Origin of the sequence: Bradyrhizobium sp. AUGA SZCCT0177, from assembly GCF_018130125.1 — a bacterium.
Classification (GTDB): domain Bacteria; phylum Pseudomonadota; class Alphaproteobacteria; order Rhizobiales; family Xanthobacteraceae; genus Bradyrhizobium.
In genome coordinates this window covers 1-57,671 of the sequence record NZ_JAFCMA010000001.1, presented here as the reverse complement: position 1 = coordinate 57,671, position 57,671 = coordinate 1, and the positions used below count along the sequence as shown (strand labels likewise).

The window sequence follows — 57,671 nt, the reverse complement described above, 5'->3', positions numbered from 1 at the left end:
ATGCGGCGAGGCCGGGATCAGAGCCCGGTCCGCAGCCGCGTGGCCGATGCTAAACAGGCCATTGCGGCCGCCCATTACCGTAAAGACGGCCTGCTTAACCCGAATTTAGGGTTAAGCTGTGAGCATTCTGGACAGTCGCCGACGCGGGTCCAGTAAATGTTCCAGAAATTGTTCCAACCATCTGAATTCGCGCGACTTCTTGCGTGTACATCATCCGCGGCGATTCTCGCACTGGGGCTTAGCGGCTGCCAGACGGCCGTGACGTCGTCGGATGTCACGGGCTCGCTCGGTGAGAAAGCCGAAACCAGCCGCGCCGCCGACCCGCGCCGCGACGTAGAGGTTTTCGAGGCGCGCTATCGCGCCAACCCGAAGGATGCCGACGCGGCCCTGCAATACGGCAAAGCGTTGCGCGCCACCGGACAGAAGTCGCAGGCGGTCGCGGTGCTGGAGCAGGCGACCATCGCCCATTCCAGCAACAAGGCGCTGCTTGCCGGCTACGGCCGCGCGCTCGCCGACAATGGCAATTTCCAGCAGGCCTTCGACGTGCTCGGCCGCGCTCACACCCCCGACAATCCGGATTGGCGGATACTCTCCGCGCAAGGTGCGGTGCTCGACCAGCTCGGCCGGTTCGAGGAAGCGCGGCAGTATTATTCGAGCGCGCTGAAGATCACGCCAGACCAACCGTCGGTGCTTTCCAATCTCGGCCTGTCTTACGTGCTTTCAAAGGACCTGCCGAAGGCGGAGGAGACGTTGCGTCGCGCCCATAGCCGTGCGGCCAACGACGCGCGCGTGCGGGCCAATCTGGCGCTGGTGGTCGGCCTGCGGGGCAACACGGCCGAGGCTGAGAAGATCGCGAAGGCCGACCTTCCGCCCGAGGAAGCGGCCGCCAACGTCGCGCAGTTAAAGCTCATGCTGTCGCGCAAGGAGAATGCGCGCGCCGAGATGGGCGGCAAGATGCCGGGCGCTGCGTCCGGGCGCTCGAATTGACCGCGGGCGAACGGGAGGAGGCGTGAGCCCGCCCCGTTGCCCGCCGCGCCTTAGCGGCTGCCGCCGGCGCGCAGCTTGTTGATGATCGGCATGATCGGCGCCAGCAGCGAACCGCGTGATCGCTTGGTCACGGCGTGACCTGTCAGGCGTTGCGCCATCTGCAGGAACATCGTGGTGGTGCGATGACCGGCGGAGATTTGCTGGATCATCTGGCCGTTATTGGCTGCCGTGCCGAACATCTTTGAATCGAACGGGATGGTCGCGATGGGCTGGCCCTCGATCGCCTTGGCGAATTCGCGCGGCGTGATTTCCGGGCGCTTGTGCATCCCGACCTGGTTGAGACAATAGAGCGGCGGCCGGTCGTTGGGCCGGGCTGCCTTGAGCACGTTCAGCATGTTCTTGGCGTTCCGCATGTTGGCGAGATCAGGCTCGGCAACGATCAGAATATCGTCCGCGCCGACCAGCGCGCGCTTGGTCCACGCCGACCATTGATGCGGGACATCGAGCACGATGCAGGGGGTGGTCATGCGCAGCGTATCGAAGATCGCATCGAAGGCGTCCGCACCGAAATCGTAGACCTGTTCGAGCGTCGCAGGGGCTGCCAGCAGACTGAGACGCTCGGAGCATTTCGCGAGCAGGCGCTCCATCAGCGCGCTGTCGGGCCGATCCTGCTGGAACAGCGCGTTGGCGATGCCCTGTATCGGGTCCTGGTTGTAGTCGAGGCCGGCGGTGCCGAACGCCAGATCGAGGTCGATCACGACGGAATCCAGCGCCAGGTCGCGTGCGATGGCCCAGGCCACATTGTGCGCCACCGTGGATGAACCGACGCCGCCCTTGGCGCCGACGACAGCAACCATCCGGCCGACCGCGACGGCTTCGGACGCGGAAAACAGGCTGCAGATCGCGCGCACCACATCGAGGGTTTCGACCGGCCCGACCACGTAGTCGCTGACGCCGCGACGCACCAGTTCGCGATAGGGCGTGACATCACTGGCGCTGCCGATCACGACGACCCTTGTGCCGGCGTCGCAGACGGTGGCGAGTTCATCGAGACCGTCGAGCATGTCGCTGGAGCCTTCGGTTTCCAGCATGATCACGTTCGGCGTCGGGGCCTTGTGATAGGCATCGATGGCGGCGGCGATGCCGCCCATATGAACGGACAGGTGAACCTTGCCAAGGCGGCGGTCTTCGCTGGCCGACCGCACCGTTGTGGCGGTCGCGGCCGATGCGCAAAAGGCCTGCACCGATACGCGCGGCGCCGGCGAAATGTATTCATCGGCGGGCCGCGTAAGGTCGTGCTCTTGTTCGGAGTCTTTTCGGGACCGGCTGATCATTTACCTGTATCGCTCAGTTTGGCTTTGTCGGATTCGGGATAGGTGGTGGTGGTCGACACACCCTTGCGGTATTTTTCGAAGGCCGCGTTGCGCCGCATCGTGTAGGCGGGGGTTTCGGGCCGCGGCTGCTCGAGGTCCGCCGGGTTGTCGATCATGGCGGCGAGGTTGCGTTGGGTGGCGCAACCAAAATTGTGGTACGGCCGGTTTTCATTGTAACCGGTGTCGTAGATGTTGGGCCCGAGGTCCTCCGGCCACAGGCCGCAGGGACCGGCCACCGCGGAGATCTTGGGATAGATCAGCTTGATGGTCGGAAGCGTTTGTGGGTTATCCGGCTGATAATGACGCAGCCTGATCGCGCTTGACGGCACGCCGCCTGCGGTCAGCATCGAGCGGATTTCCTGGTACGTTGCCTCGGCCGCGCGGGCATTGGCAGTGTTGACCGGCACGTCGGCGATGATCGCGCCGGTGCCTTCGCGGGCCCAGGTCTGGGCCAGTCCCATGACGTCGTTGCGCTGCGGGGCCGAGAGGCCGCCGCGGGCGTGCCCGACGAAAATGACGATCGAGCGGTTACCTTCCTGAACGGCGATCGGATGCCGCTGACGGTAATCGGTGGGAACGGTCGCGGTCACGATCTCGCCGGTCTGCTGGCAGGCCCCCAGCGCAGCGGACAGGCCGAGCAGCGCGCCGAGCAGTCGCCAGCTGTGACGGTGATCGACCTTCGTTTGGGTTGTCATGGTTCTGTCCTCATCCCCGTCCGTGGAGCCGTGTCGTCTCAGTCAATGATGAAGCCGAAATTGCCCTCATAGGCGCCGACCGGCCCGACGCGGGCGGCAAGGCCATAGATCCGGTTGATGCGGGCCAGCAGCGTCGATTGGGAATCGGACGCCGGTGCAAACCCGTCGTCGGGGCGCGACAATTCCTTCTGGGCAACCGCGCGGACCACATAGGGCGTGACGAGAACCATCAGTTCGGTCTCGTTGTTGACGAAGTCCTGGCTGCGGAAGAGGGCGCCCAGGATCGGGAGCTGGTTGACGCCTGGCAATCCGTTGACCGCCTGCTTGGTCTGCTGCTGGATCAGGCCGGCCATCGCCATCGAACCGCCTGAGGGGATTTCCAGCGTGGTCTCGGCGCGACGGGTCCTGATCGAGGGAATCGTCAGCGCAGCGCCGTTCTGGTTCAGGGTGATGGCATTTTCGGTCGACAGTTCCGAGACTTCGGTCATCACCCGCAGGCTGATCCGTCCTTCGCTCAGCACGACAGGCGTGAAGTTCAGCGAGATGCCGAATTTCTTGTACAGGATCTGCGTCGTACAGATGTGCGTGACCGGATCGCAGGAATAACCGGCGGGGATCGGAAATTCGCCGCCGGCGATGAAGGTCGCGGACTCGCCGGATATCGCCGTCAGGTTCGGCTCTGCCAGCGTGCGGACCACGCCGGCGGATTCCATCGCGCGCATGGTCGCGGTGACCGTCGGCAGGCCCTTGAGGATGCTCGAGGCGGCGAGGCCATTGTCAGACACCAGCGGACGGCCGTAGGCGGTGAAGGGATTGTTGTTGTTGAAGTTCACGACCGCGGTGCCGTAATTCATGCTCGCACTGAGATCGACGCCCATCTGCTTGATGATGTCGCGTCGCACTTCGGAAACGTTGACCTTCAGCATCACCTGGTCGCGGCCGCGGACGGCGATGGAATTGACGACCTTGTCCGCGCTGCCGACCAGCCGCGCGGCGAGGTCGCCGGCCTGCTGGGCCTCGATCGGGCTCGATACCGAGCCGGTCAGGATGACGCCTTCACCGACGCCTTCGATATTGATCCCCGGCAGCGTTTGCCGGAGCGCCGCCCGCACACCGTTGAGGTCGCGCTTGACCGCGATGTCGTAGGAGCCGACCTGCTGGCCGTCGGCATCGAAGAACACCACGTTGGTCTGACCGACCGCAGCGCCGATGATGTAGGCGCGCTGAGCCGAACGAATGACGGCGTTGGCGATCTTGGGATCGGCGACAAGTACGTCCTTCACGTCGCGCGGCAGGTCCACCACCACGGACTTGCCGACGCCGAGGGAGAGGAAGCGTTCCTTGACCGGGCCGATGGCAGAAGTCGTCACCGGATCCTTGAGGGAATCCTTGGACAGCTCCCTGGCCAGCTCCTTGTCGAGCTCGGCCGCCACGACAGATGCCAACGGGCTGAGCGCCAGCGTGGCGATGGCCGAAAACAACAAGGCCCCGACCGCAGCCGTTCGCATCGCTGACTGATTACCCCCGAACTTCATTCCCCGCGTCCTTTCGGTCACTTCTGTGCCGTCGATTGGCTCGCAATGCCGTAGCGAACCACGTTGATGCTTGAGCCCCGCTTCGGGGCCTGGTCGTCGGATCCGATGAAACTGTTGCTGGAGCTCGAGGCCGGCCAGATCTGCCATTGCAGATCCTCGGGCTTCACCGACTGGCCAAGGCCGATGCCGGATTTGGCGATGAGAATCTCCGTGGTCGGCAGTTGCGCGACCGGCTCGGCAGCGGCGGGTTTCTCGTCCGATCCGCGCGCGAGATAGGCCGCAACGCCGCCCGCACTGAGCGCGTTGGCTAGAACTACGATACGAGCAGCATTCATACGCTTTACTGTCTACTCTTACGCTGGGCGCCATCATCCGCATGGCGTCGATGGCCGTCCCACCCGGCATGACTAACGGGGCAATGGTATAAGGGAACTTGAGGGGTGAATGATTTGCGGGCGAGAAACGGCGGGATTCGCCGTCATGGTGAACGCGCGGTTAGTGTCCGCGCCTGCAAGAATACGGGTTTCTACGGATAAGACCGTCGCGGCACGCGCCGCATCCGCCGCTGTGCAGCAGCGGATCGCGGAGATTTGTTTGCAGAAATCGCGGCGCTGGTTGGCGGCCTTCAACGCCGTGAAGCGCCGGTCAAGATCGGCCTTGAGGTCATCGACATTCTCGAGCCCGATGTGAAGCCGCAGCGTCAGGGCGCCCGGCGCCGGGCGATAGCTGTCGCAGGGAATGACGAGGCTCGCACAGCCCACCCGGGCTTTGGCGTCGCGGCCTCAGGTGCCAGTCTGGTTTCGGATTTTGCGGTCTGGACGGTCGGGCGTTCGAAAAACTCAGGCGTTCGCGCCATCAAAGACGTTTTGCCGCAGCCACGACAGATGGCCAAAACACCGCCGGTCGGCGGGGGCGGGGCCGGTTTAGTTACTCACAGAATACAGAAGTCGGCCGTCAACCCCTTGACCCGGCTCGCCAGTCGGATTGTGATACGGCACAACTACCAGTCGCCGCACGTTGAGGGGCCTGCCGCGACCTTCGATCCCTGTCCGACCGTATTGCGTGTCAAACTGTCGGGTCAGATTGGCGCTTTTTTGGGCGAGGGATCATCGGGTTGGCCCAACAGCGTTCGAGGACGACAAGCCAACGTTCCCGCACGACCCCTGAAAGGCCTTGCCCATGAAACGCGTATCCCTGGTTCTCACCCTTGCCGTTGCCGCCGGCCTTTCGGTCCAGGCCGCCTCGGCGCAAACCCTCAAAACGGTCAAGGACCGTGGCATGCTTTCCTGCGGCGTCAGCCAGGGATTGCCGGGGTTCTCGTCTCCGGACGACAAGGGCAACTGGACCGGGCTGGATGTTGATATTTGCCGAGCGATCGCAGCTGCGGTCTTCAACGATCCGAGCAAAATCAAGTTCGTGCCGCTGTCGGCCAAGGATCGCTTCACCGCGCTGCAGTCCGGCGAAATCGATGTGCTGTCGCGCAACACCACCTGGACGCTGTCGCGCGATACTTCGCTCGGCGCCAATTTCACCGGCGTGACCTATTATGACGGCCAGGGCTTCATGGTGAAGAAGGCGCTGAAGGTGAATTCCGCGCTGGAATTGAACAGCGCGTCGGTCTGCGTGCAGCAAGGCACCACCACCGAGCAAAATCTGGCCGACTACTTCAAGGGCAACAACATGAAGTACGAGGTGATCGCATTCGGCACCAACGACGAGGCCGTCAAGGCCTATGAGTCCGGACGCTGTGACGTCTTCACGACAGACGTGTCCGGCCTTTATGCCGATCGTTTGAAACTCGCGAACCCGGCCGATCATGTCGTGCTGCCGGAAGTGATTTCGAAAGAGCCGCTCGGCCCGATGGTGCGCCATGGCGACGACCAGTGGTTCGACATCGTGAAATGGACGCTTTACGCGATGATCACGGCGGAAGAGCTGGGCATTACCCAGAAGAACGCCGATGAGATGGCGAAATCGGACAAGCCGGAGATGAAGCGGGTATTCGGCACCGACGGCAATCTTGGCGAACAGCTCGGCCTGACCAAGGATTGGGTCTCGCGGATCGTGAAGGCGGTCGGCAATTACGGCGAGTCCTTCGAGCGCAACGTCGGCGCCGGCTCCAAGCTTGGAATCGCCCGCGGCATCAACGCGCTTTGGAGCAAGGGGGGTATCCAGTACGCGCCGCCGATTCGCTGATCGCCAGCGGAGGGCTGCGGCGATGGCCATCGAACCCCGAAAACCACCGTCGCAGTTGCTCCCAAAACTGCAGAGGGCGCTTGGTGGCAGCGCGGGCTGGAGCGGTTTTGTTATCCAGCTCGTGTTCGTCGCCGCACTGGCCTGGATCGCCTACGAGATCGTCGCCAATGCCCGCGCCAATCTGCAGGCGCAGCGGATCACCGCGGGCTTCGGCTTCATGGTCAACACGGCAGGTTTTGACGTCAGCCAGAACCTGATTGCGTATTCAGGGTCCGACAATTACATCCGCGTTTTCCTGGTCGGCCTGCTCAATACGCTGCTGGTCTCGGTGATCGGAATCTTCTTCGCCACCGTGATTGGTTTCCTGGTGGCGCTCGGCCGCCTGTCGCCGAACTGGCTGCTGTCGCGCATCGCCGGCGGCTATGTCGAGCTGATCCGCAATCTGCCGCTGCTGTTCCAGATCCTGTTCTGGTATCTGGCGGTGCTGGCTGCGCTGCCCAATCCCAGGCAGAGCATCTCGGTGCTCGACACCTTCTTTCTCAGCAATCGCGGCTTGGTAATCCCCAAGCCGATCGGCGAGCCGGGTTTCGAACCGTTCGTCATCGCGTTGCTGATCGCGATCGTCGCTGCGATCGCGTTGTGGCGCTATTCCCGGCGTCTGCTGTTCCAGAGCGGCAAGGTGATCAAGGTCTGGCCTTATGCGCTGGGCCTGGTGATCGTTCTTCCGCTCCTTGCGACGCAAATCTTCGGCGCGCCCGTAAAGTTTGAAATACCGGCCCTGAAGGGCTTCAACTTTTCCGGTGGCTCACGGGTCATTCCGGAATTCGTCGCCCTGACATTGGCGTTGTCGACCTACACCGCCTCCTTCATCGCCGAAATCGTGCGCGCCGGTATCTTGTCCGTTCACAAGGGGCAGATGGAAGCCGGCTCCTCGCTTGGGCTGCAGCGTGGCTCGGTGCTGCGGCTGATCGTGATCCCGCAGGCCTTGCGCGTGATCCTGCCGCCGCTCACCAACCAGTATCTGAATTTGACCAAGAACTCCACGCTGGCGGTGGCGATCGGCTATCCTGATCTGGTCTCGGTGTTTGCCGGCACCACGCTGAGCCAAACCGGGCAGGCGATCGAAATCATCGGCATCACCATGGGCGTCTACCTCGTGATCTCGCTGGTCACGAGCGCGATCATGAGTTTCTACGGATGGCGTATCGGCCGGAGTATGGGGTGATGAGCGAGACCACACCATCCGTTTTCGTGCGCGGGGAACTCGTCGGCGAGCGTCCAGCACCGATCAAGACCACCGGCTTTGTCGGCTTCCTGCGCACGCGGCTGTTCAATTCGCCGACCAACGTCCTGATCACGATCGTCAGCGCGTTGCTGCTCTGGTTCGTCGCCGTGCCCGCGCTGAGATTCGTGCTGATCGATGCGGTCTGGACCGGCAACGACCGCACCGCGTGTCTCGCCAAAAACGCCGGAGACGTGGTTGGCGCCTGCTGGCCGTTCATTCAGGCGAAAATCGGTCAGTTCATCTACGGCTTCTATCCGGAGCCGGAGCGCTGGCGGGTCAATCTGGTCTTCCTCATGGCCGCGATCCTGCTGCTGCCGCTGCTGATTCCCCGGGCGCCGGCCAAGGGCCTCAACGCCGGACTGTTCTTCATCGCATTGCCCGTCATCGCGTTCTTCCTGCTGCATGGCGGCGGATTGCGCGGCCTCGGTGTCAGCTGGACCGCCGGGCTTTTGTCGGGGTTCAACGACAGCATCGGCGACAGCGGGCGCAAGCTGGCCGCCGCGGGTGAGGCGACGGCGGTGATCGGACCGCTGCTTTGGCTGCTCGGTCAACTGATCGTGCTGCTCTCGACGATGGTTTCCTGGCTGCTGTTGCCGCTGACCTGGCTGCGCGATCAGGTCCAGGCTTTTGGCAGTCCGCTGTGGGCCGATTTCGCATTGACCACCATCATCGCCTGCGCCCTGGTGTTCTGGTTCGCTGGCGGCTTGCGCGCCGGCTCACGTCCTCTGATCACCTGCCTTGCGATCTTCGCTGGCATTGGCATCGTCATCGCGGTCATGGGACTGGACCGGGGTGGCTTGCCCGTTGTCGATACGCGGCTATGGGGCGGGTTGCTGGTCACACTGGTGGTGGCGGTCACCGGCATCGTCGCATCGATGCCGATCGGCGTTGCGCTCGCGCTCGGCCGGCGCTCGTCGATTCCGCTGATCCGGATTTTCTCGATCGCCTTCATCGAGTTCTGGCGCGGCGTTCCGCTGATCACGGTGCTGTTCTTCGCAACCTATATGTTGCCGCTGTTCGTTCCGGCGGGGTTCACCATCGACGGATTGGTGCGCGCCCTGATCGGGATCGCGCTGTTCACCGGCGCCTACCAGGCGGAAAACATCCGCGGCGGCCTGGCGGCGATCCCGCGCGGGCAGGGCGAGGCGGCGAGCGCGCTCGGCCTGTCCTGGGCCAAAACGACCGGGCTCATCGTGATGCCGCAGGCGTTGCGCCACGTCATCCCCAGCCTCGTCAACAGTTTCATCGGCCTGTTCAAGGACACCTCGCTGGTCTCGATCGTCGCGCTGTTCGATCTCCTGGGATCGTTGCGCGCGTCGTTTTCCGATCCAAACTGGTCGACGCCGACCACGTTGTTCACCGGCTTTGCGTTCACCGGGATCATCTACTTCATCTTCTGCTTTGGCATGTCGCGCTATTCGCTGTTCGTCGAGAACAGGCTGAACGCGCATCGCCGCAATTGAGTGAATGAGCATGAGCACAGATCAGATCGTTGGCATCAAGGCTCTCAACAAATGGTACGGGGACTTTCACGTCCTGCGTGACATCAACCTCGGTGTAGCCAAGGGAGAGCGCATCGTCATTTGCGGTCCCTCAGGCTCGGGCAAGTCGACGCTGATCCGCTGCATCAATGCGCTGGAGGAATTCCAGGAAGGCGAGATCGTCGTCGAGGGCATCGAACTTGGGCCCAATTTGCGGCGCGTCGACGAAGTCCGGCGCGAAGTCGGCATGGTGTTCCAGAGCTTCAACCTGTTTCCGCATTTGACCGTGCTGGAGAACTGCACGCTGGCGCCGATCTGGGTGCGCAATATCCCCAAGAAGGACGCCGAGGCGACCGCGATGAAATATCTGGAGCGGGTCAAGATCCCGCACCAGGCCAGCAAATATCCGGGGCAGATGTCAGGCGGTCAGCAGCAGCGCGTGGCGATCGCCCGCGCGCTGACCATGAACCCCAAGGTCATGCTGTTCGACGAGCCGACCTCGGCGCTCGATCCGGAAATGGTCAAGGAAGTGCTCGACACCATGGTCGATCTCGCCAATGAAGGCATGACCATGCTGGTCGTCACGCACGAAATGGGGTTCGCGCGCGAAGTCGCCAATCGCGTCGTGTTCATGGACGCAGGCCAGGTGATCGAATCCAACACGCCGGAAAACTTCTTCGCCAATCCGCAGCACGCGCGGACCAAGTTGTTCCTCAGCCAGATATTGCGGCATTAGCTTCGTCGGGTGGGCAAAGCGAAGCGTGCCCACCATCAAGGTACGATATCTGGATAGATGGTGGGCACGGCGCCAATGCGCTTTTGCCCACCCTGCGATTTCGCGTCCGCCTCACACCTTCTCGAACGGCAGGTCGACCTTCGGGCGCTTCTCCAGCCATTCCGGCACCGGCAGATTCTTAGCTCGCATGAAAGCCGGATTGAACAGCTTTGACTGATAGCGGCCGCCGGAATCGGCAAGGATGGTCACGATGGTCTTGCCGGGCCCAAGCTGCTTGGCGAGCTGGATCGCGCCCGCGATGTTGACGCCGGTGGAGCCGCCGAGACAAAGGCCCTCGTGCTCGGTTAGGTCGTAGATCAGCTTTACGGCTTCCTCGTCCGAGATCAGAAAGGCGTCGTCGACCTTCGCGGTCTCGATGACCGGCGTGACGCGCCCGAGCCCGATGCCCTCGGTGATCGAGTCTCCCGGTGTCGATTTGGCCGTGCCGTTCTTGAACAGCTCGTACATCGCAAAGCCATGGGGATCGGCGCAGGCGTTGACGATGCCCGGATGCTTTTCCTTCAGATAGCGGCTGGTGCCGGCCAGCGTGCCGCCGGTGCCGACCGAGCAGATGAAGCCGTCGATCTTGCCGCCGGTCTGCTGCCAGATCTCGGGGCCGGTCGATTCGTAGTGCGCCTTGGCGTTATCGAGGTTGTTCCACTGATCGGCGAACAGCACGCCGTTCGGCTCGCTCTTGCGCAGCTGCGCGGCGAGCCGTCGTCCGACGTGCTGGTAGTTGTTCGGATTGGAGTACGGCAGCTGCGGCACTTCGATCAGTTCCGCGCCGCATAGCCGCAGCATGTCCTTTTTTTCCTGGCTCTGGGTTTCCGGGATCAGGATCATCGTCCGGTACCCACGCGCGCTCGCTACGACGGCAAGACCGATGCCGGTATTGCCCGCGGTCGCTTCCAGAACCAGGCCGCCGGGCTTGAGGTCGCCGCGCTTCTCGGCTTCCAGGATCATCCATTTGCCGGCGCGGTCCTTCACCGACTGGCCGGGATTCATGAATTCGGCCTTGCCGAGAATGGTGCAGCCGGTCGCTTCGGAAGCGTGCTTGAGCTTGATGAGCGGCGTGTTGCCGATCGCTTCGATGACGTCTTTGTTGAAGGTCATTTGGAATTGCCGGTTTGCTTTGCCTGATCGTTGGGCGAACCCTAAAGGACGGCTGCCGGGCATACAAGCCAGCGCTTAAGTCGCAGCCGGTCATCCGGATTTGCGAACACCACCTGACGCGCCGCGATATTTCCCTGACGGCATCAGGTTCGGCCAGGGCGCGCGGAAATTGCTTCGCCAGATCGCGAGCGCCTTGGCATAATCTTGCCCGGAAATGCGCTTGCGGATGACGGGAAAAGCGAGCCGTTCGCCGAGCGAGGCGACGGTTGCTGAGGAAGGCGACAAAGTTCACGGAGCCGATGATGGTGACGTTGTCCGCCAGGCCGGAGTTCGCGATCAATGACTGGATAATGCTTCGATAGGATCGAGGCCGCAGCATTGCCGGCGATTCCCTTTCCGACACCAGGCGACCCGCATTTGTCCCCTTCGTGGAAGCTGCGCAGGGAGTTCCCGGAGTATCGAATCGGCCGCAGGCGCGTTTTCATGCGCGAAGATGGATTTGGGCTGTGGGAATAGCGGAAAAAACCCGTGAAATCTTCGTAAGGTTTGGACGATCCGACATCATCCCGATCGCGTTCCAAGGCCGATAAAATAAGGCTAACTTGCACTTTTGATCGTCGATTGGCGCGCTGGCGCCAGCGATCGTCGGGATGGTTCCGGGACTGTCCGCGCCCTGATCGCAAGGGTAGTATGACGGCTCGGTTCCAACGGAAGCATCACCCCCGTGAACGGGTCGCAGACCACTCAAACAAGCGTTCATCGCGGGCCACGCCGGAATTTGCCCGGTGGAGAACGGGTGTGACCCAGCGAATACCGGGGGCTGTGGTTGAAGGCTGGCGAATGCGGTTTCCAGGTGTAAGCCGGTTGGCGCGGTCGTTCGCGGTCGTAGGGCTGGTCGCCAGTTCGGCGGGCTGCATCCTGACCAAGGATCTGCCCGATCCCGCGCTCGACGTCCCCGACGGCTACAAGGCCGCCCGCCTGACCAAGCCGCAGGACGCGCCGCCGACGCTCGACTGGTGGCGCGGTTTCCGCTCGCGGGAACTGACGACGCTGATGGAAGAGGCCCAGACCGTCAATCTGGACATCGCCGCCGCCACCGCACGCTTCGTGCAGGCCGATGCGCAGGCCCGGATTGCCGGCGCGGCGTTGCTGCCGAATCTGAGCGGCAGCGGTTCGGAAAGCTATTCGCGCACCTCGGGCTCGAGCGCGAGCGGCCTGACCAATGGCGGCCGCGAGGTCGTCAACTATTCCTCCTCGCTCAGCGCCAGCTATGAACTCGATTTCTGGGGCAAGAATCGCGACGCCGCCCAGGCGGCAGAAGAGACCGCCGTTGCCAACCGCTTCGACCGCGACGTCATCGCATTGACCACGCTGACCACGGTTGCCAACGCCTATTTCCAGGTGCTCGCGGCGCAGGACCGGATTCGCACCGCAGAGCGCAACATCGCCAGCGCGATCCGGATCCTCGATGCGATCAAGCAGCGGCTGCAGGCCGGCACCGGAAACGATCTCGACGTCGCCCAGCAGGAAACCGTCGTGGCCAACCAGCGCGCGCTGGTGCCGCCGCTGCGGCAAACGCTCGACCAGAACATCAACGCGCTGGCGACGCTGGTATCGCGGCCGCCGGAATCGGTGCGCGTCATCGGCGGCACGCTGAACCAGGTTGCCTCGCCCCGCGTCACGCCCGGACTGCCGTCGGAGCTCCTGACGCAACGCCCCGACATCAGGCGCCAGGAAGCCCAGCTGGCATCCGCCACCGCCAATGTCGGCAACGCCCGTGCGCAGTTTTTCCCGAGCATTCAACTGACCGGGCAGGGTGGCTATCAGAGCTCCGCACTGACGTCGCTGTTTCAGCCGCACGCCGCGTTCTTCAGCATGGTCGGCAGCCTGACCCAGCCGATCTTCGACGGCGGCAGGATCCTCGGCAATTTCGAATACACCAAGGCCCGGCAGGATGAACTGCTGCAGACCTATCGCAAGACGGTGGTGCAGGCCTTTGCCGATGTCGACAATGCGTTGATGTCGATCCGCCAGACCACGGAGCGGCTGCGGCTGCAGCGCGAGGTGGTGGCGTCCTCGCGGCGGGCGTTTCAACTGTCCGAGCAGCAATTGCGGGCCGGAACTGCCGACATCGTAACTGTGCTAAATACGCAATTGACGTTATTCCAGGCGGAAGATTCGCTGTCGCAGGCCCAATTGGCCCGGCTGCTCGCGATCGTCAGCCTGTATCAGGCGCTGGGGGGCGGCTGGGAGCCTAGGATGGAAAGGCCGGTCGATGCTCTTTAAGCCGGAGTCAGAGGAAGACACCAAACCCCCGGAAGTGCGCAAGCCGGGTTTCTGGTCGCGCGTGCTCAAGCGCATGGTCTCGTTGGCCGTGACGCTCGTGATCCTGGGCGGGCTCGGCTACATCGGCTGGTACGCGTTTCAGCCGAAGCCTAATGCCGGCGGCGGTGGTCGCGGCGGTGCGCGCCTCGACCTGCCGGTGCCGGTGCTGGCGGCGACGCCGCGCACCCAGGACGTGCCGGTCTATCTCGATGGCGTCGGCTCTGTCCGCGCGCTGAATAACGTTCTCGTGCGCGCCCAGGTCGATGGCAAGTTGATCTCGGTGAACTTCACCGAAGGCCAGGACGTCAAGAAGGGCGACGTGCTGGGCGAAATCGATCCGGTGATCTACCAGGCGCAATATGATCAGGCGGTTGCCAAGAAGGCGCAGGACGAAGCCCAGCTCGCCAACCAGAAACTCGATCTCGCGCGTTACCAGCAGCTCGCGGCGTCCAACGCCGGATCGAAGCAGCAGGCCGATACGCAGCGCGCTTTGGTGGCCCAGCAGGAAGCGCTGGTGAAGGCCGACCAGGCCGCGATCGACAATGCGCAAGCCACCCTCGGTTACACCAAGATCATCGCACCCCTGTCGGGACGCGCCGGCCTGCGCCAGGTCGACCAGGGCAATATCGTGAAGGCGTCGGATGCGACCGGTCTCGTCATCATCACCCAGCTGCAGCCGATCGCGGTACAGTTCAGCCTGCCGCAGCAACAGATCGTGCGGGTCAATGCCGCCGCCGCCAAGGGCGCACTCGCGGTCGACGTCTTCGGCAATGACGGCGTCACCGTGGTCGACGCCGGCACGCTGAAAGGCATCGACAACCAGGTCGACCCGACCACGGGAACGCTGAAACTCAAGGCGGAATTTCCCAACGCCAAATTCCAGCTCTGGCCGGGTCAATTCGTCAATGTGCGGCTGAAGGTCGAAACGCTCGACAAGGCGATCGTGGTACCGACCTCGGCGGTCCAGCGCGGTCCCGCCGGGACGTTCAGCTACGTGATCGGCCCCGGCGATATCGCAACCGCCAAGCCTGTCGTGGTGACGCAGCAGAACGAGCACGATGCCGTGATCGCGAGCGGGCTTTCGACCTCCGACCGTGTGGTGACCACGGGCTTTGCCAATCTGTCCGACGGCGCCAAGGTTCTGATCGGCACCGATGACCGGGCGCCGACCGCCGACCTCGCGCCGCGCAAGCGCAGCCGCAGCCCCGACGGCAAGGGCGGTCAGGGTGGCCAGGCCAAGGAAGGACAAGCCAAAGACGGCGAACACCGCGGCAGGCGCGAACGCGGCGAGGGCGATCAAAAAGGACAGACCGGGCCGGCACCGGCAGGCCAACAATCGGGCGGGCCTGCGAAATCGCAGCCATGAGGACGCAACCATGAGCGTCTCCGAACCGTTCATCCGCCGGCCGATCGCGACCTCGTTGCTCGGGATCGCGCTGTTGATCGGCGGCGCGCTCGGCTATTGGGCGTTGCCGGTGTCGGCGCTGCCGCAGGTTGATTTCCCGACCGTGCAGGTCACGACGCAACTGCCGGGCGCCAGCCCGGACGTGGTGGCGTCGCTGATCACGGCGCCGCTGGAGCGTCAGCTCGGCCAGATCCCGTCGCTGTCGTCGATGCAATCGACCAGTTCGTTCGGCGTCAGCCAGATATCGCTGCAGTTCGATCTCAACCGTGACATCGACGGCGCCACCCAGGACGTGCAGGCCGCGATCAATGCGGCGGCCGGTATCCTGCCCAAAAACCTGCCGTACCCACCGACCTATGCCAAGGTCAACCCGGCCGATGCGCCCGTCATGACGCTGGCGCTGACGTCGGACACCATTTCGCTGCGCGCGATGAGCGATATCGCCGACACGATTTTGGGCCAGCGGCTCAGCCAGATTTCCGGCGTCGGCCGCGTCGCGGTGCTGGGCGGGCTGAAGCCTGCGGTGCGGGTGCAGGCCGACCTTGCGCGGCTGGCCGCCTACGGCATTTCGATGGAGGACCTGCGCGCCGCCATTGCCGGGGCCAACGTCTCGGGCCCGAAGGGATCGCTCGACGGCGCGCAGCAATCCTACACCATCGCCGCCAACGACCAGATCGCGGCCGCGGAGGCCTACAAGCCGATCATCATCGCCTATCGAAACGGAGCGCCGGTCACGATCGGCGACGTCGCCATCATCATCGACGGGCTGGAGAACGACCGTACCGGCGGCTGGTATCAGGGCACGCCGGCCGTCATCATCGACATCCAGCGGCAGCCCGGCGCCAATGTGATCGAGGTGGTGCGCCAGATCCGCGAGGAAATTCCGAAGGTGCAGCGCGCGATCCCGGCGGGCGTCAAGCTGACCATCGTCAGCGACCGCACCGTCACCATCCGCGCCTCCGTCCATGACGTGCAGTTCACGCTGATCCTTTCAGTGGTGCTGGTGACGCTGGTCGTGCTGCTGTTCCTGCGCTCGCTGCGTGCCACGCTGATTGCGGGAGTGGCGCTGCCGTTGTCGCTGATCACGAGCTTCGGGATCATGTATTTCGCGGGCTTCAGCCTCGACAATCTGTCGCTGATGGCGCTCACGATCGGCACCGGCTTCGTGGTCGACGACGCCATCGTGATGATCGAGAACATCGTCCGCCACATGGAAGACGGCGAGTCGGTCATGGAGGCCTCGCTGAAGGGCGCCAGCGAGATCGGCTTCACCGTGATTTCGCTGACGGTGTCGCTGATCGCGGTGTTCATCCCGCTATTGTTCATGTCCGGCCTGGTCGGCCGCATGTTCCGCGAATTCGCGTTGACGCTGACGATCGCGGTGGTGACGTCGGCGGTCGTCTCATTGACGCTGACGCCGATGATGTGCTCGCGGCTGCTCAAGAACGTTCATGAGGAATTTGCCGTTCCGGGGCTCGCCGCCGTCAGCCGCTTCATCGATCGCACGGTCGAACTCTACCACCGCACGCTGCTGTGGGTGCTGCAGCGCCAGCGCGCCACGCTCGCCGTGACGTTCCTCACCATCGTCGCGACCCTGGTCATGTACGTGGTCGCGCCGAAGGGGTTTCTGCCGCTGCAGGATACGGCTTCGATCACGGCGGTGACCGAGGCCGGGCCCGACGTTTCCTTTGCCGAGATGCAAAGCCGGCAGATGGCGGCGGCCGCCGCGATCCAGGCCGATCCGGACGTGGTCGGCGTGGTCTCCGTGATCGGCGCAGGCTCGGTCAATCCGACCACCAATGTCGGCCGGCTGGTGATGACGTTGCGTCCGCGCGGCGAGCGGCACGACGACATCATGGTCGTGGTCAACCGGCTGAAGCAGCGCACGGCCTCGATCCCCGGCATGACCATCTATTTCCAGCCGGTGCAGGATGTGCAGATCTCGACCCAGTCGAGCCGCTCGCAATACCAGTACACGCTGACCGGCACCGATTCCGCCGAAGTGACCAAATGGGCCAACAGGCTCGTCGCCGAAATGCGGCGGGATCCGCTGTTCCGCGATGTCTCGTCGGAAGCGCAGGAGGGCGGCTTGCGCGCCGCGCTCGACATCGACCGCCAGCGCGCCGGCCAGCTCGGCGTCAGCCTGCAGGTCGTGACCGATACGCTGAACGACGCCTTTGCGCAGCGGCAGATATCGACCATCTACGGCCAGGCCAACCAGTACCGCGTGGTGCTGGAAGCCATGCCGATGTATCAGCGCGATCCTTCGATCCTCTCGAAACTCTACGTGCCGGGTGTGGCGGCAACGCCGGGAAGCCCGGCCGGTCAGGTGCCGATCTCGGCGATCGCGACGCTGACGCGTACCACAGCGCCGCTGGCGATTTCGCATCACGCGCAGTTCCCCGCCATCTCGCTCAGTTTCAACCTGGCGCCGGGCGAAGCGCTCGGCGACGCCGTCGAGGCGGTCAAGTCGATCGAAACCCGCATCGGCATGCCCGGCAGCATCGTCGGCGTCTATGCCGGCGACGCGGCCGAGTTCGCCAAATCGCTGGCCGGGCAGCCATGGCTGATCCTGGCTGCGCTGGTCACCATCTACATCGTGCTCGGCGTGCTCTATGAGAGCTACATCCACCCGATCACCATTCTCTCGACGCTGCCGTCGGCCGGCATCGGCGCCATTCTGGCGCTGATGCTGTGCGGCCAGGACATGTCGGTGATCGGCCTGATCGGCATCATTCTCCTGATGGGCATCGTCAAGAAGAACGCGATCATGATGATCGACTTTGCCCTTGAGGCGGAGCGTCACAAGGGCATGTCTGCGAACGAAGCGATCGTGCAGGCCTGCCTGTTGCGCTTCCGCCCGATCATGATGACGACGCTGGCTGCCCTGTTCGGCGCGCTGCCGCTGGCGCTCGAAAGCGGCACCGGCGCGGAATTGCGTTTCCCGCTCGGCGTCTCGATCATCGGCGGGTTGCTGCTGAGCCAGTTGCTGACGCTCTACACCACGCCCGTGATCTATCTGGCGCTCGACCGGCTCAACCGCAAAATGGACAAGGCGGTGCCGAAGCCGGGGCCTGCCGGGCCGCCGGTCGCCGGTGCTACCGAGGGGATGCAGTAATGGCATCGATCTCGATCTCGGAGCCCTTCATCCGCAGGCCGGTAGGCACCACGCTGCTGGCGATCGGGCTCTTTCTGGTCGGGGTCGTCGCCTATGTGTTTCTGCCGGTGTCGGCGGTTCCCAACGTCGATTTTCCGTCGATCCGGGTTTCCGCCACACGCCCGGGCGCCGACCCTTCGATCATGGCGTCGACGGTTGCGGCCCCGTTGGAGCGGCGGCTCGGGCAAATCTCGGGCATCGACCAGATCACCTCGACCAGCTCGCTCGGCACCACCAGCATCCAGTTGCAGTTCGCGATCGGCCGCAACATCGACCGCGCCGCGCGTGACGTGCAGGCGGCGATCAACGCTTCGCTGGCGGATCTGCCGAGCGACCTGCCGTCACTGCCGCGGTTCCGCAAGGCCAATCCGTCGGCGGCGCCCGTGTTCGTGCTGGCGCTGACCTCGAAGACGCTGACGACGAGCGCGATGTACGACGTCGCCGACACCGTGATCGCGCAGCGCATCTCGCAGGTCCCGGGGGTGGGCGAAGTCACCGTCAGCGGCGCGGATCAGCCCGCGGTACGGATCGCGCTCAACCCGGTCGCGCTGTCCAATGCGGGCATCGCCACCGACGACGTGCGGCTGGCGATCGTCAATTCCAACCCGCTCGGCCCGGTCGGGATCTTCAACGGCGGCCGCCAGAGCGAGACGATCTCGACCAACAAGCAGATGCGCACGGCGGCCGAATTCCGCGACATCATCATCAAGAGCTCGGGGGGCAATTTCGTCCGCCTCTCCGACGTGGCCGAGGTGGAAGACTCCGTCCGCAACAGCCGCTCGATCGCCTGGTTCAACAAGCAGCCGGCGGTGCTGATCCAGATCACCAAGCAGGGCGACGCCAACGTCATCGATACCGTCGACCGGGTGAGGGCGCTGCTGCCGGAATTGCAGCAATGGCTGCCCGGCGGTGTGGAGATTTCGACGCTGGTCGACCGCACCGGCACCATCCGAGCCAGCGTGCTCGACATGCAATTTACGCTGCTGGCGACCGCGTTCCTGGTCATGGTGGTGGTGTTCGCCTTCTTGCGGCGGTTGACACCGACGATCGCCGCCGGCGTCTCGGTGCCGCTCGCGCTGGCCGGTACCTGCGCCGGGATGTGGCTTGCCGGTTTCTCGATCGACAATCTGTCGCTGATGGCGCTGGCGATTTCGGTCGGCTTCGTGGTCGACGACGCCATCGTGATGATCGAGAACATGTACCGCAATCTCGAGCAGGGCATGGCGCCGCTCGCCGCGGCACTGGAAGGCGCCAAGCAGATCGGCTTTACCGTGCTGTCGATCAGCCTGTCGCTGATCGCGGCCTTTACGCCGCTGATCTTCATGGACGGGATCGTCGGGCGGCTGCTGCGCGAATTCTCGTTGACGCTGACCTTTGCCATCGTGGTGTCGACCGTGGTCTCGCTCACGGTCACCCCGATGATCTGCGCGCATTTCATCAAGGAGGCGACTTCCGATCGTGCCACCTGGTTCGACCGGCTGGTCGAGGGCACGCTGTCGCGCACCGTGTCGTTCTACACCTGGACGCTGCGGCGGGTGCTGGAGTTTCCGTATCTTACCCTGGTCGTGTTCTTTGCCACCATCGCATTGACGGTGACGCTCTACATCAAGACGCCGAAGGGCTATTTCCCGACCGATGACAGCGGCTTCATCATCGGATCGACCCGTGCTTCCCCCGACATCTCGTTTCAGGCGATGCTCGGCCTGCAACAGCAATTGGCCGATATCGTCATGGCCGACCCTGCGGTCGCCGGTATCGGCTCCTCGCTTGGCAGCGGCGGCGGTCCCGGTGGCGGCGGCTCCAACCGCGGCACCATGTTCATCAGCCTGAAGCCACCGGAGGAGCGGGCGGGGCAGTCGACTGCCGATGTGATCGATCGCCTGCGCCGGGCGCTCTACCGCGTCGCCGGCATCCGCCTGTTCATGTTTGCCGCCCAGGATATAAGGACCGGCGGACGGCAGAGCGATTCCGACTATCAGTACACGCTGTCGAGCACCGACCTCGATCTGCTGCAGAAGTGGGCCCCCATCGTCGGCAAGCGCATGGAGACCGTCGAGGGCATTACCGACGTGTCCTCTGACCGCGATCCCGGCGGGCTGCAATTGTCATTGGTGATCGACCGCAAGACGGCGTCGAGCTTGGGTGTTCGCGTCCAGGACATCGACAACGCCTTGAACAACGCGTTCGCGCAGCGGCAGATTTCGATCATCTACACCCAGCGCAACCAGTACATGGTGGTGCTGGAGATCGACCCGAAGTTCCAGGCGGATCCGTCGAACCTCGAACGTATCTTCGTCGCCGGCGCCAACGACGCGCAGGTGCCGCTATCGGCCGTCGTGCGCTATCAGCGCGGCCTGTCGCCGCTGGCGGTCTATCACTCGCAGTCGTTCCCCTCGACGACGGTGTCGTTCAACCTGCTGCCCAACGTGCCGCTCGAGGTCGCGACCACCAACATCCAGCGCGCGGTCGACGAGCTGCATATGCCGGAGGGCATCCGCGGCAGTTTCGACGGCAATGCCGGCGACTTCAACAAGACCAGCGGCCGGCAGCCGCTGCTGATCCTCGGCGCGCTGGTGGCGATGTATATCGTGCTCGGCGTGCTCTATGAGAGCCTTGCGCATCCCCTGACCATCATCTCGACGCTGCCTTCGGCGGGGCTCGGCGCGCTGCTCGCACTGCAGGTGACCAACACGCCGCTGACCGTGATCGCCTTTGTCGGCATCATTCTGCTGATCGGGATCGTCAAGAAGAACGGCATCATGATGGTGGATTTCGCGCTCGACGCCGAGCGTCACCGTGGCCTGTCGTCGGCGGACGCGATCTTCGAGGCCTGCACCGCCCGGTTCCGGCCGATCCTGATGACGACGCTGGCAGCGCTGTTCGCGGGCATTCCCCTTGTCATCGCGACCGGCCCGGGCACCGAGCTGCGCCGGCCGCTCGGAATTACCATCATCGGGGGATTGTTCGTGTCCCAGATCCTCACTTTGTACACGACACCCGTGATCTACCTTCTGATCGACAGGTTGCGGCGGCGGTGGTCCGAACCGGCCGCAATCCAGGCGCCGGCGGAATAATCGCCGGATCGGCCCTGAATTGTTGATGGGGTGGGCGGCGCAGCGTATAGCGGGCGGATGTCAAAACAATCCGAAGCCAAAGCCACACCTGACGCAGAAGAGGTGCCGGAGTGCGCCGATTGCGGCAAACCGCTGCCGTTGTGCATCTGTGACAGCATCACGCCGATCGAGAACAAGGTTTCGCTCCTGATCCTGCAGCATCCGCAGGAGCAGGACCGGACGCTGGGTACGGCGCGCCTGACGGCGCTCCATTTTGGCGACGCCGTGCTCAAGATCGGATTGTCCTGGCCGAGCCTCTCCAAGGCGCTGGGGCGGCCGGTGGACGATCCCTCGCGCTGGGCGGTGCTGTATCTTGGTTCCGCCAAGGTCAGCGAGCTCGAGACCGAGAACGAAATCGTCGCGATCAACCGCAAGGGCGAGATCGAACCGCATCAGCGCGCCATCCTCAGTGATATCGAGGGCATCGTGCTGCTCGACGGCACCTGGAGCCAGGCCAAGGCGCTGTGGTGGCGCAATGCCTGGATGCTGAAATGCCAACGGGTGATTCTTGGGCCCAAGCGCGCCTCGCGCTATGGCAAGCTCCGCAAGGAGCCGCGTGCCGACGGGCTCTCCACGATCGAGGCCGCGGCGATGCTGCTGGCGGGGTTGGAGAAGCGGCCCGATATCGCCGAGACGCTCAACGGCAGCTTCGAGCGGCTGCTGACGCGATATCGCGAGGTTCAGACCACCATGCCGGAACTCGCACCCAAGCCGAAGAAGCGCGATTATCGCCGCCGCAAGGGGGTTAAAGCCCGCGCCAAATAATGCTGGCGAAGGTTGCGAGCGATCAGTAGAACCGCCGGGTTGTCTGTCGTCAAAGCCGAAAACATCAGCAGAAAGTACCGATGCAATCGCTTGAGTCGCAACATGACGAGGTTGTCGTCGGGCCAAGCGACCGCAATTTCGGGTTCACGATGGCCGCGTTTTTTTCGCTGATCGGCGGGTACGGTCTCTACCAGGGTTCGTCTCATGCGCCGTTCTGGCTGGGCGCCGCCGCGGTGCTCGCAGGCCTGACCCTGTGGCGCCCGCAGACCCTGAACCCCGCCAACCGGGCATGGCTGAAGCTCGGGCTTCTGATGTATCGCGTGGTCAACCCCGTCATCATGGCCTTGCTTTTCTTTGGCACGATCCTGCCGATTGGGCTGGCCATGCGCCTTTTCGGCAAGGATTTCCTCAATCTCGCCAGGGATCGTTCATCCCCGACCTATTGGCTGCCGCGCTCCGATCCGAGACCACCATCGCAATCCATGCGGCAGCAGTTCTAAGGTCCGCCTGATGTCGTGCCTGCACGAGCCATTTGCCTCTCCGGGATCGCTTTTTGGTTCGCGTGATGCCCGTATGGAAGGATTGCCGGCCGTGAACAACGGCTCAGCGCTGACGCCGTTCGTCTGTACCCTGTCTTGAGTGGCGACGTGCGCATCCTCGGCATCTCCGCATTCTACCACGACAGCGCCGCAGCCTTGCTGGTGGACGGCAAGATCGTCGCCGCTGCGCAGGAAGAGCGCTTCACGCGCAGGAAGCACGATCCGAATTTTCCGGCCGCCGCGATCCGTTATTGCCTGTCGGCAGCGGGCATCAGCGCAAGCGAACTCGACCACGTCGTGTTCTACGAAAAACCGTTCCTCAAATTCGAACGCCTGCTCGAGACCTACCTTGCATTCGCACCGCGCGGCTTTCAGTCGTTCCGGATGGCCATACCGGTCTGGCTAAAGGAGAAGCTGTTCCAGAAACGCCTGCTCCGCGACCATCTCCTGGAGATCGACGGCAGCGTCGATTGGGAAGCGAAACTGCTGTTCGCCGATCATCACCAGAGCCACGCGGCCTCGGCGTTCTTTGCCTCGCCGTTTGCCGAGTCCGCGATCCTGACGCTGGACGGCGTCGGCGAATGGACGACGACGTCGGCCGGCTACGGCAGGGACAATACGCTCGACCTGACGCGCGAGATCAATTTCCCGCACTCGGTGGGGCTGCTTTATTCGGCCTTCACCTATTACACCGGCTTCAAGGTCAATTCCGGCGAGTACAAGGTGATGGGCCTCGCGCCCTACGGTGAGCCGAAATATACCAAACTGATCCTCGACCATCTCGTCGACCTCAAGGACGACGGCAGCTTCCGGCTCGACCTGCAATATTTCGATTATTGCACCGGCCTGACCATGACCAACGGGCGGTTCGACAAGCTGTTCGGCGGCAAACCGCGCGAGCCGTCCGAGCGCCTGGACCAGCGCCACATGGATCTGGCCGCTTCGGTGCAGCAGGTGACGGAAGAAATCGTGCTGCGGCTGACCCGCAGTCTGGCGCGCGAGGGGCAATCGGAGAATCTGTGTCTGGCCGGCGGCGTGGCGCTGAACTGCGTCGCCAACGGAAAAATCCTGCGTGAGCGCACCTTCAAGAACATATGGGTGCAGCCTGCCGCGGGCGACGCCGGAGGCGCGGTCGGCGCGGCGCTGGCGGCGTATTATCAGTTTGCCGGCAAGGCGCGGGTGGCGCCCGCCGGCGATGCCATGGCGGGCGGCTATCTCGGGCCGTCATTCGCGCAAGCCGAGATCGAGCAGCGCCTGGCGCAGGCGGGGGCGGTGTTCACTGCGCTCACCGATGACGCGCTGATCGAAAGCACCGTCAAAGCGCTGGTTGCGGAGAAAGCAGTCGGCTGGTTCCAGGGACGGATGGAATTCGGCCCGCGCGCGCTTGGGGCGCGGTCGATCCTCGGCGATCCCCGCTCACCGAGGATGCAAAGCTCGCTCAACCTGCGGGTCAAGTTCCGCGAAAGTTTTCGTCCCTTCGCACCGGCCGTGCTGCGCGAGGATGTCGCCGAATGGTTCGAACTCGACGGCGACAGTCCGTACATGCAGATCGTCGCCGATGTGCTGAAGAAGCACCGCCGGCCCGCCAATCCCGGCGATGAAAAGCTGTTCGGTATCGAACGGCTCAATATCCCGCGCTCGGACATCCCGGCCGTGACCCATGTGGATTATTCGGCGCGGATACAGACCGTGCATGCCGACACCAATGCGCGCTTTCATGCGCTGCTGACGGCCTTCAAGGCGGAAACCGGGTGCCCGGTGCTGGTCAACACCAGCTTCAATGTCCGCGGCGAGCCGATCGTGTGCACGCCGGAAGACGCCTTCCGCTGCTTCATGGGCAGCGATATCGAAGTGCTGGTGGTCGGCAATTGCTTTCTGCTCAAGGAAGACCAGCCGACGTCGCTGAAGCTCGACTACAAGAACGCGTTCGAGCTCGACTGATCGCACGGCGAGGCGGATCGCGGGTTTCAGAAATCCACGGATTTGGAGTTTCAGAACTTTGTCGATGGGGAAACGAGGAAGGTTGCCTAACCCATTGGCGGGCTGTATTGATCCGCCCCGATGGGGCCACGTGGCGGAGTGGTTACGCAACGGTCTGCAAAACCGTGTACACCAGTTCAATTCTGGTCGTGGCCTCCATCCATATAATCAATAACTTAGATCGATTATATGAGAGGCCGGACGAACTTCAGGCCGTCGTCAGGCTCAGGCGCTTAGCAGGAGGCGTACCAGCCTTCAGGAAACGGAACCAGCGGCCAGGGGGCGCGGTTGTCGTTGGCGGGGCGCGGCGTCCGGCGAAAGGGCAGGGTCTGGGCCACAAAATCATCCTCCGGTATGGGCGCAATGGCCGTTTTCACGGCGTCCAGCAATAGGTCGAACTCAACTTCGCTCATCGCGCTCTCCGGGGTTCCAGAGCGCACGTTCTCAAAACCGGTTTGTTTCCAGATTGAACGGATCGATCCAATTTTATCGATCGGCCAATCGCGGCAAACGTAGTTACTAAATGGTTGATTCCCCGAGGGGCACGGTAGACCCGAACGCTCAGTATAAAGTGTGAGAAAAATCACATTCCACGAAAATTATTCCGCGTATTCGGTCGGATGACGTCCGTGCTGTCAAGCCGGGCCCGACCAGGGAGATGCGGACATGAAGACGCACGTGGCGCGAGTTGGAGCGGTACGCAGCCGGGTCCGCCGCGCTTCGATGGTCGGTCTGCTCCTCGCGCTGTTCGCAGCAGGGTCGGCTAACGCCCAACAGGGCACGCCTGAGCAACGCCGGGCCTGCACGCCCGACGTCTACCGCCTGTGCGCCGGCGAAATCCCCAACGCGCGCGCCATCACCACCTGCCTGCGTCGGCAGAAGGCAAGCCTGAGCCCGGCCTGTGCGGCGGTGTTCGAGCAGTAGCCAGCTGCTGCACCGGCCCCCAGGGCGCGACGTCCGTTCCCTTTACGAAGCGGGATCATTTCCTTAGATGCGATGAAAACTTCGCATTCAGGGAGCGATGCCGTCCATGAAAGCCACTGGATTGAAGGGCCCGCTTGCGGGCAAGGTCGCGCTGGTCGCAGGCGCCACCCGCGGCGCCGGCCGCGGCATTGCCGTTCAATTGGGAGCGGCGGGAGCGACGGTCTACGTGACCGGGCGCACGACGCGACAGCAGCAATCGGAAATGAACCGGCCGGAGACGATCGAGGAAACCGCCGATCTGGTGAATGCGGCCGGTGGCCACGGCATCGCGGTTCAGGTCGATCATCTCGAACCCACGCAGGTACAGGGCCTGGTCGATCGCATCGCATTCGAGCAGGGCGCCCTGCATATCCTGGTGAACGACATCTGGGGCGCCACCCGGATGGAGTGGAACAAGCCGGTCTGGGAATCCTCTCTCGACTATGGCCTGCGTACACTCCGCCTCGCCATCGATACCCACGCCATCACCAGCCATTTCGCCGCCCCCTTGCTGATCAAGACGCGCGGCGGATTGGTGGTCGAGATGACCGACGGTACCGACACCTACAACGCCACGAATTACCGGGTTTCGTTCTTCTACGATCTGGCCAAGGCGGCGGTGAACCGCATGGCCTTCGCTTTAGCCCATGAACTGGCGCCGCACGGTGGAACGGCTGTTGCGCTGACGCCTGGCTGGCTGCGCTCGGAAGCCATGCTCGATGCCTACCGCGTCACTGAAGCGAACTGGCGCGATGCCACCAAGGTCCAGCCGCACTTTGCGATATCGGAGAGCCCGGCCTTCGTGGGCCGCGCCGTCGTCGCACTTGCCGGCGATCCCGACGTTGCACGCTGGAACGGAAAGTCGCTGTCGAGCGGCGAGCTGGCAACAATCTACGGATTTACCGATCTCGACGGCAGCCGGCCCGATGCGTGGCGATACGTCGTCGAGGTCCAGGACGCCGGCCGGCCTGCCGACGTGACCGGCTATCGCTGACTTGCTATTGCTGACTTTCTATTGCCGACTTGGGCGCGATCGGCACTCATATCTCCAGCGGCGCCAGATTCTTCGGCAGCATCCGCTTGAACAGCGTCAGCATGCGCGTGGCTTGCTTCGGCTCCAGCGCGATCGCGTGGCGCACGGTGGCTGCGATCAGCGTCATGACCAGCTGCGAGAACGACGCCAGCGCAGGAGAGGGCGCGTCCGGCGCGATCCGCCGCAGCGCCTCGTCGAGCAGACCGGCGAGATAAGCGCCGTCTTCCTCGTCGAGTTTTTGCAGCGCCCGGTCGGCCTGGGTGGCTTGCCAGATGTCGCGCATCACGGGTTCGTCGATGAACATCCGGTAGTAGCTGTCGACAATACGACAGAGCGCCGGATGCAGGTCCCGGGCGCTCTTGATTGACGCCAGCCATTGTTTTTTCTAACTAAATTTGGGTTCGTTCTGCCAAATAGCGGCCGGCGAACGTCCAACTTTCAGCCTCCATACAATCTAAGGTTGCCAGAGATGAACGCAATCAACGCCGTGATCGTGCAGTGCTGTTCATGCCGCTATTTCTTGCGACCACGCTTGCGAGCTTGCTTTTGGCGGTCGCGCAGGCCTGCTTCGCTGAGGCGAGCCGGGCGCCGCCGCGATGCTGGCTGGCGAATCGGCAACAAGAGTCCGGTTTGGCTTATGGCTTTCGCAGGCACAAACCAACGGTCGGGGCCGTCCCGCATTTGGCGCCGTCAGCCGCACCGCCACCCGGGCAGAACACCGACACCAAAACTTCCGTCGATTCGCAGCTTACCGATCCGTCGGCCTGAACGGCTCGAACGCTGACGGCGCCGGCGTCGCCCTTTGGACCCGTGTCACCCTTGTCACCTTTGGGGCCCGGCTCACCCTTGGGGCCGAGCTCACCCTTTGGACCCGCCTCGCCCTTGGGACCCGGCGCGCCCTGGGGGCCTTGGGGTCCTTGTGCGCCGGGCTGGCCCTGCGCTCCCGCGATACCCTGCACGCCTTGAGCCCCTTGAGGCCCGGCCGGCCCCTGCGGACCTGCATCGCCCTTGGGCCCAGGATCCTTGCCGCATGCGCCAAGTGCCAGAGCCAAACCGATCGCGAGTATCGGGAAAATCCTCATGCGACGCCCCCTGTCATTTCTGCCGTCAATGGCGGTTGCCAACAATATGCCTCCAACCATGTCGCAACTCCAGAGAGTTGACGACCGTCCAAAGGTCCCCGCAAAGCACTGATGACGCGTGTCGCCCTATCTCACCGCCATCGCCCAGATGAACAGCGCACAGGCCGCGGTGGATGCAATCGTCCGCACATGATTCCACAGCTCCAGTCGGTCAGATAGCGCGCCCATAGCGGTGCGGCCTCGGCACTTGCGGGGTCGACGGCGGCCAGCGCGTTGTTCAAGGGTACGTTGAAGACGGCTGTGCACGAACATGCTCGCGCTCGCCGGTTCACGCCGGCGGGTTTCGAACTGGTAGATCTCGGTGAGGCCATCTCAGCCCCTACCAATCGCTCATGCTTGGGGGTTCAAACTCGTCCTCTCTCCTCATGCGGCTACGTCGCTCGGTGTTTCCCTGAGCAACCGGCTGTAGGACCCGCAGCGAGAGCCGCATTGTCTGGCCGCGCGAGAAAAAGCGCTGCGCCGGGACCGTTTTTGGCCTTGCTTGGTGAACCATTCAAAATCAAGGTTCGCGCATTCCCTCGAGGCCAACTGGCAGTACCCGGGCGAACAAATAGGTCAGCAAGGTCCGTTTGCCCGCCTTGACGTCGGCAGTAACGGTCATGCCCGGCTTGAGCTGGAAGCCGCCAGGCACGCCGTGCATCTTGAGCTCATCAATGGCCGCGCGGGCTTTGTAGAAGACCGCAGAGCTATCACCTTGGGTGACGACGGTTCCACGCTGCGTATCTTGCCCGCCGCCGAAGCTATCGGGGCTGATAAAGCGGACTGTCCCCTCGGCCATGCCGTATTGGACGAACGGGAAAGTGTCGAATTTGATCGCGACCTTCTGTCCGGCGTGGACGTAGCCGGCGTCGGCGCTGGCGATACGCATTTCCACCTCGAGCGGCGCATCGGTCGGCACGAGAGTGATCAGCTGCTCGCCGGATTGCATGACCGAGCCGACAGAGACCTTAGCCACACTGAGGACCACTGCGTCCTGGTCGGCGCGTAAGTCAACGAGTTCGCGCCGTAGCGTCGCCTTGCGCAGGCTTTCAGTTGCATCGCTAAGGCTGCGTCTGCGCAACGTAAGTTCCTCGCTGATCTTCGCCTTCCACTGCTGTTCGTAGCCGTCACGTTCGGCGAACAACTGGTCGAGGTCGCGGCGGGCGCGCTCGGCTGCGCCGGTCGCGTCCGTCAAGTTGCGTTGCATCTCGATAGCTTGGTCTTCCGCGATTAAGCGGTTCACTTGGCTGCCGACCTGCAACCGCTCGAGTTCCCGTCGCTTTGACTCAAGTACGCTCGCGATCCGGTGGCGTTGGCCAAATGCCGCGACGTCGTGCTCAGCGCGGGTTATCTGCGCTTGAAGCCCGCTGAGTTTCTGGTTGTAGCTCTCAATCTGAAACCGATACTGCGCCTGGCGCTGGCCATACATCGCAACTTGCAGGACCGTGGAGGTATCCGCGCTCGTCGGCTGGTACGGCGTCCCGGAAGCTTCCGCCGTGAGCCTGTCGACCTCTGCCTGAAAGCTTTTAACCTGTGTCTGCAGGGCGCTTACGTCGGCCGCGGAGAAGGTCGGGTCGAGGCGAGCCAGCAGCTCTCCGGCGCGCACGGTTTGGCCCTCGCGCACGTTGATCGCGCGCACAATAGCCGTCTCAAGCGGCTGCACGACATTGGTCGCCTGAAGCGACACGACACGTCCCGAGCCGGTCACGACCATATCAATAGGAAACAGCGCAGACACCGCCATCGAGGCCAGGATCGCCGAGACAACCGTCCAGAGCATGCTTCGCGCCGCGGGCTTGATCGGTGCTTCAACAAGCGCTGCCGTCGGGGACTCAAATTCGAGGAGCGACGACGGTTGCGCATCGACTTTATTACGCTCGCTGAACAATCGTTTTATGGCAGGGACTGTGGGGATAGAGGGCCAACGAATACTTCCGGCCGCAGGCTTGGCCGGAGCTTTTCGCGCGGTGCTCGAAGACTTGAACTCAAGTGGCGGCGGTACCGACGGCGTTTCCTGCTTGCGACCGAAAAACAAACTGAAGCGCTTGCGCAGAGGCGATGACGCCCGCGGCGGATCCGCAGGTTGGGTTGCGGCCGACGCTGTTTCGATGCTGGCGGGGAACATCGTCGAACGGGGGAATACTTCTACTTTCTCGCGGCGCGTGACTACAGGCTGCTCACGCTGTGGCGGTTGGACAGGCTCGCGGCTGAGTAAAGTAACTGCGGCCGATACTGGTTGCAGGGCCGGGGAGCGAGGGCCATCCGGATTCTGCCCACCAGGCCTCGCCGAGAAGGTTTCGCGGGACAGGTTCCTGCCGCTACGGTCGGCCTCTACCCTCTGGATCGCTTCCTCAAGAGCGAGATGCTCACATATCAGCTCTGTTTTCGTGAGCGGCGGATTTTGGTTGCCCGAATGCCGGATGAAGGCGGAGCGAGTGCGCTCATAGAGCTCACGCCGAGCCTCGCCGGTATTGAGCGCCAGCGTGGTGACAGCCTTATCGATGAGCGGGTAGTAATTGGTCATTCTATACCATGTTGAATTAGGCCTTCGCCGAACGCTTTTTAGTTAGCCAGTGCCTCCGCGCCGCACAGGTTCAGGCTTTGCTAGCTTGCGCCACCACACGCGAGGCTAATCCATTTCCGATCTCGCATGTAGACTTTCCTGTTGACTACGCGGCCGAGGCACTTCCTTTCAAACTGCGAGCCCCACCGCCCGGTTCTTTAGCAAGACGTGTTAACTCGAGCGCCGCTTCAGTCACCCCTTGGGCTTCAGCCGCCTCGAACCATTGCCGTGCTTCGGCAAGATCAGTCCGGCCCGCAGCGCCGCCGAGGAGATATCGGCCGAGCATCAGTTGCGCCCGTGGATGGTCGCGCTGCGCCGCATCGCGGAACCAGCGCTGCGCCAGACCAGGATCTGCTGCGATATCATGACCGCCATGGTAAAGCGCACCGAGCGCGAACATCGCCCCAACGTGGCCCTGACTAGTAGCCTTTTCAAATAGCGCGCGGGCCCCGCGATGGTCGGCTGGTCCACCTCGGCCGTTTACAAGCATCTCGCCGAGAAGAACTTGCGCATCGACGATCCCGGCGTCGGCGGCGCGGCTCAGCCACATTCGCCCTTCAACTGTGTTTTCTGAGACGCCACGGCCTTCAATCAAGATCCGACCATACCAATATTGGGCAGTCGGGACGCCTACTGCAGCGCGGCGAAGCCACAGCGCCGCCGCGGTCTCATCGCGCTCGATCCCGATTCCTTCGGCGAAGCAGACGGCGAAGTTGAAGGCGGCTATGAGATCCCCCGTCTCGGCCGCCTCTTGGAACCAATGACGCGTCTTGGCCTGATCGCCGGATTTGCCGCCGCCGCGGAGCACGAGATTGGCAAAGTCGGCTTTCGACGCCTCGTTACCGAGTTCGGCTGCACGCTCCAGCCAGAAATTTGCGAGGTCCAGATCGCGGCCGACGGCGGTGCCGATCGAGTAGAGCTGACCCAAAGTCCGCGCAGCTGGCGCGTAACCTCCTTCGGCGGCGCGCTCGAGCCATGCTACGGCTTCGACATAGTTAGGTGGCAATTCGCCTCCGCGCGCGTAGAGAAGGCCGACCCGGGCGGCTGCCTCTGCGTCGCCGGCAAGTGCGGCCCGGCGCAGCCAGGTTTCGCCTTCGACCAGGTTGCGCTCGATACCGTGACCATTGATGAGGGCCACGCCCAAACGCCTTTGCGCTAGGCACACGCCTTTGTCGGCAGCGAGACGATAAAGCTCGACGGCTCGAGTGAGTTCGCCTGCCACGCCTATGCCAAATTCCGTGAGCACAGCGATGAGATAGAGTGCCGTCGGAATGCCGGCCGCTGACGCTTTCGCGATCTGTTCAGCTGCTTCCTTTTGTGTCCGCTCGTCCTGTGCCCGGCGAAGCAGGGCGAGCCCAAGGCCAAGAGACCCTTGAGGACAGCCGGCTTCCGCCGAACGTTCGTACCAGCGCTCAGCTTCCAGCTCATCGGTTATGGTATCGGGGCCGGAAGTTAGAATATATCCCAGAAGCGCCTGGCCCTCGGCCGAGTTGCCCTCGGCGGCGCGGCGCGCCCAATTAAGTGCCGTGAAGAAATCTGGGCCGCCACTTTCATTGTCGACGGTAAAGAGAGCCGCACTCGACTGCTCAGGGATGATCACGCCTTGAACATACAGAAGCGCGAGATAAAACTGGGCGTCCGCTGAACCGGCTTCCGCAGCACGTTGGAGCCAACGTACCGCCTCTGTGGTCGCTTGTGGCACGCCGGTGCCCTCGTGATAGCATCGCCCGATTCGATACTGCGCCTCAATACAGCCGCCGCGGGCGGCGTAGGCGAGTTGATGGAAGCCTTCAGCCGCGCGGCCGGACTCGAGGAGCTCAATCCCACGCCGGGCGCGGGCCGATATTGAGACTGGCGCAATCAGACGATCAACGAAACTCATTCTATGGCCTTGCTTGCTGAATCTTTCAAAGAAGCTCGCGACGTAAACAGGTGGACCTCGACCTGAAATTCGAAGAGCTCCGCCAGTATCGGTTGCGTGGGCCCGCGCTTCCTTGGGTTTGGCAACAATCCGCGAGTGGTGACCGAGCGCCTGGCCATAATCGTCACTCTCGTGTCGTGGCGGACTTAAGCGGACGTGGGCGCCCGCCCTCCAAATGCCGGTGTTGCTGCTGCCACAGTTGTCGATAAACGGCGCAGCGTTCAAGCACTTCCTCGTGTGGCCCAATATCGACGACCTTACCCTTGTCAAGGACGAGGATCTGGTCGCAGTCGACCAGCGAGGACAACCGGTGCGAGACGATGATCATCGTCCGACCCTTGGCGATGCGTAAAAGGTTCGCGTTGACAAGGGCCTCACTCTCGGGATCGAGCGCGCTCGTCGCCTCATCCAAGATCATAAGGCGCGGATCGGAGACGAGCGCGCGCGCGATGGCAAGACGCTGGCGCTGTCCCCCCGACAGGTTGGACGAGGTTTCCTCGAGCCAAGTCTCGTACCCGCGCGGCAGCCGCTCGATAAACTCCTCGGCACCCGCAAGACGGGCCGCCTGCACAGCATGCTCAAGTGTCAACCCAGGTCGGCTGGCAATGATGTTATCGCGCACAGTGCCGCGAAACAGGAAATTGTCCTGCATCACTACGCCAAAGCTGCTGCGCAGGTGCGTTAGATTGATCTCCCGCAGATCGGTGCCGTCGATCTTAAGGTAACCGCTATACTCGCGGTTAATGCCCTGAAGGAGGCGCGCGATCGTCGATTTCCCCGAGCCGCTGCGACCGACGAGGCCGAGCATGGTTCCCGCTGGAATTTCGAACGAGATGCGGTCAAGCGCCGGCACGGTTGATCCCGGATAGGTAAAGGTGAGGTCCTGGAATGCAATCGCACCTTCAAATTTCGGCCGAAGACCGGTCCGCATCGCCGCGGCTTCTGTCGGATGGTTGAGTACATCCGCGACCTCGCTCACCGAAAGGCGAACTTCTTCGATATCCTGCATGAGCTTTGCCAGACCAATCAGCGGGCTTGCTACTCGTGCGCCGAGCATTAAGAACGCGATGAGAGCACCGCCCGTAATCGCGGTGCTCCCGGGAGGCGAAGCAATGAGGATGTAGCAGCCAACGAGCAGAACGCCTCGATTGATGAACGCCTCGATTGGGCTGACGATGGTCTGCGCGACGTTCGAGATGCGACCGGCGTCGAGACGCGCTTGGCCTGCCTCAGCCACGCGCGCGTCCCACTCCTCATTACGCACCTTTTCGATTGCGAGCGACTTGACGGTCCGCATGCCATACACCGTCTCGACCAGCACCGAATTCTTACGGTTTTCAGCTATCACGAGGCGCGCAAAAACCTGCCTTATCGCAGGTAAAAATGCGAATACCACGAGGGCAACGAGGGCAGATGCTACGAGCACCATCCAGGCGAGCGTCGCACTCATCCAGAACAGGAATGGCAGAAGAGCGATCAGGGTGAATACGTCGAGAAACGTGCTAACGAGCTTGCCGGTGAAGAAGCTGCGGATGTTGAAGATTTGGCCAACTTTGCGGGCCGTTTCGCCGGTCGGATGGCGCTCGAAAAAGTCCATTGGCAGTGCGAGCAATCGCCGGAAGACGTGCATCCCCAACCGCGCGTCAATCCGCGTCGCGGTGACTTCGATGATCTCGCGACGCGCGTAGCCAAGCAGCGTGTCGTAGGCCGTGAGGAGGATCAGTATCAGCGAGATCATGCCCAGCGTCGCCATGGCCTGATGCGTAATCACCCGATCGATGGCGACCATGATAAGGAAAGGCGGCACGATCTGCAGGACACTCAAACTAATTGAGGCGGCGGCTATCTCGCGCAGATTGCGGCGCTCTTCCAGAACGCGACCCATCATCCAAGAGAACGAGAATGGCTCCTCATCGGCAGATGTGCCTCGCTCACGCCGCAGCAGCAATACATCCCCATGCCAGACGTTTGCGAGGCGAAGCTCATCGATGGCGACGGGCTCTTCACCGGGACGGCTCGGATCCCGTAAGGATATGGTGCCAGCATTGGCGTCGCGCGAGACGAGGACGCCCGCACCACCGTCGGAAAACAAGAGCACAACTGGGGCGTCCGACTGCATGCGGATCAGGTGGCGCCATCGCAGGCGCGTCGCCTTTGCCCAAAGTCCGCCCTCGCGCGCCCAAGTGACGAGAGCGGCGGGAGAGGGTACCTCGCCGGGGGAAACGCGTAGCGCTTTGCGATCTAGTTCGACGCCGTGGTGCTGAGCAACAACGGCGAGCGCATCCACGCGCGCCTTAGCTGCGTCATGCCTGACTTGCCCGTCCGGCATTGTGGCACTGGACGTGCTCTTTGCCCCGAAGCGCGCGTCCGGATGTTGGATAGGAGGCTGAGGGTTCACGCGAAGGCCTACTCTCGATGCATCTCTCAAGTCTGGACGATACGGCAGCGCAACCGCTGCTTATCATCTGCGCGCAAGCAGCATAACCACACTACATTCAAATTCGGTCTGCGCCTACCTCATCTTCGGTTCCTTCGATAATACCGAGAGCAAGAACACCCTAGTTAGATACCTCGAGGCCGCCGCAAGGGCTTACGCAATGTCTTAAGAGGCGTCGGGCAGGCGCACCAGCCAGCGAAGACATTTCGAGGTAACTCGAAAGGGGTATGTCGTGGAACCGAATGCACCGGCGCGTTCGTCGATTGATGCGATGAGAACAGGCGAAGGCAGTTCAATCGGTCTGCATCGCTCAAAGTTCGCCAATTGAAACAGTCGAGGCAAGGAGAAAGTAAATTTTTGTTTCCGAAGCGTTACAGACAAACCAACGCGGGCAGTTGCCAGTGAGGTTGCCGTTGGCTGTTGCGGAACATGCGCGCACGTCTGTCGTGCTGGCGGCGATGTAATTGACTCTGCGCATAAGGCGAGACAAATCATTTGCGTGTGCTGAGTTTAGCAGATGAACGACGGAGGAGTTCTCCGTTGTCGCTGCTGACGGCGCTGGTACGTGTAATTTGCTCCGCAAGTCGTTAGTAGCATTGGGTGGGCGTATGTCTAAATCAGATCGAGCCGACGAGTCGGCGATTTCTTATCAGCAACAGAATGTTCTGCCGCCGCTAACGGCCGTAGGTATTGCTAAATATGGCGGCCTTCTCTCTGCCGGCGTCTCGCACGAAATTGTCGTGATCGGGTCTTTGCCACGCGGCGAGACCACCCAAACCGTCACATTCTTCATTGTCGATCGGGCTACGAAGACGATCGTCTCCCAAGTCAATCTGCCAGACGCATCGAACAGTTTTAACGCGGTGGAGATGCGGTTGAAGGTCGGACGCTACGCGAGCGCTTACGACATCGGCACCTTTGATGCGAACGGAGAGTTCAAGCTCTGCCAGTTTATTTCCGTTCGTAGCTCTCTGAATCCCTTACAGCCAGGTGGACTTAGCGGAGAGTAATCTCTCGCTAGGGCGTCTATTTGTTTGTTGATCTCCTCCACCACTCGGCCTGCCGTGAATCGTGAAGGTCAAAGTCAAGAGGACCAATTCCATGGCCCACCAATCAGAGTTTCTGTTCGTTGATCCCGCCGTTCCGGATCTAGCAACACTGCTGTCAAATCTGCGCCCCGAAGTGCGAGCTGTCGTGCTTGATCGCGGTAGACCTGCGGCACAGCAGATGGCAGAAGCCCTGAACGGTGTTGCGCGACTTGATGCGATCCACGTTGTTGCGCACGGCGCACCGGGCCAAGTGATCTTCAGTTCAGACAAATGGTCGTTGGAGACGCTGGCGCGTGATGAGGGTGAACTTGCGACGCTCGAGGGTGACGCGCACCATCTAGCCGCCATAGGCCGTGCCCTGGGCGGGCACGGCGACCTGCGGCTGTGGAGCTGCGAGACGGCATCAGGGGATACGGGCGAAGGTTTTATAGAGGCGCTGGGTGAGACTGTGGGCGCGGATGTTTGCGCATCCAGGTCGCTTGTAGGCGCAGCGGGTCTGGGCGGCGCCTGGGAGTTATCCGCTCGCGGGAGTGAGTTCTCGCCCTTGGCGCCGCTGACATCGGCGGGCGTCGCGAGTTACGCCGGTGTACTTGCATCCGGTGATCTGACGCTCAATGGCACTATAGATTCTGGTTCCAGTAATAATATTAACACTTATTACCTGATCGACACAAATGGTACGGCTGCTACCACCAATGACACAGTCGTTGGTAGCTTTCAGCTTCCTTCGGCCTCCAATGGCGCGGCTCCTAATTTTTCTATAACTGTAACAGTTCCAGATACTACTCATACTTATCTTATCTATGACTCCGGATTCCGCTTATACGGCACGCTTACTCCTGTTGTCGATGTGGACCCCGGTACTCCGGGCAACCAAGCGGGTTATGCTTTCACGACCACGACTATCAATAACGTTGGTGCCGCGGGCAATGCTGGCGATCACTTTGCTGGAGGCAATTTAACTCTCACGACGACCGGCGCCCCGGGTCCAACAGGCCCCACGGGCGCGACGGGTGCCACCGGCGCGACGGGTTCGACCGGCGCGACGGGTGCTACGGGCGCGACAGGTGCAACCGGCTCGACCGGTGCAACCGGATCGACAGGTGCAACTGGTTCGACTGGAGCCACCGGCGCCACAGGTGCGACGGGCGATACGGGTTCGACTGGAGCCACGGGTGATACCGGTGCAACCGGTTCGACGGGTGCCACGGGCTCGACGGGAGCCACCGGCGCCACAGGTGCGACTGGCGATACGGGTGCGACCGGAGCCACGGGTGCAACGGGTGATACCGGCGCAACCGGTTCGACGGGTGCAACGGGCTCGACTGGAGCCACCGGCGCCACAGGTGCGACTGGTGATACCGGAGCCACAGGTGCGACCGGCTCGACGGGTGCCACGGGCTCGACAGGTGCAACTGGTTCGACTGGTGCGACGGGCGCGACCGGCTCCACGGGCGCGACTGGCGATACCGGAGCGACCGGCGCCACAGGTGCGACTGGTGATACCGGAGCCACAGGTGCGACCGGCTCGACGGGTGCCACGGGTTCGACAGGTGCCACTGGTTCGACAGGGGCAACTGGCTCGACGGGTGCCACTGGCTCGACCGGTGCAACTGGCTCGACCGGTGCAACGGGTGCGACCGGCTCGACAGGTGCCACCGGCTCGACGGGTGCAACTGGTTCGACGGGTGCGACCGGCTCGACAGGTGCAACTGGCTCGACAGGTGCAACCGGCTCGACAGGTGCAACCGGCTCGACGGGTGCAACTGGTTCGACGGGTGCGACTGGTTCGACAGGTGCGACCGGCTCGACAGGTGCCACCGGCTCGACAGGTGCGACTGGCTCGACGGGTGCAACCGGCTCGACTGGCGCGACGGGTGCCACCGGCTCGACAGGTGCCACCGGCTCGACGGGTGCCACCGGCTCGACGGGTGCAACTGGCTCGACGGGTGCGACCGGCTCGACCGGTGCAACGGGCTCGACAGGTGCAACGGGCTCGACAGGTGCGACTGGCTCGACAGGTGCAACCGGTTCGACGGGTGCGACCGGCTCGACAGGTGCGACTGGTTCGACCGGTGCCACCGGCTCGACGGGTGCGACTGGTTCGACGGGTGCAACCGGCTCGACGGGTGCCACTGGCTCGACAGGTGCAACCGGCTCGACGGGTGCCACTGGCTCGACAGGTGCAACCGGCTCGACGGGTGCGACTGGTTCGACGGGTGCGACTGGTTCGACAGGTGCGACTGGCTCGACGGGAGCGACCGGCTCGACGGGTGCAACTGGTTCGACAGGTGCGACTGGCTCGACGGGAGCGACCGGCTCGACAGGTGCGACCGGCTCGACAGGTGCAACCGGCTCGACAGGTGCCACCGGCTCGACGGGTGCGACCGGCTCGACGGGTGCGACTGGTTCGACAGGTGCAACCGGCTCGACGGGAGCAACTGGTTCGACAGGTGCAACCGGCTCGACGGGTGCGACTGGTGCGACCGGCTCGACGGGTGCGACTGGCTCGACGGGAGCAACCGGCTCGACGGGAGCAACCGGCGCGACCGGTGCCACTGGTTCGACGGGTGCGACCGGCTCGACGGGTGCAACTGGTTCGACGGGTGCGACCGGCTCGACGGGTGCAACTGGTTCGACGGGTGCCACCGGCGCGACGGGTGCCACCGGCTCGACAGGTGCCACCGGCTCGACAGGTCCAAACGGTGGAGCTACGGGTCCGCGGCAGCACAACAACAACGGCCTCGGCAACGGCCCGGAGGGAGGCGAAACCGGACCCTCTGGTACCGATCCGAGCAACCCGGGCCACCAAAAGGCGACCAAAGTCGGCATCAGTGCTGCCGATGTCTCCACTGGCGCCTCTGGGCAGATGACCTTCATCAGCGGCGCGCAGGGCAACATTGCCCACGGGCCGAAGGGGACGGCCACTCTCGCTACCCTTGGTGTGCAGGACCTGCAGCCGCATGACTTCTCGGCGGGCGGCGCGACAGGAACGGGCCACACAGGCGCGGGCGGTCAAACGCCTGACCCAGGGTCGAAGGTCAAAGGCGGACTGTCTCTCGACGATCCGCATGGGCCAAAGACTGTCGAAGGCGTGTTCAAGCCGAACGGCTAGTCGACACGAATGCCATCAGAAGAGCGCGGCCGAATTGGTTGCGCTCTTCAGCAAAGCACTAGCGCGGCGTCGCAAGGCGCCGCGCTTTCCGTTTCCGGATAGGATTGATGAACGCTCGAAGGCAGGCGGACGTCGATCAAAGAAGGCGAGAGCAGCTTCGATCCGGGCCTTAAACGCGCCGCGATGTGGCAGGCCCTCGACGAGGCTGCTGACAGCCGATCGCGAAGCAACTGGCCGGCGGCGAATTGAAACCATCACCACGAAGGAAGGCTCTATTCGGTGGCTGCACGTTCTGGGGCGGCAGGATCTCCACGACAGGGTGGTGGGGCTGCCTATGATCCACGCCGATGCGACCATGCAAATTGATCTCGTGCGCCACTATCTGCCGCGCATTGAGACGGCGCTCGATCTTGACGTCGAAACGCCTCACATGCGGGTAACGCAAGTTATACAGGCGGCCGCCCCTATAGGCTTGTGCTCGCCCCTGGCAGCTTGGCGCCGGTGCTGGATCTCTAGGGGTCTCGTCACCCCAATTCATGATAGACAAGAAGCGATTGCGCGTTCTAGAAACTTGTAGTTCCCACTCCGGGCCAATACTCTGCACTGCAATCAGGGCCTAGGGCGGTGGGCATGTTGACTAGTGACGTTCATATATTTGTTTTCTGCTGGCCCCGTGTCGTCGACAATGTGCTTCACATCTGCAGAGAACTGCGCGACCTGCCAGCGGCTAAAACCGTTGTAGATGTCTCGGACACGCCGCCCAGAGTTGTCGATGACTGGGAATGGATCTCAATCTCCCCGGCGGCTCATTTTGGAGGGCAGTTCGCTTTTGCACTCCGGATATTGTCCCGTCCCATACTTTTCAACATCGTGGGGGACATGGAGTCCACCGATTGGGGCGGCGTCGTCTCGGCCTGCGTACAAGCGTTCGACCAGCTTCCCTACTTGGGGGTTTGGGCAGCGGAGGTGGACAACACGGCGTGGCAAACGGAAAGAGTTGCAATCCAGCGCATTGGGGACACCAACCTCTACACAACAGCGCAAAGCGATTGCTGCGTCTGGGCAATCCACCAATCTATTGCCGAAAGACTAAAGGCTCTGGATTTTAAATCGAACAATATCGGATGGGGTATCGATTGGGCAGCAATCGCCGCCAGTTACGCAAGTGGACGCATTGTCGTCCGGGACAAATCTGTAACTATTCACCATCCCCCGGGAACTGGTTATCAGCCCAAGGCCGCGCATACACAGATGACAACTTTTCTCTCCCAGTTGAGTTTGCCTGAAAAAGCCCTGCTGAATGTCCTTTACCGTTCGATTGGTGCGGCACCCACCCCCTCTTGGGAGGGCCGAGTGTTAATTGATATAGGTCAGAAGTAAGCTTAGGTGCGCGCTAACGGCAATACTGCTCTGTTCAGGATCGCGCTAACCTGCACGGCTGTCCACTTGCCGCCCCGAGCCGTAGCAACACCACGCGCGTTGAGAGCTCGAGCAATAGCGCGGCGGGATGCAATGCCGCCGCTGCCCTGAATCTCCCTTGGCGCCACGTCCTTTGCGAAGCTATCGGCATTTGCTTTTATCGCGCGGCGGCGAACGTCAGCTAGATGAGGATTGCCAAGCACGGTCTCGAGCCTTCGCGGCCTTCAGTGCATCGCGTGTGCGCTGAGAAATTAGCTGCCGTTCCTTTTCAGCAAGTGCGGCATAAGGCCGAACGACATTGCAAATTGGCCTCAGTCCGTGCCTCCGGCTGTGTTCCATCAATCGATCACTGGGACGACGCGGCCCAGTTGATTGACATAACGCGAGGCATCGGTGGCTTCTTTAGTGCGGCCACCATGCCGGAAATTTCCGTTTAATTTGCCCTTCGATGCGCCACCGCCGGCGCCATGCATCCGGCAGATGCGATGCCCCGTCACCGCCGGCGATCTACAGGGCAGCCCGGTGCGCTTTGATTTAGCCCCGCACCTGGGAGCGTCGTGAGCGCTTTGCATGGGGTTGTTGCTCATTGTGTTTTCTCGCCCCTCCTACCCCCACCGGATCAGGCAGCCTTGCCTCGTCGAGGATCGGCATAGGCGCCACAGAACGGGCAGTCAGGAGAGCAGGAGATACGGCGCGACTGGCGCCAGGTCACAACGGCCTCGACCAGCCCAGTCGGTGGGAGAGGCGATACCTGAGCTGTATGCTTAACCGTCACCCCGAACTGGCTTGGATCAACGGGCGCAACATTCCTGAAGCCGGGCGATAAGAAGCGAGACGCACAGCCGGGACGAAGCGCGCTTAAGCTGAACTGGGTCAACCGAGATAGGGCGTGGCCAGCAGCGTCCTCGCGGCCGCACCCAGGATGGGCTTTTCTTGCGAGGCTAGTCACCCTCTCAGAATCGGTCGGCCACTTCAAAGCACGGGAATTCAAATGGGCCGGCTTAAATTCTCGATCCTTGCGCGGTGCCCTAGCTCTCGGCAAGCAGTCCCTGAAGCCGATTAGGCAACTCCGCCGACGCCTTCAAGTCCTTGCAGCTTGCTTTCCAGGCCTCGAAATACTTCTCTATCGGTAGCGCGCTGCGGCCTTCCCATCTGTTCAGCGCCCCAAGCGCTTCGATGCCCGCGGGGTTGCGTTCATACTCCGCGAGGATAGTGACAGATGCTGCCTGCGCGAAGGCATTCAGACACGGCTGCGCTTCCATTGCCGCGCGATGTTGCTGAAACCACATGCTGAGGTTTTTTGGATTGCCTTGTTCGATCGCGAGCTTGCCGTAGCGCTCGACCATGTTTTGCCGGTAAGTGGCCACGGCTACACCGAACCCGCTATCGTCCTTGAACGGCGGATCCTTTGACCAGCTATCTGCCAGGAGTGCCAAGCCGCGCAGCGAAAATGCCTCGACCATGGCCTCTTCAAACCATTGGCTGGGAGCAGCTGGCTTGGCATCAGGGCGCCATGAGTTGGCGGTCACATGGCCCAGTTCATGGCCGAACTGATAGGCCAGTCGTGACCAGTCGCGCTCACCGATATTGACGATGACCCAACCGGTGTTGGTAGAATCTGCGTGAAGCCAAACAGCCGGTGACCCCGAAGTGCGTTCCTCGACGCGGAGGCGGTCGGGCTGGTCGTCCGAGATAAGGCGTACGCCATCGAAGCAAGCCGCGCGCATACGTTTTACCACATGCAGAGCCGCGTCGGGGATCATGTGGCCCCAGTCGCCGGTGAGTTCAACTGGGGCGGTAAGGAGGGACGGGCAAGGCGATGACATTTGCGAATAAAATCCTTCAGTTATTGCCCCGCGTACTCTGACTTTTTTCGCGATACTCTATATCACTCCAAGAAGTCTCTGCATCTGACTGGGCAACTCCGCCGAGGCCTTCAACTCTTTGCAGCTGGCCTTCCATGCCTCGAAATACTGCTCCAACGGAAGGGCGCTGCGGCCATCCCATCTGTTCAGCGCACCAAGCGCTTCAATACAGGCCGGATTACGCTCATACTCTTCGAGGATACGTAGAGATGCTGCCTGCGCAAAGGCATTCAGACCTGGCTGGCCTTCCATCGTGAAACGATGTTGCTTTAACCAGATGTCGAGGTTTTTGGGATTTCCCTGTTCTATTGCAAGCTTGCCGTAGCGCTCGACTATGTTTTGTCGGTAGACGGCCAAGGCTGCCCCAAACCCGCTATCGTCCTTGAATGGCGGATCCTTTGACCAACTATCCGCCAAAATCCCCAGGCCGCGCAGCGAGAATGCTTCGACCAGCGCCTCTTCAAGCCATCTGCTTGGCGGGCGCGGTTTGGCGTCACCTCGCCAGGAGTTGGCTGTCACGTGGCCGAGCTCGTGGCCGAACTGATAGGCTAGCTTCGACCAGTCCCGTTCGCCAATGTTGACGATGATCCAGCCGGTGGTGGTTCCAGCCGGGTGAAGCCAAATGGCTGGCGACCCTGAGCTGCGTTTTTCGACCCGCAACCGATCGGGCTGTTGATCGGAAACAAGACGTACGCCATCGTAGCAAGCCGCGCGCATCCGCTCGATAACTTGCAGCGCCGCATTTGGGATCATCCCGCCCCAGTCGCCGGTGAGCTCGACTGGCGCGGTGATCAGAAGAGAACGAGTTTTAGCCGAAAGGATCTGCGCCTTTGCATCAATTGGCGTTAAAAACGCGCTGTACGCGCTTCCTGCGCCAACTATCCCTCTTATGAACGATCGTCTATCCATTGAATTTCCCATCCCAAGCGACGTATCGATTGCATCTCGAGATCTCGTTGCCGCTTCCACGACAATTATGCGAATTCGCGGCAAATCGGTTTCGGCCCGGAAGTGAGGCAGCCGTACGTCGCGCGTTAGCTCCCCTATTCGAAGAAAAAATCGTCTAGCGGAGAAAACCAGATTTTCACTAGGAAGAAATAGGCTCGTCTAGCAGTGGACGCGAATCTGACTCGAGCCCCTCCAATCGATCGCTCACCCCATCATCTCGATGGACCACAAGCGGAGGAATGCATATGTAACTCTGAGTTTTCGGATACACCAGGTTCATGGCGCCATCGATGCCCTGGTCCTCGTTTACGATTGACGTCCCGGGAAATGGGACAAACTGTTTCTTTAGAGGCAAGAGGGCGTCTAAGAAGCGCTTTGCTCCGCGGGGGCTGATTGAGTATGCTTGTGTGCCGAAAGCATGTCTTAATCGCACAGGAGAGTATATCGAACGTCCATTCGCTGTGTCGTTCCACGTAAATGCCGGCGCTCGATCGTAGAACCGGACTTCAGACGACGAGAAGCCCAGGTCGGTCCAGATGAAAAGCGGGTCGTAAACATAACCCCATAATACGGCATCCCAATCATCAGGAAGTTGTGCGGCGACGGTGCGCCAATGTTCGTTAAACTGAGGATGGCCGAATGCGTCGTCCTCAAATATTGTCAAGGGCACATTTTGCTCGACAGCCTGCTGCCAAAGCCGAATATGGGAGAGAGCGCAACCCAAGGCTCCGGGACTATAGTCGAGTCCTGGTGCAATTATGCCTTCGGTTTCCAAAGACGAGCGGTCGACCATGTGACCATCCACCGCCGAATAGCGCGTGTATGGGCCAAGGTTTTTGTTACGAACATTGAAAAGTTCCCAGCGCTGGGTGCTGCGATCCAAATTTATGACATTGATTTCGCCGATCAATTGAGCGGGCTTTGCTTTGGCAGCAACTTTTGCCGTGCAACGTTGAAAGAACTCGAGGCTCTTCGCAAGCAGGGAACGTGCGACAGTTTCGCTGCCGGCGCGGTTCAGATGAAAGTCGTCCTGGAAGACGTCGTAGCATTCTGCCAGTTCGACCTCGAGATCGCATAAAGTATGTCCTCCCGCGCGCGCTGCTGTGCGGGTGACTTCGTTGATGGAAAGTCGTGCTCGTGTTTTGGCCGGGTCGACATTGTCACCGCGACGATGCGGAACTGTTGCAAACCAAAGTTCAATGTCAAACGCGCGTGCAGTGGCCGAAAAAAGGTCGAGCAACCGCCGGCGATCGGAAAACGAGGGAGCGGGAGAGCTATTGTTGTCGCGCCATCGATTATCTTTGCTGAGTTCGACGATCGGTTCGATCCAGCAGTCCCGACTCCAAAAGCTGGCCGGAACGTGGGCGACATCGACATCGACAATACCGGTCATCAGGATAACCAGGTCAGGCTTCATTGGAACGATTTTATTCATAAAGACGTTCAGCATGTGAAGCGTGGTGGCTCCGCTGTAGCCGCCGTTTTTGACCGCCACATCTACGCCGAATTCCCCGCGCGCAAGTGTTTCGAGCTTTGCGCAGAACCTGTCATCCGGGTCGAGATACATGCATTCGACAACACCGTCGCCCATGACCACGAGCGTGTGTGTCGATTGAGTGGGCGAGTCGGTTCCGCGAATAAAGCCGAGTGCATCGGTCTCGAGCAGATAAGGCTTTTGCTCGAGTGCCTGTCGAGCTTTCACGTAGTCGTCCGACGGCGTATTGGAAATGGATGCGAGTGGCGGATATTCCTTCAATCGTATGGCTCGTTCTGCATTCTGCGATGGTGGATAAATCGTACTGGCGAGCGTTCTCTTCAGCGACTGTTCGGCAAGCTCGGCCGCGAGGAGCGGCCTGATTGCTTCACCATCGGAGCCGAAGGTCAGCCACCCATAGACTTCGCGGGTGTCTAGCACCTGGGGTATGCCCTCTTTTCGCGCGCTGGCGGAAAAAATCACATATTCATAGCGGTACGACGCGTCATCGTAAGTCAGGCGAGGTATTGTATCGGCCCGGACCAGATAGGTGCAGTGGACGAGCGCAACCTCATGGAGACCCGGTGAGGCGCGCTCGAGAATCTTGCGGTACTCGACGCTGTCTAAAAAATACCCGTTCGCATCGACGATGTGGTGATAGTTGGAATAGTAGGGCCTGTCGGTATCGACGCATCTAAGAAGCGGCGCTACGATCGGCAGGTTAAGGTCGACCAGATTCCGTAAGGTGAGGGGACGCAGGTAGTTGTCGACGTCGACGACGAAATAGAAGTCGCACCCCAGCGCCAAGACTTGGTCAATGCTGTGCTGGCGGATTCGACCTAGTACCGAAAAGCGCGTGGTGTTCCATTCGTGGTCGTCGAAGTCTTGAACGCGCTCCGCGACGTCGCTGTCATCGAATTCGACATGCGCGTAGCGCGCGCCAACCCGAGCCACCCAATCGCGCAGGATTTCTGCGGTCGCATCTTTATTGTTGTTGGTCCTGATGTGCAGCGAGATATATTCCGGCGGGTAGTCCAGCGCCTCGATGCACTCCAAAAACAAAGGCAAATGGCCGGCCTTACTCTTTGCCAGAATTGCGATCAGCACTTTTGGGGGAGACGTTGTCACGAATGGCGCCTTGCTCGCATCAACAAACGACGAAGGTTTGACTTCCCGAAGCTTGTCCTGCGCGAAACGGGCGTTAGCGATGACGCGCGTTCTCGTAGCTTCATCTATTTTCGCGCGTTCGAGAATGCGCAGACAATCGGCGATGCAGCTGTGGTAGTCGCCTGCCCAATAGGCGTTGATGGCATGCTCGTCGAGAAGGCCCCATTCATAGATCCAGCCTTCAGAAAAGAGAGCGCCAAGAGGTAACGGCAAGTCGATCCCCCGACGAGCGATTTCGGCGCCTAACTGGTTTCTGCCTTTGTACCGACAGTAACGGCTCGCACCGTGCAATGCTTCCGTTCTTGCAGGCTGCGATTCAGTGGCTTGCTGATACGCAGCGATGACCTCGTCCTCAGAAAATTCGAGTTCCTCTTTTAGACGTGCGGCGCCCAATAGGGCTACGTATATCTCTTCCTGCCAAAAGCCCATCTCGGCTCGAGACAGGTAAAGGTCGAGCGCTTTCTGTTTCTCGCCAAAATCGCGATAGCTCTGAGCGAGATAAAATGTGTAGCGGGAGCGGAGAAACGCGTCCGTCTCGTTTTGCAATGCGCGTTCTAGCAGCTCGGCGTCTTTTCGGAATTTCTGCGGATCCTGACTACGCGCACCGCCGCCGTTGATCTGGATGGCAAATCCTGAGGCGGTCTCACGGTTATGAGGTCCGGCTGGGGTTTCCAGAAATTCATGCAAGACACCGCGAAAATAAAAGTCTTTCCTGTTGCTGCAGATTTGCGGTCGGTAATGCCTGATTGGACCGTGATTGATCGGGACATCATAGAAGTCCGCTTCCATAGTGGTCTTGAATGCGACGACGTCGAACCCGGGATCGAGCGTGAGCGTATCGTCGGCATCGATGATGAACGCGTAGTCGATATGCTCCGTTTTTCGAAGGCAGGCCAGCACATGGGACCGGTTGTATGCAAAATCATGCCATGGTTCTTCGACGACGGTACCGGCAATGCCCTTTTCAGTGAGCCAATTTCGGATGATTTCCTGCGTCCCGTCGGTCGAGCCTGTGTCCTCTATCAAGACAAAATCGATCATCGGTCGTACACTGTCGAGACAGCGGACAATTACGCTTGCCTCGTTCTTGACAATCATGCAAAGGCCAATCGACTTCATGGTCATTGACAACACACCTTCCTGTGCGGCGATCCCTTCTATGTTTTCTGGGACGCAAATCGCGCGTTAGCTTCCATTCGTTGCCGTCGTCTTCCGTTGGAACGGATCTGCCCGCCGCTAACAGCCGTAGGCATGCATGCCGAGACTATCACTAGATGATAATGACCCTAGAGTCCGTCTTGGTCAGGGAACCGAGGGCAACGCGTTAAGCTCCTCTGGCCAGTCAGCCCTTCAATGCTCAAATGTTTGTGTTTGCCATCGATCCGCGCGGGGGCAGTCGAAAGTCTCATCAATGCTAACCGTGCCATCGCCGCGGGGGGCTTGCAACCAAATTTGAGTTATGTTAGCGGCGCAATTCATGTTAGGCCGCCTCTAAGTGGAGGGCGTGGTGTGACGGCAGACTTGGAGGCGGCGCGCCAATGGTTTACACGCGCCGCAGAGGCGGGATCACAGACGCTCAAGTCGCCTTGGCGGAATGCTGGTCAACGGGCGCGGTGGGCCTACCGCTGTCGCTGCGGCGCAAAAGCTGTGTGAGCAGCCCCGCAGCCCAAGGGCATAGCGGCGGAAAGTTTGCGATGGGCGCGATGTACGGCGGCGGCCACACCTGCAGGTCAGGTCGCAATTGCCGCAGGAGAGTTGGTTTCGCGCCGCGTCGGAACGAGGCCATGGCCAGGCGCAAGTGATGCTTGGACGCTATCTAGGCAACGGAGCGGCGGGACACCAGGGAATTGAGGGAGCGAATGCCGAGCTTGCGAAGCTTAACTGAGCAAAAAATTCAAGTTCAGTAAGCGCCGTACAGAATTAATGGCTGTCGAACTGTGCATTGAGGAGGTGTTCAAGTGCAAGAAATCGATGTCGCTAGTGCGTTCGAGGCAGTCTACAACGAAGACCGCTGGAGTAATGGTTCTGGTCCCGGATCTCTCCCCAGCAGTACGATCGAATATCGCTCTTTCTTGGAAAGGTTTATCCAGGAAAATGAAGTAAGGACTGTGACCGATCTAGGATGCGGTGACTGGCAGTTTTCCCGTTATATAAATTGGTCATCGGTGCGATATACAGGTCTCGATGTTGTTCAGTCGCTGATAGATGAAAATAATAGGCGATATGCTGCAGATAATATTAGCTTTCATCTTTCCAGAAACCTTGACTCGTTGCCGGGCGGCGATTTGCTCATCGCAAAGGAAATGTTGCAGCATCTTCCCAACAAACTCATTGCCGCTTATCTTGAGGTGATTTCCCAGCGATATAAGTTTGCGCTGCTAACGAATAGCATAGCACCGGGAAGTGGTGTGAATAGCGATATCGAGGCTGGCGGCTATCGGCCGTTGCGTTTGGAGGTAGCTCCGTTTCATGCGCGAGGAGCTATAGTTCTTATTTATTATCCGAGAAATGACCATCAGATTTGGCGGAACGCCGTCTTTCTAATGTTGGGCAGTTGAAATAGGCCAGGGTAGAATCCGTCATGGAAACGGATATGAAAAGCGATCCTGCGGGAGCAGGAAGCGGGCTCGAAGACGGGGGGTGTTTGCCGCAAGCACGGCATCAGCAGCGCGATCTACAAATGGAAGGCCAAGTACGGTAGCCTGGCCGTATCGGAAGCTCGGCGCCTTAAGGTCTTTGCCGACCGAAGTTGTTGGCTGAGGCAATACTCGGCAACGCCATGCTAAAGGACTCAACTCAAAAATAGCGTCGCAAGGCGGCAGACTGTGGCCGCCTTTGCTTGAGTTTTGAGGGTCAGTCAGCGGCGGGCGCGTGAAGTGATTGGGGCTGATCGGTCCTCGGTGCGCCACGAAGCAATGCGTGAATCGTAAGGCCGCCTCGCTCAGATGCGGCTGACGATTTGGACCCGTGCGAAATGCCTATCGACCGATTATTCGGAATTGCCCCACCTGCGACCGCGCTTCGCCGCGCGTTCGGTTTGGTTGAGGAAGAAAAAGTTGCAGAAGCGCTGCCACTGCTGACCCCGGGCACCGGCGGCTGGATTGGCTGAGGCCGAGCAAATCGGGCGGCTTTATCTTAAGGGAAAATGCTCGCCGTCGTGCTCGTGGGACCAACGCGCAAGTCGGCGCCCACCATTGTACGGCCACGCGAATGAGTTGACCCAAACCGCGGCTCCGCAGGTTTTTGAGTCGATGTCTTTGAGAAGGACGCAGGAAAAGCGGACTTTGTAAATCTCGAAAGAGCCGACAACGCCACCGGCATAAAACGTGACAAATAGTGCCGCACAAACCCATTTCATTGTCTGCCCTTCCGATGACGGCATAATGATAGCGGCATTACCGGCTAATTTACACTCCGCGCTATGCGCTTTTTGACCGGCCGGCGTTGCTGGCTGCGACGACCATACTGAACAGACATTCATCAGCATGCAAAACACCGCTGCGCTCTTGAACGGCCTCCTGTCCCGGATGTCTCTCACAGATGAAGGCTCCTTGACACAATCGGATTACTTCCGAGAAGAACGCGGCGAAGTGGTCAGCTTGCCGAAGGGTCGGTATGTCTTTGCGTCCGCACGGAGCGATTGATCTGCCAAAAGTAGAAGTGCGGCTCACCATTCGTCTCGGTAAGGAAGAGGGCCTCCTTGGCTGGTCTCAAACAGACCTTTCAGCTGCGAGCAAAACGGCCACGAAAACCATTGCGGACTTCGAGAGGGGAGCGAGAGAACCATATTCGCGTACTATCGAAGATGTGCGTGGCGCGCTTGAGAATGCGGGCATCGTGTTCATCGAGGAAAACGGCGGAGGACCTGGGGTCCGCCTTCGGAAGGCAAAAGATTCTGCTCGACCTAAATAAAGCGAGCGTGAAGTAAAAACGTCCAAGTGCATCATGTGAGCCAAATCTCTGCCGCAGGGCTTTGTTGCGGCTGCTCGATTTCGACGCCGCATTTTATTGCAGTCAGCCGCCGCCAGGGAGGCTGGCCGGATCACTGCATGGCCGGTCACCTCGTATCTTCACTGGCTCAGCCCGTCGATTTCACCGCGTCCCAATCCTCCGAAGGCCGCCGTTTGGGTTGATGAGGCTTGCTCGGCCACGTTGGCGGTCTTAAGAAAGGTGTCCAGGGCTGGCGGCGGCAGGAATCGTTGCGCCGCTGCGGTGTTGGGAGGTGAAGGGCAGGGGAGGGTGCAATGACGGTTGCTGAATTGATCGAGAAGTTATTGGCGCTTCCGGATAAGACTGCGCGCGTGGTGAAAAGTCCCGGACCATTTGATGGCTTGAATGAACCAGGCGTCATTTATGACGGCTATGTCGACCGGGATATGCAATTTCCAGCTCAGGCCACTGATCCAGACGCAATCTACGTCGTCTATCTTTGAAGGCGCATTACTCAGGGACCACATGCGCGCTGCGATTTTCGGTGTCTCTTGGCGTTCTATTCGAGCTTCGTAATTGAGTATCTTCGTTGGGTCACAGAGGTAAGCAAGGCAATCCCGTTATTGACTCCAATGCCCTCGAAGAGAAATCTGTCAAGCTAGAGCGCTTCTGCCAGCAAGACCAGAATTCCAAAAAGCCTGTTATGCAAGCCGTGGAGCAGGTTCTGGGTAAGAAGTAGGGGCGTTGGCATTTTTGAGAACACGCTCACGGCCCCGATTGCGTCTTCTTGTGGAGTTAGACCGGAAGTGAGCGGCGCGGTCAAATCGACGCGAACCAAAGCGGACGTAAACGCCGCGACGCGGTAGCAGTGGACAAGGTTCGTCACCCCGCCGGCAATCTTAGTTGCACCATAATGCACCGCAGTCCTATGGGTAATGAAGGGAGCTTGGGGTGATGATTCCTTCCGAAAAATTGGCGCTCTTTGTCGACGGCCTGAACCTCCACCACACCGCGAAAGCCTTGGACTTCAGCATTGATTTCAGGAGGCTTCTCGCCGAGTTCAGGACGCGCGGCGTGCTTGTGCGTGCTTATTACTACACGATCATCGCCGAAGAGTTTCAAACGACCCGGCCCCTCATCGATTGGCTCGACTATAACGGTTTCACAGTGCGTACGAACTCGGTCAAAGAGTTCGATGATGGTCAGGGCCGGCGGAAATACAAGCGCAATATTGGAATCGAACTCGCAGTCGATGCGGTCGAGATTGCGAAGCATGTAGACCACATATTGTTGTTTTCTGGGGACGGCGATTTTCGTCGCCTTGTGGAAGCAATCCAGCGCCTCGGTCCTCGCGTCACAGTCGTATCAAGCATGCGAACGAAACCTGCGATGGTCGCTGACGAATTGCGTCGGCAGGCGGATACGTTCCTCGAATTGGATGACCTCAAGGTTGCGATAGGGCGGACAAAGGAGGAGAGCAGAATGCGCAACCAGAGGGATAAGTTTTCGTAGGGAGGCATTCTCGACATGCCTCCACCGGCCGCTTGAAGCATCAACCCACCTGGAACCCGACTGATGCGTGCACGATTGTTCTTGAAAGTTGCGCGAGCAAGATCACGCGTCCACTGCTTGACACTCCCCCATGGAGTACAGTGTCCCAGTGGAAACTGAAGGCCGAGTCCCATCCCGGACATTATTTCAACACCAGAACGCCGGCAGCCGTGCCGATCCGCCCGCGGCGAGGTTGCCGAAGGTAGACCTAGACCGCATCCAGTTCCACAATTAACCCGCAGCGACCGTATCAAGCTTAATATGCGAGTTTTGTTGCCGCGTGCGAACGTACGCCTACCATTCCGGGTAGTCGTTCGGATTTGAGAGGTGTCCGGATCACCAATCAAGCGTACCGCTCGACGAGGGGCGTCGCTGTAGGCGGCGTCCCGCCCAAACCTATCCTGCTGCACGCTTCACGGGACTGCCATGTTGAGTGTCGAGCAAGTGCTGAAGTCCGCAGGTCGAGAACGTCGTGCGATCGGCCGGACGCGCATCAATCGGAGCGCACTGTTATACTTTCATGGCGGGGCCGGTGTCTTTCCTTGCTGGGTTCGCGACGTAACGAATTCCGGAGCCAGCCTTCGTTTGGAGCGGCTGAACGTATTGCCGGTGGAATTCGATCTGTCGTTCGATAATTTTCGGACGGTTCGGGAGTGTCGTTTGGTCTGGCGAGACGCTGACTTCGTCGGTGTCGCGTTCAGGACCTGACCTTTGGGATCCAAAGCATGACGAAACGCGAACGCGGCGATCTAATTTATGGGGTCGTCGCGAGTGCGCTCGCATTTGTATTCATGATCATCATGATTTTCTCGCTATGAAGGTTTAGCGACCCAACACCCTTGATCAACGGCCAAGTCTGTGTCTTCGCCGATGTGGTTTGGGCTTCGGAGGGTCTGTTCCAGTAATTGCGCGATACCACGCGGCGTCTGATTGTGCGCGCGCTGGCAGCGGCAAGATTGGATTGTCCACGATAGAACTGACTTAGGCCTAGGTAGCAATCGGTGCGCACGGGTCCGTGAGGTATTGCTTCGCAGTTCATCTGCGCGCTCGCAACGACGGGAAAGACAGCCAACGAGGTTGCTACGACACCTGCGGTCCAATATGTCATGCCGCCTCCAGGCGATTTGCTCGCGCTGGCCGGTCAGACTTTCATCAATCGCTTGTCTTGTTCGCCTGTGACGGAAGGCGCGGATGCTTGCAACTTCGGCTGTCGTTGCGGCACTCTCCGAGTTAATGGCATGGATGCGGGATCAACCTTAATCAACGAAGGCTTGGTCGTTCGGTTCGTATGCGGGGCAATAAGCTGTCCGCCCTCCCGCGCCCGTGACATTATCGGCTAAGCGGCGGTCATGAAGCAGTAGCGCGAGCGAACTCGCTCGAGGGTTAGAACCGCGCTGGCCCCTCGAGCGAGTCCACACACGCCGCGCCGCCGGTTACGGAAGCTAATGATCCCTTCGATGGCGTCTGCACTGAGAACAACACAAGTAGGGGAAACTCATACCGTGTGGCAAAAGAGCTACGGTAGTCAGGTGGCGCGGCGTTTGGTTTCGGCGAGGGTTCGATCCGACCTGTCGTTTCACAATCCTTTTTGAGCTGAGATGCAAAAAATACGTGAAAGCTCTTGGCTCACGGCCGGGTTGGTGTCTAATCTTCGTTTTTGGTCTGCTTTTTTGGTCAGCTTTTTTTGAGGCCTTATATGAATTATTCCCAAATGAAGAACGAACGTCTGTTGGCGTTTTACGAGAACGTCCGTCAGCAAGTCGCCTTGGATGCAGGAAGCCGCTATCGCTTTGCAGGCGAGGGCGTCCGCGCATACGCGGATAAGCTTCGCGAAGAAATGGACCGACGGCGGCTTACGTTCATGCCCATCAATTGGCCGGAGGATGGCCGCTGAGTATGGGAAACCAAAATCGAGGTGCCAATTCAGGTTCGCGAACTGGTCGCGCTCGGCATTGAAAATGCTAAAGAGGCGCTGGTCTCTCTTCTTCGTGTGGCTAGATCGATTTCACACAGCTCTGCGGAATAGCACGGCGTGTGCCCGGCCGTCCCAAACGGCAGCCCGGGCTTTTTGCGATGCCGAAGCGTGCTGTGCTGCCCTTTAAGGGACTAGTTACTAGTCATTGTCAAGCTTACCGCCATTGCAGATAGGTCGCGACGAGCGATAGCGAATTTCCGAAACGCTTTAATCCAACCAGCCCGGTTGGCGGTCGCCATGGAGGCCCACTATGTTCAAGGGCTTCGTGATTGCAGTCTTGCTTATGCTTGGTGCATCGCAGCTGGATCAGTACTTCTGTAATGGCAGGTACACAGACGGTACCATGTCAATGCTGCGACAAATCAGGCACTCCTTTCGCAGTTGAAGGTCGCTTCGGCGGACGCCGCTGCGCGCAGCGTCCCGCGTCGGTAGTGGGCTGAGGGTCCGCAAACGAATGGTGCCTCGGGGTTTGGCGCAGTCGATCGCTCCGAGCCCTATAACTTCCGCAAGTTAGTTCCGGCCAGCGATTTTTGCTCGCCCTTTGCGCGGCTTCGCGCGCCTTCGTATCCGAGAGCTGCCCAAGGAAACCGAAAACCGCCGCTTTGAAAATCGGCAGCCTGGTGTCACTAAATTTTGACCGGCCTTATTTTCGCAGCCAAGCCTTTTGACGTGATGCGGTATGCGGCGTCGTTCCCTTCGCCCCTGCGTTCAACCCAGCCGTTTCCGAGCAGTTTCGATATTAGTTTCGAGCTGTTCGGCAAACTCGCCGCACGCTGCCAATTAGTGTCACGCAAATACTGCAGAAACTGCCGTTCACGATGCGTGATTGCAGACTGCTCTTTAGTCTCAAACTCGACGCCGATCCGGTTCTTTTTGATCCAAACAATCCTACAGGTCCGAACGATCCGATCCTGCTCGGTCATCAATTGGAAGCAATTCGGGACAAACGAGGCGTCGGGAACATCCAGGGCCGCGCCGTCATCGGACATATTTGCAATTCGACACCGCGTGCTCGAGCCCGATGCCGAAATGTAGGCCATTTCGTCAACGTCGGTCCGCAGTGACCTTCTGCGCTCGTCGATCATCGAGGTCATTCAGCAGAACGATACGCCAAGGCGCGTTCCTTTTCGCCATATGACGGTGCAGGAATAGATTTTCTTTTTTCGAACAACGATCAAAGTGAACTGATCGGGGACCAAACTTTGGGGAACTGCGTCCAACGCAGCGCCAATTTCCGAAAGATTGCGGATAACGCAGGGGACGGACAAGTCTCCGAACCTCATCAAGCCGCTATCGAGGACTTTGCGGCGCGGCGCGTTGCGTGCTTCGGTATCCGCTATTGCGATGGTTGGCATCGGCTCACCTGTGAAAACTAATCGTTAACGGTGGGCCCAATCCGTAAAGCGTCCGTAAAGCGGGCTGGAAACTTACAGACGCGCTTAAAGTTTGGCTAACGCGCCGGCCAGCCTAATTCGGGTTTTGAAGAAGACGAGCCAGATGTCAAATATACCGTTCGGCAGATATGATGCGCGAGCAAAACTTAAAATCTGTAATTGACAGAAGCTTTGACGATTTGCAGCGTGGGCGAAATTCGCGCTGATACGAAATCGTTGGCGTTGGTTCCGTCAATAGTGGGATTGCCAGCACGTCGTGATGCAGCCGCTTCTTGGCCACCTCGAGCGTCCGCTGGCTGACTCACTTCATTCCACGACCAGGCGCGCCGGATTGTAGCCTTTGATCAATCCATTCGCCGACAGTGATTTTGCTGCAATCGACGTGTTCGCTCGTGCTCACGGCGTCCAGCAAGCTTCGGAACTTTGCGCGGGCCTCGGTCTTCGTACCGTCGGCAATTCTCGGAGGAGCCCGCGCAGATAATCTGGCAAGTACAAGCTGTGCTGCTCTCAATCGCTATTTTGAGGTACCTCTTTCGCCGCTTGATGTCCGTAGTCTTACGGTCTCTCAATCTAGGAAAGAGCTTTGACTTCTAACCGGATGAATCATAACCAATTTTGCGACGCCATCGATTCATAGTTAAATCAATCTATGTCGCGTTGCATATGGACGGTAATTAGAATTTGCGGCAAGTTGCACTCATTGAGTTAAGGGACGGCCTCGCGAATAGCAGCACGAAGGAATGAGGTCTGCGATTTTGTCTCTGATCAAATCAAGAGACGCGACAAAAAAATTTCGAACATGCGCGGTCTTCTGGGACTCGACATGAATAGGGCAGGGATTATGGCGTTCGGAGTAATTTCACAATAGTTCCAGATTCTCTCCAGTGTCAGCGCGTTTGCGTTGATCGCGCCGAAAATCGGCGGTGTCTTGTGAGATACCTTTCGAGCGATCGCACCTGCTCTGCGTTAGCAGAGGAGTGAGCCGTGGGTCGCGTTGCGTTTACTAAAAAGGCAGAGCCGGTCGACGGGTCCGAGATCGAATCGCGTGGCCGCGTATTTTTTACACCGAAGTCGGAGCCGGTAAAGGTAGAGCCTGGGATCGATTGGTCAGAGATCGAATCTCGCCTCCGCGAAATTGCAGTAATAGTTCGAGGTAATTCGGTCGATCAGTCGGAGCCTATCGTGCGTGATCCGCCGGTGACTACGCCGAGCGACGCCGCCGTTACGCTGTCGCCGTATCAAGACGCTTTTTCAGAATTCCAGGCGGCTGAAACATCCGCTTCTATGCCGTCTCAACCAGCCGGAGCGCTCAACCGCGTCCGGGCAAATTGCAACTAACAATCGATTTCACGAATTTCGAGGACAAATATAAAATGGCTACTCAGACAACTGGCGGCGGCAGCACCACTTCATTCTCGAATACGCCCCAAGCCAAAGATGACCTGTATAGCTGGACCGAAAACGCGCTCGCGCTATCGAGTTATTACAATGTCGCGACCCGCATCGTCACCTTCGACGTGATGAGTAATGACCTTGGGGGAAATGCAAAAACACTTTTTTCAGTCGACGACGGTAACGGCAACGCGCTCGCCCCCGATGCACAGCTGTTAGTCGCGGACCCGCTTACCGGTGGCATCTCGGCGTGGGAAAAAACGGCGTTAAACAACTGGGTTCGAATCAACAACGGAAAAGTCGAATACAAGCTCGACAATGGCGGGGCAGCTGCGGCGGGCAGGGATCTCAACACGCTCTCCGCAACGGATCAGATTAACGACGTGTTCGTTTACGCCATCCGCCTCGGCAACGGCACGCTTAGCCAAGCGCGCGTTTTGATCAACATCCAAGGCGAAAATGATGGCGCAACCATCACAGGGACGTACACAGGCACCGTTGTTGAGGCCGGAGGGACGAGCAACAGTACTCCGGGCACGCCGACCGTAACAGGCACCCTCACCGTTACCGATGTGGATGCAGGCGAAAATCATTTTCAAAATCCCTCAGCGGCCGCGCTGACCGGTACATATGGAAACTTCACGTTCAATTCGACAACGGGAGCCTGGAGTTTCACGCTTGATAACGCCAAGCCTGCGACGGAGGCTCTCGCCGCCGGGCAAATTGTTCATCAGACCCTTACGGTAATATCTGCAGACGGCACGACTAGCCGTACGATCGACGTCACCATCACTGGCAGCAATGATGCGCCAGTGATCACCGTGCAGGATCTGATTGGTGCAGTAACCGAGCAGGTCACCCCAGCCGGCAATCTCACCGACAGCGGCACCATCTCGTTCAGCGATGTCGACCTCACCGACGTGCATCTGGTGTCCCTGACCGGCACCCCGGTCGGCACCACTCTGGGCTCGCTTAGCGCGGTCAAGAATTCCGACACTACCGGAACCGGCACTGGCGGCCAGCTGACCTGGACCTACACGGTTGCGGATTCAGCGGTCGAGTATCTCGCCGCCGGCCAGACCAAGGTCGAGAGCTTCACCATCACGCTCAATGACCAGAACGGCGGCGTGATCACTAAGCAGATCGACGTCACCATCACCGGCACCAATGACGGGCCCAATATTATCCTCGTAACGACAGATACTGCATCAACTAGCCTGGTCGAGACTAACGCAGGTCTAAGCGGCAGCGGAACCTTGAGTGTGACCGATGCCGACGTCTCCGACACGGTTAGCTCTCTGGTTACGACAGTTGTGACCTCGGGCACAACGACGGGGCTTGGGCTGACCAATGGACAATTGTTGACGATGTTAGGCGTGACGCCGGCGGATCTCGCAGCTGATCCGACCGATACGCACAACCTTACTTGGAATTTCAACTCCGGTACGCAGGCGTTCGACTATCTAGCGGTGGGTGAACAACTGGTGCTGACTTACACTGTGAAAAGCACAGACAGTAGTACTTCGCCGCTTTCCGATACGCAGACGGTGACGGTCACCATCACCGGCTCCAACGATGCGCCCGTGGTTTCCGCCGCGGTCGTGGCCACGGTCGACGAGGATGACGCCAA

40 protein-coding genes, 1 tRNA gene and 6 pseudogenes are annotated in these 57,671 nt (G+C 60.7%); 25 read left to right on the top strand and 22 right to left on the bottom strand.

The features are described 5' to 3' along the window. Positions 1-156: 156 nt before the first annotated feature. Positions 157-987 carry a tetratricopeptide repeat protein gene (locus tag JQ597_RS00235; RefSeq protein WP_212261519.1) on the top strand — a complete coding sequence of 277 codons (831 nt, stop codon included), beginning with the start codon at positions 157-159 and terminating at the stop codon, positions 985-987. Positions 988-1,037: 50 nt separating this feature from the next. Here the strand turns inward: JQ597_RS00235 and JQ597_RS00230 are convergent, their stop codons facing one another. The 5 genes and pseudogenes from JQ597_RS00230 to JQ597_RS38415 form a co-directional block, all read right to left on the bottom strand. Continuing rightward, entirely contained in the window at positions 1,038-2,321 is a 1,284-nt protein-coding gene (locus JQ597_RS00230) for a CpaE/TadZ family protein (RefSeq protein ID WP_212261517.1), read from the bottom strand. Then, on the bottom strand, positions 2,318-3,055 hold the full coding sequence (locus JQ597_RS00225) for a CpaD family pilus assembly protein (protein ID WP_212036658.1): 738 nt from the start codon (positions 3,053-3,055) through the stop codon (positions 2,318-2,320). The genes JQ597_RS00230 and JQ597_RS00225 overlap by 4 nt, the downstream gene beginning before the upstream one ends. A 38-nt stretch (positions 3,056-3,093) precedes the next feature. Then, positions 3,094-4,590 carry a type II and III secretion system protein family protein gene (locus JQ597_RS00220; RefSeq protein ID WP_212261515.1) on the bottom strand — a complete coding sequence of 499 codons (1,497 nt, stop codon included), beginning with the start codon at positions 4,588-4,590 and terminating at the stop codon, positions 3,094-3,096. 89 nt (positions 4,591-4,679) lie between these two features. Next, positions 4,680-4,925, bottom strand: a pseudogene (locus JQ597_RS00215) (Flp pilus assembly protein CpaB); the annotation flags it as partial. Between the two features lie 282 nt (positions 4,926-5,207). Then, positions 5,208-5,348 (bottom strand): annotated as a pseudogene (locus JQ597_RS38415) (cystathionine beta-lyase); the annotation flags it as partial. 421 nt (positions 5,349-5,769) lie between these two features. Between JQ597_RS38415 and JQ597_RS00205 the strand changes: the two are divergent. From JQ597_RS00205 to JQ597_RS00190, 4 genes are read left to right on the top strand one after another with little or no spacing between them, the layout of a single operon-like run. After that, entirely contained in the window at positions 5,770-6,786 is a 1,017-nt protein-coding gene (locus JQ597_RS00205; protein ID WP_212261510.1) for an amino acid ABC transporter substrate-binding protein, read from the top strand. A gap of 22 nt (positions 6,787-6,808) precedes the next feature. Then, entirely contained in the window at positions 6,809-8,011 is a 1,203-nt protein-coding gene (locus JQ597_RS00200) for an amino acid ABC transporter permease (RefSeq protein WP_212261507.1), read from the top strand. Beyond that, positions 8,011-9,534 (top strand): amino acid ABC transporter permease, encoded by a 1,524-nt coding sequence (locus tag JQ597_RS00195; protein ID WP_212261504.1) that lies wholly within the window; start codon positions 8,011-8,013, stop codon positions 9,532-9,534. The genes JQ597_RS00200 and JQ597_RS00195 overlap by 1 nt, the downstream gene beginning before the upstream one ends. A gap of 10 nt (positions 9,535-9,544) precedes the next feature. Further along, entirely contained in the window at positions 9,545-10,288 is a 744-nt protein-coding gene (locus JQ597_RS00190) for an amino acid ABC transporter ATP-binding protein (protein ID WP_249133123.1), read from the top strand. Positions 10,289-10,399: 111 nt separating this feature from the next. Here JQ597_RS00190 and JQ597_RS00185 read toward each other — a convergent pair whose 3' ends face one another. Both JQ597_RS00185 and JQ597_RS00180 read right to left on the bottom strand, forming a co-directional pair. After that, positions 10,400-11,440: a cysteine synthase A gene (locus JQ597_RS00185; RefSeq protein WP_212261501.1), complete on the bottom strand. Its 1,041-nt coding sequence runs from the start codon at positions 11,438-11,440 to the stop codon at positions 10,400-10,402. 132 nt (positions 11,441-11,572) lie between these two features. Further along, a pseudogene (locus JQ597_RS00180) lies at positions 11,573-11,701 on the bottom strand (SAM-dependent methyltransferase); the annotation flags it as partial. A gap of 579 nt (positions 11,702-12,280) precedes the next feature. Between JQ597_RS00180 and JQ597_RS00175 the strand changes: the two are divergent. From JQ597_RS00175 to JQ597_RS00140, 8 genes are all read left to right on the top strand, one after another. Further along, positions 12,281-13,726, top strand: coding sequence for an efflux transporter outer membrane subunit (locus JQ597_RS00175; RefSeq protein WP_212262443.1), 1,446 nt, complete (start codon positions 12,281-12,283; stop codon positions 13,724-13,726). Beyond that, positions 13,716-15,131 carry an efflux RND transporter periplasmic adaptor subunit gene (locus tag JQ597_RS00170; protein ID WP_212261495.1) on the top strand — a complete coding sequence of 472 codons (1,416 nt, stop codon included), beginning with the start codon at positions 13,716-13,718 and terminating at the stop codon, positions 15,129-15,131. Before JQ597_RS00175 ends, JQ597_RS00170 begins: the two co-directional genes overlap by 11 nt. A 10-nt stretch (positions 15,132-15,141) precedes the next feature. Continuing rightward, positions 15,142-18,288, top strand: coding sequence for an efflux RND transporter permease subunit (locus JQ597_RS00165; RefSeq protein ID WP_212261492.1), 3,147 nt, complete (start codon positions 15,142-15,144; stop codon positions 18,286-18,288). Further along, the gene (locus tag JQ597_RS00160; RefSeq protein ID WP_212261481.1) at positions 18,288-21,401 is read left to right on the top strand and encodes an efflux RND transporter permease subunit; all 3,114 of its coding nucleotides are present in this window, start codon (positions 18,288-18,290) and stop codon (positions 21,399-21,401) included. The genes JQ597_RS00165 and JQ597_RS00160 overlap by 1 nt, the downstream gene beginning before the upstream one ends. Before the next feature lie 57 nt (positions 21,402-21,458). Further along, positions 21,459-22,205 carry a tRNA-uridine aminocarboxypropyltransferase gene (locus JQ597_RS00155; RefSeq protein ID WP_212261479.1) on the top strand — a complete coding sequence of 249 codons (747 nt, stop codon included), beginning with the start codon at positions 21,459-21,461 and terminating at the stop codon, positions 22,203-22,205. 80 nt (positions 22,206-22,285) lie between these two features. Continuing rightward, positions 22,286-22,705 (top strand): SxtJ family membrane protein, encoded by a 420-nt coding sequence (locus JQ597_RS00150; protein WP_212261476.1) that lies wholly within the window; start codon positions 22,286-22,288, stop codon positions 22,703-22,705. 147 nt (positions 22,706-22,852) lie between these two features. Continuing rightward, complete coding sequence (locus JQ597_RS00145; protein ID WP_212261473.1) at positions 22,853-24,685, top strand: carbamoyltransferase family protein; 1,833 nt, start codon at positions 22,853-22,855, stop codon at positions 24,683-24,685. A 124-nt stretch (positions 24,686-24,809) separates the two neighbouring features. Further along, positions 24,810-24,883: transfer RNA gene (locus JQ597_RS00140), tRNA-Cys, on the top strand. Between the two features lie 74 nt (positions 24,884-24,957). Here JQ597_RS00140 and JQ597_RS00135 read toward each other — a convergent pair. Further along, on the bottom strand, positions 24,958-25,137 hold the full coding sequence (locus JQ597_RS00135; RefSeq protein ID WP_192735848.1) for a hypothetical protein: 180 nt from the start codon (positions 25,135-25,137) through the stop codon (positions 24,958-24,960). Between the two features lie 253 nt (positions 25,138-25,390). Here JQ597_RS00135 and JQ597_RS00130 point away from each other — a divergent pair, with 253 nt between their 5' ends. Next, positions 25,391-25,648 (top strand): hypothetical protein, encoded by a 258-nt coding sequence (locus JQ597_RS00130; protein ID WP_212261470.1) that lies wholly within the window; start codon positions 25,391-25,393, stop codon positions 25,646-25,648. A gap of 106 nt (positions 25,649-25,754) precedes the next feature. Continuing rightward, a complete protein-coding gene (locus JQ597_RS00125; protein ID WP_212261467.1) occupies positions 25,755-26,681 on the top strand; it encodes an SDR family oxidoreductase in 927 nt (308 codons plus the stop codon). Between the two features lie 46 nt (positions 26,682-26,727). Here JQ597_RS00125 and JQ597_RS00120 read toward each other — a convergent pair whose 3' ends face one another. The 5 genes and pseudogenes from JQ597_RS00120 to JQ597_RS00100 all read right to left on the bottom strand — a co-directional run bounded on the left by JQ597_RS00120 (position 26,728) and on the right by JQ597_RS00100 (position 34,612). Further along, the gene (locus JQ597_RS00120) at positions 26,728-27,066 is read right to left on the bottom strand and encodes a hypothetical protein (protein ID WP_502754153.1); all 339 of its coding nucleotides are present in this window, start codon (positions 27,064-27,066) and stop codon (positions 26,728-26,730) included. Positions 27,067-27,928: 862 nt separating this feature from the next. Beyond that, positions 27,929-28,104 (bottom strand): annotated as a pseudogene (locus JQ597_RS37435) (anthrone oxygenase family protein); the annotation flags it as partial. 257 nt (positions 28,105-28,361) lie between these two features. Continuing rightward, the gene (locus JQ597_RS37430) at positions 28,362-30,365 is read right to left on the bottom strand and encodes an HlyD family type I secretion periplasmic adaptor subunit (RefSeq protein ID WP_249147143.1); all 2,004 of its coding nucleotides are present in this window, start codon (positions 30,363-30,365) and stop codon (positions 28,362-28,364) included. 145 nt (positions 30,366-30,510) lie between these two features. Beyond that, entirely contained in the window at positions 30,511-32,286 is a 1,776-nt protein-coding gene (locus tag JQ597_RS00105) for a tetratricopeptide repeat protein (protein ID WP_212261446.1), read from the bottom strand. Positions 32,287-32,449: 163 nt separating this feature from the next. Beyond that, the gene (locus JQ597_RS00100; protein ID WP_349628765.1) at positions 32,450-34,612 is read right to left on the bottom strand and encodes a peptidase domain-containing ABC transporter; all 2,163 of its coding nucleotides are present in this window, start codon (positions 34,610-34,612) and stop codon (positions 32,450-32,452) included. A 758-nt stretch (positions 34,613-35,370) separates the two neighbouring features. On the opposite strand from JQ597_RS00100, the gene JQ597_RS00095 reads away from it, so the two are divergent. Continuing rightward, complete coding sequence (locus JQ597_RS00095; RefSeq protein ID WP_212261429.1) at positions 35,371-35,772, top strand: hypothetical protein; 402 nt, start codon at positions 35,371-35,373, stop codon at positions 35,770-35,772. Between the two features lie 91 nt (positions 35,773-35,863). After that, positions 35,864-36,391 (top strand): annotated as a pseudogene (locus JQ597_RS38005) (DUF4347 domain-containing protein); the annotation flags it as partial. A gap of 359 nt (positions 36,392-36,750) precedes the next feature. Here JQ597_RS38005 and JQ597_RS38000 read toward each other — a convergent pair. After that, positions 36,751-38,496 carry a DUF4573 domain-containing protein gene (locus JQ597_RS38000; RefSeq protein WP_212261426.1) on the bottom strand — a complete coding sequence of 582 codons (1,746 nt, stop codon included), beginning with the start codon at positions 38,494-38,496 and terminating at the stop codon, positions 36,751-36,753. A 184-nt stretch (positions 38,497-38,680) separates the two neighbouring features. Between JQ597_RS38000 and JQ597_RS00080 the strand changes: the two genes are divergently transcribed. Both JQ597_RS00080 and JQ597_RS00075 read left to right on the top strand, forming a co-directional pair. Then, complete coding sequence (locus JQ597_RS00080) at positions 38,681-38,926, top strand: hypothetical protein (RefSeq protein WP_212262493.1); 246 nt, start codon at positions 38,681-38,683, stop codon at positions 38,924-38,926. 630 nt (positions 38,927-39,556) lie between these two features. Further along, a complete protein-coding gene (locus JQ597_RS00075; RefSeq protein WP_212261423.1) occupies positions 39,557-40,306 on the top strand; it encodes a hypothetical protein in 750 nt (249 codons plus the stop codon). A 2-nt stretch (positions 40,307-40,308) separates the two neighbouring features. On the opposite strand, the gene JQ597_RS38410 is transcribed toward JQ597_RS00075, so the two are convergent. From JQ597_RS38410 to JQ597_RS00050, 5 genes are all read right to left on the bottom strand, one after another. Further along, a complete protein-coding gene (locus JQ597_RS38410) occupies positions 40,309-40,473 on the bottom strand; it encodes a recombinase family protein (RefSeq protein ID WP_502754151.1) in 165 nt (54 codons plus the stop codon). 210 nt (positions 40,474-40,683) lie between these two features. Then, positions 40,684-40,932, bottom strand: coding sequence for a hypothetical protein (locus JQ597_RS00065; protein WP_212261419.1), 249 nt, complete (start codon positions 40,930-40,932; stop codon positions 40,684-40,686). A gap of 441 nt (positions 40,933-41,373) precedes the next feature. Beyond that, on the bottom strand, positions 41,374-42,108 hold the full coding sequence (locus JQ597_RS00060) for a hypothetical protein (protein ID WP_212261417.1): 735 nt from the start codon (positions 42,106-42,108) through the stop codon (positions 41,374-41,376). 120 nt (positions 42,109-42,228) lie between these two features. Then, the gene (locus JQ597_RS00055) at positions 42,229-43,119 is read right to left on the bottom strand and encodes a hypothetical protein (protein WP_212261416.1); all 891 of its coding nucleotides are present in this window, start codon (positions 43,117-43,119) and stop codon (positions 42,229-42,231) included. A gap of 178 nt (positions 43,120-43,297) precedes the next feature. Beyond that, positions 43,298-46,924 carry a glycosyltransferase family 2 protein gene (locus tag JQ597_RS00050; RefSeq protein ID WP_212261415.1) on the bottom strand — a complete coding sequence of 1,209 codons (3,627 nt, stop codon included), beginning with the start codon at positions 46,922-46,924 and terminating at the stop codon, positions 43,298-43,300. Positions 46,925-47,757: 833 nt separating this feature from the next. Here JQ597_RS00050 and JQ597_RS00045 point away from each other — a divergent pair. Continuing rightward, positions 47,758-48,357, top strand: coding sequence for a class I SAM-dependent methyltransferase (locus tag JQ597_RS00045; RefSeq protein WP_212261414.1), 600 nt, complete (start codon positions 47,758-47,760; stop codon positions 48,355-48,357). Positions 48,358-48,402: 45 nt separating this feature from the next. After that, positions 48,403-48,602, top strand: a pseudogene (locus JQ597_RS38405) (transposase); the annotation flags it as partial. Positions 48,603-48,929: 327 nt separating this feature from the next. Here the strand turns inward: JQ597_RS38405 and JQ597_RS00035 are convergent. Continuing rightward, positions 48,930-49,286, bottom strand: a complete 357-nt coding sequence (locus JQ597_RS00035) for a hypothetical protein (RefSeq protein WP_212261412.1) — start codon at positions 49,284-49,286, stop codon at positions 48,930-48,932. A 757-nt stretch (positions 49,287-50,043) separates the two neighbouring features. Between JQ597_RS00035 and JQ597_RS00030 the strand changes: the two genes are divergently transcribed. The 3 genes from JQ597_RS00030 (at position 50,044) to JQ597_RS00020 (ending at position 53,174) form a co-directional block, all read left to right on the top strand. Beyond that, a complete protein-coding gene (locus JQ597_RS00030) occupies positions 50,044-50,232 on the top strand; it encodes a hypothetical protein (RefSeq protein ID WP_212261410.1) in 189 nt (62 codons plus the stop codon). A gap of 451 nt (positions 50,233-50,683) precedes the next feature. Continuing rightward, positions 50,684-51,241: a LabA-like NYN domain-containing protein gene (locus tag JQ597_RS00025; protein ID WP_212261409.1), complete on the top strand. Its 558-nt coding sequence runs from the start codon at positions 50,684-50,686 to the stop codon at positions 51,239-51,241. A 1,735-nt stretch (positions 51,242-52,976) separates the two neighbouring features. Next, positions 52,977-53,174: a hypothetical protein gene (locus JQ597_RS00020; protein ID WP_249133119.1), complete on the top strand. Its 198-nt coding sequence runs from the start codon at positions 52,977-52,979 to the stop codon at positions 53,172-53,174. 707 nt (positions 53,175-53,881) lie between these two features. Here the strand turns inward: JQ597_RS00020 and JQ597_RS00015 are convergent. Together JQ597_RS00015 and JQ597_RS38400 are read right to left on the bottom strand one after the other, a co-directional pair. Further along, complete coding sequence (locus JQ597_RS00015) at positions 53,882-54,340, bottom strand: PilZ domain-containing protein (RefSeq protein ID WP_249133118.1); 459 nt, start codon at positions 54,338-54,340, stop codon at positions 53,882-53,884. 9 nt (positions 54,341-54,349) lie between these two features. After that, on the bottom strand, positions 54,350-54,610 hold the full coding sequence (locus tag JQ597_RS38400) for a PilZ domain-containing protein (RefSeq protein ID WP_212261408.1): 261 nt from the start codon (positions 54,608-54,610) through the stop codon (positions 54,350-54,352). 1,412 nt (positions 54,611-56,022) lie between these two features. On the opposite strand from JQ597_RS38400, the gene JQ597_RS00005 reads away from it, so the two are divergent. Further along, the coding region (locus JQ597_RS00005; protein ID WP_212261406.1) for a VCBS domain-containing protein at positions 56,023-57,671 on the top strand (1,649 nt) is incomplete at its 3' end.

Excerpts from the sequence above, each read along its gene's own strand:
- JQ597_RS00235 (WP_212261519.1), top strand. The coding sequence starts at position 157 with ATGTTCCAGAAATTGTTCCAACCATCTGAATTCGCGCGACTTCTTGCG.
- JQ597_RS00230 (WP_212261517.1), bottom strand. The coding sequence starts at position 2,321 with ATGATCAGCCGGTCCCGAAAAGACTCCGAACAAGAGCACGACCTTACG.
- JQ597_RS00225 (WP_212036658.1), bottom strand. The coding sequence starts at position 3,055 with ATGACAACCCAAACGAAGGTCGATCACCGTCACAGCTGGCGACTGCTC.
- JQ597_RS00220 (WP_212261515.1), bottom strand. The coding sequence starts at position 4,590 with ATGAAGTTCGGGGGTAATCAGTCAGCGATGCGAACGGCTGCGGTCGGG.
- JQ597_RS00205 (WP_212261510.1), top strand. The coding sequence starts at position 5,770 with ATGAAACGCGTATCCCTGGTTCTCACCCTTGCCGTTGCCGCCGGCCTT.
- JQ597_RS00200 (WP_212261507.1), top strand. The coding sequence starts at position 6,809 with ATGGCCATCGAACCCCGAAAACCACCGTCGCAGTTGCTCCCAAAACTG.
- JQ597_RS00195 (WP_212261504.1), top strand. The coding sequence starts at position 8,011 with ATGAGCGAGACCACACCATCCGTTTTCGTGCGCGGGGAACTCGTCGGC.
- JQ597_RS00190 (WP_249133123.1), top strand. The coding sequence starts at position 9,545 with ATGAGCACAGATCAGATCGTTGGCATCAAGGCTCTCAACAAATGGTAC.
- JQ597_RS00185 (WP_212261501.1), bottom strand. The coding sequence starts at position 11,440 with ATGACCTTCAACAAAGACGTCATCGAAGCGATCGGCAACACGCCGCTC.
- JQ597_RS00175 (WP_212262443.1), top strand. The coding sequence starts at position 12,281 with ATGCGGTTTCCAGGTGTAAGCCGGTTGGCGCGGTCGTTCGCGGTCGTA.
- JQ597_RS00170 (WP_212261495.1), top strand. The coding sequence starts at position 13,716 with ATGCTCTTTAAGCCGGAGTCAGAGGAAGACACCAAACCCCCGGAAGTG.
- JQ597_RS00165 (WP_212261492.1), top strand. The coding sequence starts at position 15,142 with ATGAGCGTCTCCGAACCGTTCATCCGCCGGCCGATCGCGACCTCGTTG.
- JQ597_RS00160 (WP_212261481.1), top strand. The coding sequence starts at position 18,288 with ATGGCATCGATCTCGATCTCGGAGCCCTTCATCCGCAGGCCGGTAGGC.
- JQ597_RS00155 (WP_212261479.1), top strand. The coding sequence starts at position 21,459 with ATGTCAAAACAATCCGAAGCCAAAGCCACACCTGACGCAGAAGAGGTG.
- JQ597_RS00150 (WP_212261476.1), top strand. The coding sequence starts at position 22,286 with ATGCAATCGCTTGAGTCGCAACATGACGAGGTTGTCGTCGGGCCAAGC.
- JQ597_RS00135 (WP_192735848.1), bottom strand. The coding sequence starts at position 25,137 with ATGAGCGAAGTTGAGTTCGACCTATTGCTGGACGCCGTGAAAACGGCC.
- JQ597_RS00130 (WP_212261470.1), top strand. The coding sequence starts at position 25,391 with ATGAAGACGCACGTGGCGCGAGTTGGAGCGGTACGCAGCCGGGTCCGC.
- JQ597_RS00125 (WP_212261467.1), top strand. The coding sequence starts at position 25,755 with ATGAAAGCCACTGGATTGAAGGGCCCGCTTGCGGGCAAGGTCGCGCTG.
- JQ597_RS37430 (WP_249147143.1), bottom strand. The coding sequence starts at position 30,365 with ATGACCAATTACTACCCGCTCATCGATAAGGCTGTCACCACGCTGGCG.
- JQ597_RS00105 (WP_212261446.1), bottom strand. The coding sequence starts at position 32,286 with ATGAGTTTCGTTGATCGTCTGATTGCGCCAGTCTCAATATCGGCCCGC.
- JQ597_RS00095 (WP_212261429.1), top strand. The coding sequence starts at position 35,371 with ATGTCTAAATCAGATCGAGCCGACGAGTCGGCGATTTCTTATCAGCAA.
- JQ597_RS00080 (WP_212262493.1), top strand. The coding sequence starts at position 38,681 with ATGACCTTCATCAGCGGCGCGCAGGGCAACATTGCCCACGGGCCGAAG.
- JQ597_RS00075 (WP_212261423.1), top strand. The coding sequence starts at position 39,557 with ATGTTGACTAGTGACGTTCATATATTTGTTTTCTGCTGGCCCCGTGTC.
- JQ597_RS00065 (WP_212261419.1), bottom strand. The coding sequence starts at position 40,932 with ATGAGCAACAACCCCATGCAAAGCGCTCACGACGCTCCCAGGTGCGGG.
- JQ597_RS00060 (WP_212261417.1), bottom strand. The coding sequence starts at position 42,108 with ATGATCCCCGACGCGGCTCTGCATGTGGTAAAACGTATGCGCGCGGCT.
- JQ597_RS00055 (WP_212261416.1), bottom strand. The coding sequence starts at position 43,119 with ATGGATAGACGATCGTTCATAAGAGGGATAGTTGGCGCAGGAAGCGCG.
- JQ597_RS00050 (WP_212261415.1), bottom strand. The coding sequence starts at position 46,924 with ATGACCATGAAGTCGATTGGCCTTTGCATGATTGTCAAGAACGAGGCA.
- JQ597_RS00035 (WP_212261412.1), bottom strand. The coding sequence starts at position 49,286 with ATGCTGATGAATGTCTGTTCAGTATGGTCGTCGCAGCCAGCAACGCCG.
- JQ597_RS00030 (WP_212261410.1), top strand. The coding sequence starts at position 50,044 with ATGACGGTTGCTGAATTGATCGAGAAGTTATTGGCGCTTCCGGATAAG.
- JQ597_RS00025 (WP_212261409.1), top strand. The coding sequence starts at position 50,684 with ATGATTCCTTCCGAAAAATTGGCGCTCTTTGTCGACGGCCTGAACCTC.
- JQ597_RS00020 (WP_249133119.1), top strand. The coding sequence starts at position 52,977 with ATGAATTATTCCCAAATGAAGAACGAACGTCTGTTGGCGTTTTACGAG.
- JQ597_RS00015 (WP_249133118.1), bottom strand. The coding sequence starts at position 54,340 with ATGATCGACGAGCGCAGAAGGTCACTGCGGACCGACGTTGACGAAATG.
- JQ597_RS38400 (WP_212261408.1), bottom strand. The coding sequence starts at position 54,610 with ATGCCAACCATCGCAATAGCGGATACCGAAGCACGCAACGCGCCGCGC.